Consider the following 57671-nt stretch of genomic DNA (forward strand, 5'->3'; position numbering starts at 1 on the left):
AAAGTAAAATCGTCGGTGGTGCCGTGCCTAAAGAATATATACCAGGTGTTGAAAAAGGTTTAAATAGTATTAGAGAAACCGGTGTTATTGCCGGTTATCCTGTGATTGATTTTAAAGTGACTTTAGTTGACGGTGCGTTTCATGATGTAGATTCTAGTGTACTTGCGTTTGAAATTGCTGCAAAGGCAGCCTTTAGAGAAGGGATGCCGAAAGGTAATCCTAAATTACTTGAGCCGATTATGAAAGTTGAAGTTATCACTCCTGATGAATATATGGGTGATATTATAGGCGATTTAAATAGTCGTAGAGGGCAAATTCAAAGCATGGATCCAAGAGGGAATGCTCAAGTAGTTACTGCGAATGTTCCTTTAGCGGAAATGTTTGGGTATGTTAATACGCTTAGGTCTTTATCTCAAGGTAGAGCTCAGTTTAGTATGATATTTTCTCATTATGATCAAGTGCCGAGTCAGGTAGCTGATATTATTAAAGCTAAAAAATAATTGATGGATCTAATTAGATATAATTAATGTCATGTCTTGCAAAGGTAGATGTTGTTTTACTGTGACAGCTTATAAATTAGAAGTACCGATTATTATAGTAATTTTTTAATAATAACAAATATTTTTAATAAATTTATTGATTTTTTATTAAAAATATGATAGGAGTGTAGCTCAATTGGTAGAGCGCCGGTCTCCAAAACCGGAGGTTGCGGGTTCGATGCCTGTCGCTCCTGCCATTATAGGTTTAGAGCTTTTTTGCTATAAAATATAGAGTTTTTACAAAATTCGCTTATAGGGAGAAATTTGAAAGATATACTTCACCTCGAATCGCAGCATACATACTAGTACGTGAGAATTCCAGTGCTGGGTCATCGTCTCAATTGCCTCTAGAAGTAGAATTTTTTAAGAAGTCTAATAAATTACCTAACAAAAATATGTTTAAAGAATATAAAATTTATAAGTTTTTTGACCAAGTTAAACAAGAAACTTATAAGGTAGTTTGGCCAACTAGAAAAGAGCTTGTTGCTTCAACGTTAGTAGTGGTAGTAGCAGTTTTTATTTTTAGCTTAATTTGTTTGGTACTTGATTATAGTATACATAACATAATGCAGCTTTTGCTTAATATCGGCAAATAGTATAAGGAATAAATTGTGACAGAACAGAGTATAGATAATATATTGCCTTCTTCTGAAAAAAATGTAAAGCAGTGGTATGTGGTACATACGGCATCAGGAGCAGAGAAACGCATTAAAGAAGATATGCTTAGAAAAATCGCTAAACAGAAAATGACAGATTTTTTTGAAGATATATTAATACCTGTTTTTGGAGTTTCTGAAGTTAAATGCGGTAAAAATGTCAAGGTAGAAAAAAAACTAATGCCGAGTTATATCTTGATAAAGATGAATATGACTGATAAATCTTGGCATTTAGTGAAAAATATATCTGGAGTAACCGGCTTTTTAGGAAGCAAAACCACGCCAAAAGCTCTTACAGAAAGTGAAATACAAAATATTTTTAATAATTTGGAAGCAGAAGCTAAAGAAGCAAAGAATTCTAAATTGTATGAAGTTGGTGAAATAGTGACTGTTACAGATGGTCCTTTTGAAACTTTCATGGGTACAGTAGAAGAAATAGATCAAGAAAAAAATAGGTTAAAAGTTTCAGTTTCAATATTTGGTAAAGCAACTCCAATAGAACTAAATTTTAATCAAGTAAAGAAAAATGATTAAAAGTTGGACTAAATACGGTTTATAAATTACTTAAGCTGTATTGTACGAATGTTCAGGATGTCATTGTTGCGGGATAATGAGTCGTCATTGCGAGCAGCCGTGGGCTGCGTGGCAATCTAGAAGAAATAATAAAAAAATTCTGATTTACAGAATTTTTTTCTTCCTTGCTTTGTCAAAACTTACAGCTTTTCCTCGCAATGATGGGAAAAACGATCCATGCAATTGTTACAAAGTAATATTAATTTAAGAGAAAAATAAGGATATTTATAAATGTCTCAGAAAGCAATAAAAGGTTATATTAACTTGATAATTCCGGTTGCCGGAGCCACTCCTGCTCCTCCTATAGGACCGGCCTTAGGACAAAGAAAAGTTAATATTGCAGCATTTTGTAAAGATTTTAATGATGCTACGCAAGGTATGGAAAAAGGAGTGCCTTTGCCGACTGTAATTACTGTTTATGAAGATAGTAGTTTTTCTTTTAAAATAAAAACTCCTCCTGCTTCTTACTTTTTAAAGAAGTATGCTAAAATTACTAAAGGTTCTAGTGCTACTAAGAAAGAAGCCTTAGTAGGTAAAGTTACTATGGATGATTGTCGTGAAATTGCAAAGTTAAAAATGCCTGATTTAAATACAAAAAATATTGAAGCAGCAACAAAAATTATTTGTGGTAGTGCTGCATCTATGGGACTTGAAGTGGTAGGGAATTAATTATTATGTCAAATAAGAAAGATGTTGCCGTAAAAATTAGCGGCGGTAAAAAAATAAGAGAAGCTAGAGAAAAAGTAAAATCAGATACTTTATATAATTTAACAAATGCAGTTGAACGATTAAAATCAGCATCATATGTTAAATTTGACCCAACCTTAGAAATAGTTATGAAGCTTGGAATTGATCCTAGGCATTCCGATCAAATGGTACGCGGTGTAGTTAATTTACCTGCCGGTACAGGCAAAACTGTAAGAGTTGCCGTTATTTGTAAAGAAGAAAGAGAAGAAGAAGCTAAAAGTGCTGGAGCAGATTTAGTAGGTTCAACAAATATCATTGATGAAATTAAATCAGGGAAAATTAATTTCGATGTATGTATAGCTACTCCCGATATGATGGCAGCTATAGGTTCAGTTGCAAGAATTTTAGGACCAAAAGGTTTAATGCCTAACCCTAAACTTGGTACCGTAACTTTAGATATTAAAAATGCTATTAAAAATGCTAAAAGCGGTCAGGTAGAATATAGAGCAGAGAAAGCAGGTATAATTCATGCAGGGCTTGGAAAATTATCTTTCTCAGACCAAGATTTATTAAAAAATTTAAATGCGTTTATTGAGGCAGTAATTAAAGCAAAACCTGCCGGATTAAAAGGAAGTTATTTAAAAGCAATGTATTTATCTTCTACTATGGGAGCATCGGTACAAATAGATTTAACTAGTATAGCATAATTTTTATAGCCGTTTAACGGTAGTATAGTAATAATAAAAAAATTTTGTTATTTTAAGCATTTGTATCAGTTTAAATATATTAAACTGTATTATAAAAGGAGAATTAAAAGGTGTTAAGATCAGAAAAATCGGTAGCAGTAGAGGATATTGTAAATATTTATAAAGAATCGCCCTCTGTAATTATTACTCATTATCACGGGTTAACCGTTAGTCAAGTGAGTTCGCTTAGAGAATCACTTAAATCTAAAGAAGCAGGTTTTAAAGTAGTTAAAAATACTTTAGCAAAAATAGCTGCAAATCAAACAGGGCTTGATAGTATTGCTAATTTATTTGCGGGCCCTACTGCTATTGTTTATTCTAAAGAACCGGTTGAGATGGCAAAATTAGTAGTTAATTTTGCTAAGGCTAATGATAATCTTAAGATTATTGGTGGAATAGTCGATAATCACGTATTAGATGAAAATTCAATAAAAGAACTTTCTAAGCTACCTTCACTTAACGAGCTTAGAGGTAAAATTGTTGGGTTATTACAAGCACCGGCTACTAAGTTTGTAGGTGTTTTACAAGCTCCGTCTTCGAGTATAGCGAGAGTAATACAAGCACATGCTAGTAAAAATTAACTTAAAGGTTACTGCATCAGATATTTTAATTGATAATTAAAGAGCTTTTATAGTGAAAATTAATAAGATTTTTGTCGAAATAATTGTTCTTATTTTAAAAAAATCTTATAATTTGTAGCAAAAAAGAATTTAATTAACCTTAAAATACCTGATGCAGTAATCTCTCAATATAAAAAAAAAGTAAAAAGGAAAAAATTATGGCAGATTTAGCTAAAATTGAAGAACAATTATCATCATTAACATTAATGCAAGCAGCTGAGCTTGTGAAAATGCTAGAAGAAAAATGGGGTGTATCTGCAGCAGCACCTGTAGCTGTAGCAGCCGCTGGCACTGCAGCTCCTGCGGCTGAGGCAGCTGCTGAAAAAACTGAGTTTGAAGTAATTTTAACAGCTGTCGGTGACAAGAAAGTTGAAGTAATTAAAGTTGTGAAAGATATCACGGGTCTTGGTTTAATTGAAGCTAAGAAATTAGTTGATGAAGCTCCAAAGCCGATTAAAAGCAATGTGAAAAAAGCAGAAGCTGAAGAAATCAAAGGTAAGTTAGAAGCTGCTGGAGCAAAAGTTGAATTAAAATAATTATTTCTGCACTAGGTTCTGTAAAGAAAAGTTAAATTATTCGTATTTTTAGATATTTTTAAGTAAAAATTAATAAGATTCTTGCTGGAACAGTTATTTCTATTCAAAAAAAATCTTATTATTTTCAATAAAAAACAACTAAATATAGATTAATTTTTCTTTACAGGACCTAATGTTTTTTGCATTATAGATGAAATATTTTATAGCTTTAAATTAAATTCTTAAAATCTAAAAAGCCTTATTTTAGTAATTAAATTTGAATAAGGCTTTTTTGTTTAAAAATTATTTTAAAGCTAATTTAAGTTATTTTTTTGAAATAGGATAAAGCTAAAATCTTATTAATTAAAATAATTTTGTTAACGTACCATACGTCTAGAAATTTAAATTATTGAAATTTTCTAGGTTCTGTGAACATTTATAATTGATTTTTAGTGAAAATTAATAAGATTTTTGGGAGTATAGTTGTTACTATTTCAAAGAAATCTTATAATTTATAGCTAAAAAGAGCTATAATTATGATTATTCTATTATAAAGTGCATAGGACCTAATCACTTCAATACGGGCAGTAATTTTATCAGTCAGGAGATTATATGGTTTCATTAAGGGATAATATAGAAGCACAACCCTTGTCACATAATAGAAGAATAAGAAAAAATTTCGGTCACATAAATTTAGTAGCAGATATACCGAATTTGATTGAAATTCAAAAAAATTCATATGAAAAAAACTTTCTACAGTTAAATATTAAAGATTCTGAAAGAAAAAACAAAGGTTTACAATCTATATTAAACTCAATTTTTCCTATTTCAGATTCCTCCAATATTGCTAATTTAGAATTTGTAAAATATGAATTCGATACTCCAAAATATGATGTAGAAGAGTGTAGTCAGAGAAGTTTAAGTTATGCTGCTCCTCTTAAAGTTACTTTAAGATTAAGTATTTGGGATATAGATGAGGATACCGGTACTAGAGAAATTAAAGGGATTAAAGAGCAAGAAGTATATATGGGTGATATCCCATTAATGACTAAAAACGGTACTTTTATTATCAACGGTACGGAAAGAGTAGTTGTATCACAAATGCATCGCTCACCTGGCGTGTTCTTTTATCATGATGAAGGAAAAGTTCACTCTTCCGGCAAGCTTTTATATTCTGCTCGTGTTATTCCATATAGAGGGTCTTGGCTTGATTTAGAATTTGACGCTAAGGATGTTATTTATTTCAGGATTGATAGAAAAAGAAAGCTTTATGCTACTACTTTGCTTAGAGCTATAGGTATGAGTACTGAAGAAATTATAAAATTTTATTATAATTCAGTAACTTATAAGTTTGTTAAAAATAAAGGTTGGGCGGTTAAATTTATACCTCAGCATATTACTGCTCATCGTTTAACAAGTGATTTAGTAGATGCAGATACCGGAAATGTTCTACTGAAAGCAGGACAAAAAATTACCCCACGTTTGGCTAAAAAATATTTTGGGGAAGGGCTTAATAATATTTTAGTAGCTCATGAAACTTTAATCGGCAAATATCTATCCGAAGATTTAAGAGATCCTGCAAGCGATGAAGTATTAGCAAAAATCGGTGAAATGATTACTGCTGATATGTTAAATGTTATTAATGATCTTAAAATTAAAAATGTTAACGTATTAGTAATCAATCCTCAATCCGGTCCATATATAAGGAACACCTTATTTGCTGATAAAAATCAGGATCGCGAGGCAGCATTATGTGACATTTTCAGAGTTTTAAGACCGGGCGAACCTGCTAATATCGAAGCGGCTGAAAGCCTGTTTTATAATTTATTCTTTGATGCGGAAAGATATGATCTTTCAGAAGTCGGGCGAATAAAAATGAATTCTAGGTTAGAGCTGAATATTTCTGAAGAAGTTACGGTTTTAACAATTGATGATATTAAAAATATCGTAAAAGTTTTAGTAGAGCTTAAAGACGGTAAAGGTATCATAGACGATATTGATCATTTAGGTAATAGAAGGGTTAGATCGGTAGGTGAATTGATAGAAAATCAATTTAGAATAGGTTTAGTCCGAATGGAAAAATCTGTAATTGAAAGGATGTCGGCAGGTGATGTTGATACTGTAATGCCTCATGATTTAGTAAATTCTAAAATTTTAGTTTCAGTAGTAAAAGAATTTTTTAGTACCTCCCAATTATCCCAATTTATGGATCAAACAAATCCATTATCGGAAATAACTCATAAAAGAAGGCTGTCGGCACTCGGACCTGGAGGTCTTAGTCGAGATCGAGCAGGTTTTGAGGTGCGTGACGTACATCCGACTCATTACGGTCGTATTTGTCCTATTGAAACACCTGAAGGTCAGAATATCGGGTTAATTAACTCTATGGCTACTTATGCTAGAATAAATAAACACGGTTTTATAGAGAGTCCGTATAGAAGAGTTAAAGATGGGCATGTAACCGATGAAGTGGTATATCTTTCTGCTATTGAAGAAGGTAAATACAAAATCGGACAAGCAAATTCTAAAGTTGATAAAGATGGAAAGCTGCAAGGAGAGTTTATTAATTGCCGAGTTGAAGGCGGTAATTTTGTAATGGTAGAGCCGCATGAGGTAGATTTCATTGATGTGACTCCTATGCAGGTAGTATCGGTTGCGACTTCTCTTATACCTTTCTTAGAAAACGATGATGCTAACCGTGCTTTGATGGGTTCAAACATGCAAAGACAAGCCGTTCCTTTAATTAAAACGGATGCACCTTTTGTAGGTACCGGAGTTGAAGAGGTAGTAGCTAAAGATTCCGGAGCGTCAGTGCTTGCATTACATGACGGTATTGTTGAGCAGGTAGATTCAAATAGAATCGTGATTAGAACTCTAGAACAAAAAGTTGACGGTTCTCCTTCGGTTGATATTTATAATTTATTAAAATTCCAAAAATCCAATCATAATACTTGTATAAATCAAAAGCCTTTAGTTAAGGTCGGTCATTACGTTAAGAAAAACGATATTATAGCTGACGGTCCTAGTACGGATAACGGTGAAATTGCTTTAGGTAGAAACGTGCTTGTGGCTTTCTTACCTTGGAATGGTTATAATTTTGAAGATTCAATTTTAATATCCGAACGTATAGTAAAAGAGGATGTATTTACATCTATTCATATTGAAGAGTTTGAAGTAATAGCTAGAGATACACGCCTTGGTCCTGAAGAAATTACCCGTGATATACCGAATGTAAGTGAAGAAGCATTACGTCATCTTGATGAGGTCGGAATAATTTATGTAGGTGCAGAAGTAAAAGCCGGTGATATTTTAGTCGGAAAAGTAACACCGAAAAGTGAATCGCCTATTACTCCTGAAGAGAAGCTACTACGTGCTATTTTCGGGGAAAAAGCTTTTGACGTAAAAGATTCATCGCTGCATGTACCTTCCGGAGTTAGCGGAACTGTAGTAGAAGTAAGGGTATTTTCTCGTAGAGGTGTAGAAAAAGACCAGCGAGCTATTGCTATTGAAAAACAACAAATTGAAAAATTAGCAAAAGACAGAGACGACGAATTAGAAATTATTGAGCATTTTGTGTTTAGTTGGCTTGAAAAGCTTTTAGTAGGGCAGGTGATTATTAACGGTCCTAAGCAAGTAAAAGCAGGACAAACAATTACTAGTGAAATGCTAAAAGGTTTATCTAAAGGGCAATTTTGGCAGCTTACCGTGGAAGATGCAAATGTAATGAGTGAAATAAAGCAGATAAAGACTCATTATGATGAGAAAAAAGATGCCCTCGATAAAAGACTCGCTACTAAAGTAGAGAAATTGCAAAGCGGTGATGATTTACCTCAGGGAGCTTTAAAAGTAGTAAAAGTATTTATTGCAACTAAGCATAAATTACAGCCCGGGGATAAGATGGCAGGAAGACACGGAAATAAAGGTGTTATTTCACGTATCGTACCTGAAGAAGATATGCCGTTTTTAGAAAATGGAACTGTAATAGATATCGTTCTTAACCCTCTAGGTCTTCCGTCACGTATGAATATAGGACAGATTTTAGAAACGCATCTTGGGTGGGCATCAATAAATTTAGCAAAAAAAATATCCGAATTAGTCAAGGAATATAAAAATAAGCATATAGGTATTGAGCAGATTAAGAAATTCTTACTTGAGCTATACGGAGAGAATATTAATTATATACTTGAAAGATCGGAAGAAGAGATTATCTCTTTCTGTAATAAAGTAGGTAAAGGCGTACATTTTGCAACTCCTGTATTTGACGGAGCAAAAGTTCAGGACGTTAAAGATATGCTAAAACTTGCCGGTCAAGATCCTTCAGGACAAGTGAAATTAATTGACGGTAGAACCGGTGAATATTTTGACCGTCTAGTAACCGTCGGACAGAAATATTTGCTGAAATTGCATCATTTAGTCGATAATAAAATTCACTCCCGTTCTATAGGACCTTATAGCTTAGTAACGCAGCAACCGCTTGGAGGTAAGTCTCATTTCGGCGGACAGCGTTTCGGGGAAATGGAATGTTGGGCATTACAAGCTTACGGTGCAGCTTATACGTTACAGGAAATGTTAACGGTTAAGTCGGATGACGTAAACGGTAGGATCAAAACTTATGATTCTATAGTACGTGGTGAAAATAATTTTGAATCAGGCATTCCTGAATCATTTAATGTTATGATAAAAGAATTTAGATCTTTATGTCTTAACGTAAAGCTTGAAGTAACTTAGAGTTAAGTGTATACTCGGTGAATTTCAAAAATTGGCTACGTCGTCTAGCAAGTTCGCAGGTAGCAACGTATTAAGTATACGCTCCGCTCCTCGCCTTGCAGACTCCTTGCTCTTTTTGAAATTGACCTTCGTATACCTACTCTTCATTTGCTCGAGTTATATTGTCTTGCATAGTATTAGCTTTGTTGCATGGATCAAAAAACCTATTCGATGTCATCCCCGCGAAAGCGGGGATCCAGAAAAATAACTTCAAATATTGGTATAGAAGTTATTTATTTAAAAAATAAGCCTGTAAAAACAAGTTTTTTATAGGTTTTACTGAATTCTCGCTTTCGTGGGAATGACATTAAACGATCCATGCAACAACGCTGTGACTAAGAGGAGTATGGCAATGACGAAAAATATGAGCCATGCAATAAGAACTTTAATAAAGAAGTATACGAGTAATTTTTAAGGAAAAGTATTTATGAGCGTAGTAAATTTTTACGGACAATTAAGTAATACTCAACAATTTGATCAGATAAGGATTAATATAGCAAGTCCCGATCAAGTACGTTCGTGGTCTTTCGGTGAAGTAACAAAGCCTGAAACAATTAACTATCGAACTTTTAAACCTGAGAAAGACGGTTTATTTTGTGCAAGAATTTTTGGTCCGGTAAAAGATTACGAATGTCTCTGCGGTAAATATAAGCGGATGAAAAACCGTGGTATTACATGTGAAAAATGCGGCGTTGAAGTTACGGTTTCTAGAGTAAGACGTGAAAGAATGGGACATATAGAGCTTGCGGCTCCCGTTGCTCATATTTGGTTTTTAAAGTCATTGCCTTCAAGAATTAGTACGCTTCTTGATATGACAATGCGAGATGTAGAGAAGATTCTTTATTTTGAAAATTATGTAGTAGTTGACCCAGGGTTATCGATTTTACAAAAAGGCGAACTCTTAACAGAGGAAGAATTACAGAAAGCAAAAGATAAGTACGGTGAAGATGCATTTACTGCCTCTATAGGTGCAGAAGTAATACAACAAATGCTTAAAGAGCTTGATTTTTCAAAGTTAAAGCAAGAATTATACGAGGAATTACAAACCACTTCCTCAGAAGTCAAAAAGAAAAAATTAGTAAAGCGTTTAAAATTAGTAGAGGATTTTTTAGAGTCGGAAAACAAGCCGGAATGGATGATTATGGATGTTTTGCCGGTTATTCCTCCTGAAATTAGACCGCTTGTTATGCTTGACGGCGGAAGATTTGCTACTTCGGACTTAAATGAACTTTATAGAAGAGTAATTAATAGAAATAATCGTTTAAAGAAATTAATAAAGTCAAAAGCTCCTGATATAATAGTCAGAAATGAAAAAAGAATGTTACAAGAAGCGGTGGATGCGTTATTTGATAACGGTCGTCGCGGTAGAGCAGCGAAAAATGCTAATAAGCGTCCATTTAAGTCATTAAGTGATATGCTTAAAGGTAAGCAGGGGCGTTTCCGTCAGAACTTGCTCGGTAAGAGGGTTGACTATTCAGGACGTTCGGTTATCGTGGTAGGACCTGAGCTTAAACTTCACCAGTGCGGTTTACCTAAAAAAATGGCTCTGGAGTTATTTAAGCCGTTTATTTATTCTAAGCTTGAGTTGTACGGCATCGCTACAACTATTAAAGCTGCTAAAAGAATGGTGGAAGCTGAAAAACCTGAAGTTTGGGACGTGCTTGAAGAGGTAATTAGAGAGCATCCGGTTTTACTTAATAGGGCTCCGACGTTACATAGGCTTGGTATTCAAGCATTTGAACCGCTATTAATTGAAGGTAAAGCGATCCAGCTTCATCCGCTTGTTTGTGCTGCGTTCAATGCAGATTTTGACGGTGATCAGATGGCGGTACATATCCCATTATCGATTGAAGCACAGCTTGAAGCTAGGGTATTTATGATGTCTACAAATAATATCTTAAGCCCCGCAAACGGTCGTCCTATTATTGTACCGGATAAAGATATAGTGCTTGGTTTATATTATCTAACCCTTGCATTTGATAATGAAGTAGGTGAAGGGATGATGTTCTCAGATTTAGCTGAGATGGAACATGCTTTATATAATAAATTTATAACTATTCATACAAAGATAAAATATCGCAGAAATCAGTTAAATGCCGAAGGTAAAATGGTCACTGTTATCATTGATACTACTTACGGTAGGTTAATGGTCGGTGAGTTATTGCCTTCTAATCCTAATATAGAATTCAAGTTTATTAATAAACAACTAACTAAAAAAGACATATCATTAGTTATAGATTTAGTTTATCGTCACTGCGGTCAAAAAGCTACGGTAATTTTTGCCGATCAGCTAATGAAACTAGGTTTTAAATATGCTTGTTCTTCAGGTATTTCTTTTGGAATGGACGATATGGTAGTACCGGAATCTAAGAGTACTCATATCAATGAAACTCAGTTTGAAATAAAAGAATTTGAACAACAATATTCAAACGGTTTAATTACTTACGGAGAGAAATATAACAAAGTAGTTGATGCATGGTCAAGATGTACCGATAGAGTAGCAAACGACATGATGAAAGAGATTGCTACGCCGCCGATTAATGATGATCCAAATCATCAGAAAATAAATGCTATATATATGATGGCTATTTCCGGAGCAAGAGGTTCTTTCCAGCAAATTAAGCAGTTAGGCGGTATGCGAGGTTTAATGACCAAATCAAACGGTCAAATTATACAAACTCCTATTATCTCTAACTTTAAGGAAGGATTAACTGAATTTGAGTGTTTTAATTCTGCTAACGGAATGCGTAAAGGGCAAATAGATACGGCTTTAAAAACGGCAAGCTCAGGTTACTTAACAAGAAAATTAGTAGATGTTGCACAAGATTGTATTATTACTGAAAAAGATTGTGGAACTGATAAAGGAATTGAAGTTAAGAGTGTTATTGAAGGCGGGGAAGTTATAGTACCTTTAGCTGAAAAGATTTTAGGTCGTACTGCTGCTATCGATATATTTCATCCGGTAACTAATGATCTAATTCTCAATAAAGGTGAGCTTATTAATGAAGCGAAGTTAGAGCAGATTGAGTCGGCTGGACTCGACAGAATTATGATAAAATCCGTATTAACCTGTGAAAGTACTACCGGTATATGTAGCATATGTTACGGTAGGGACCTTGCTACCGGTACATTAGTATCGGAGGGTGAAGCAATCGGGGTTATTGCTGCTCAATCTATCGGTGAACCGGGTACGCAGCTTACAATGAGAACTTTCCATATCGGAGGAGCGGCAACAAAAGGTGCTGAGGTTTCTTCCGTAGAAGCTTCCTATGACGCAAAAGTGAAAATTATAAGCCGTAACGTTGTTATTAATTCCGAAGAACGCAAAATTGTTATGAGCCGAAATTGTGAATTATTATTGCTTGATAATAACGGTAATGAAAAGGCTCGTCATAAAATTCCATACGGTGCTAGATTACTTGTTGATGACGGTGATATGGTTATTAAAACGCAAAAACTAGCGGAGTGGGATCCTTATACTATACCGATTATCACAGAGAAGTCAGGTAAAGTTTTATTCAAAGATATGGTTGAGGGTATTTCTATTCGTGACGTAACTGACGAAGCTACCGGAATACCGAGTAAAGTTATTATTGAATCAAAGCAATATTCACGCGGTGCAGAATTACGTCCGCGTATACAGCTTTTAGATGCTAAAGGTGAAGTTATAACCTTATCAAACGGTTTAGAAGCTAGATATTACTTGCCGGTTGGAGCAGTTTTAAGCGTAGAAGACGGAGTACAAATATCGGTAGGTGATATCATTGCACGTATACCGAAAGAATCAACCACTACTAAAGATATTACCGGTGGTTTACCGAGAGTTGCCGAGCTTGTAGAAGCAAGACGTCCTAAAGATCACGCAGTTATTGCCGAGGTTGACGGTAGAGTAGAATTCGGTAAAGACTATAAATCTAAGAGACGTATTATTATACATCCGATTGATGAAACAATGTCTATTGAGTATATGGTACCAAAAGGCAAGCATGTTGTAGTTAACGAAGGTGACTTTGTTAAAAAAGGCGATTTATTGATTGACGGTAATCCAGTACTTCAAGATATTTTAAAAGTAATGGGCGTAGAGGTTCTTGCAAATTATATTGTTAAGGAGGTTCAAGCCGTTTATCGTCTACAAGGTGTAAAGATTGATGATAAGCACATAGAAGTTATTATCCGTCAGATGTTACAAAAAGTAGAGGTTACGGATTCAGGCGGAACTACGTTATTAGCAGGTGAAAAAATAGATAGACATGAATTCGATGAGATAAATAAAAAAGCTATTAAAAACGGTTTAAAACCTGCTGAAGCACAATTAATATTACAAGGTATTACTAAAGCTTCTCTGCAAACTAGATCGTTTATCTCTGCGGCATCATTCCAAGAGACTACTAGAGTTTTAACTGAAGCAGCTATTGCCGGTAAAGTAGATAAGTTACGAGGATTAAAAGAAAACGTGATAGTTGGACGATTAGTACCTGCCGGAACCGGTTACTTTATGGATAAAATGCGTAAAGCAGCTATAAAGCTTGACGAAGAGAATGCATAAATATACTTAGATAGAACTTGATCTTTGTAAGGTATTGTTTGTGGATACCGATGTCATTCCTGCGAAAGCAGGAATCCAAAAAAAATAGTCTTAATATTGACAAAAAAAGCCTATAAAAAACTTGGTTTTTATAGGTTTTTTCTTATTACTTCCCGCTTGCAGGAATGATGCTTTAATAACAAGCGATCGGTGCTGTTAAATGCTCGTAGTTTTGACCTAAATAAGATACTGGTTGTTCAAAGATATACGTATCATTGTTATCATAATTATAATTACCGTATAATTGTAATCTTGCTAAAGAATCTTCATATTGGAAGTTTTCAAGCATTTCTTGATTTTTAGATATCTGAATTTCTGCTAAACAATGTTCAACATAAGTTTTTAGTGCTTCTTGATGAATTCCATCATATAAAGCTTTTAACATGAGTAAATTTACTAATGGGTTAATACCATTATTTGCATTAGTAGTAATCGTAGCTTCTTCGTGTTTTTGATCAATAGATAATTTACAAATTACAGGCTCTTCATTACTTACTTCTACTTTCTCTATTTCAAGATTTTCTGATTCAGCATTGATTTTTTCTTCAAAATTTATCTCTGAGAAAAGTGCTTTCACATCCGTTATTTCAAGTTTTCCTCCTTTTTTACCTACTTCATAAGCTTTAGAAACAATTTTTTTATAAATGACGTCAATTAATTCTCGTTTTGTTTGTATTTCATCAGGATAGTTAATTCCTCCTTCATTCCAAAACTTTACTATTTTAGAAAAAGCAGGAATATATTTACCGATCTTTGCTAAAAATTTTTGTATAAATGTAGGTTCAGTAAGAGAGGTTAATGTAGGATTTTTTCATATTTTTTAAATACATACTCGACAATTTTAGGTATATTTTGATCTGTTTCTATTTCGTCAGGTAAGCCGTGTAATATTTTTTGGCTATTGCTTGACCCATCTTCTTATACAAAATATTAACCTCGATCCATGTCCATACTGGATTAGCCGTAAAACAAAGCTTTGTTACATAAAATGCTAGATATAGGTAGAGATAATAACTTTAAATAGTTAAGGCAAGTATATAGTATTGGATGAGGCGTGAGACTATAAATCTCACCCATATCTTGGTTTAACTCACATGATTTTTAATCATTGTATACTTCTGCTTAATTAAATGAGAAGTGATGTACTGGCATATTATTACTTAAATTTAACTAATTCGTCAACAAAATATAAAAAACGTTAACATTTGTCAAATGCTATTTAATGAGATTTTATTTTAAATCAATTATAATACTTGCAAAGTTTTATCAAGATAAATAGAATTATCCAAAGTCAAAAGTAATATAAGGAATAAGTATGCTTAACATAAACTTTGTGAATGAAGAATCATCTACTAATCAAGGTCTAGTAGTTTTTATTGATGAGCGGTTAAAGCTTGATAGTAATTTAATAGGACTTGATCAACAACATCACGGATTAATTTCTAAAACTATTCAGAATAAACTGCAATTTACCGGTAAATATGGACAGATCAAGGTTATTCCGTCTGTCATTAAATCAGGCGAGGTTAGATATTTGATAATAGCAGGTCTTGGGAATGAAGAAAAATTAACTGAAGCAAAAATTGAAGAGTTAGGCGGCAAAATTTTACAGCATGCAACCGGTTGTAAAATTTCTACTATCGGCTTAAAACTTACAAATAGAATTAGCAGGTTTACATCTCAAACATTTGCATCTTTAGTTGCTAGTGGTGCGTTTCTTGCTTCTTACAGATTTAATAAATATAGAACTATCTTAAAAGAAGCAGAAAAGTTCGTAGTAGAGTCAATTGAAATTTTTACCGATAATAGTACTGAAGCGGCAAAATTATTTGAAGTCAAAAAATTAATTGCTGAGGCAGTATTTTTTACAAGAGATATAAGTAATGAACCGTCAAATATTAAAACTCCGCAAGTCTATGCCGAAAGAATAGTTGATATACTTGAACCGCTAGGAGTAGATGTTGATGTTATCGGTGAACGTGAGATGAAAAATCTTGGTATGGGAGCATTGCTTGGTGTGGGGCAAGGTTCACAAAACGAGTCAAAGTTAGTAGTTATGGAATATAAAGGCGGCAGTAAAGATGCTCCGACTATTGCTTTGGTTGGTAAAGGAGTGATTTTTGATACAGGCGGTATTTCATTAAAACCGTCAAGTAATATGCATTTAATGAGATACGATATGGGAGGTTCTGCAGCAGTTGTGGGTGCCATGATTGCGGTTGCCGGTCAAAAATTACCTGTAAATATAGTCGGTGTTGTAGGGCTTGTCGAAAATATGCCGTCCGGTAATGCACAGCGTCCAGGGGATGTAGTAACTACTATGTCAGGGCAAACTGCCGAAGTTTTAAATACCGATGCAGAAGGGCGTTTAGTACTTGCTGATGCTGTTTGGTATGCACAAGAAAAATTTAAGCCTAAATGCGTGATTGACATTGCAACTCTAACAGGAGCAATAACCGTAGCACTTGGTAATACATATGCCGGTTGTTTTTCCAATAATGATGAGTTAGCTGATAAGTTAATAAAAGTAGGGGAAGAAGTTAATGAAAAACTTTGGAGAATGCCGCTTCATGATGAGTACGATGCAATGATTAACTCCGACATAGCCGATATGGCAAATATCGGGAACGTACCGGGAGCTGCTGGAAGCTGCACGGCTGCACATTTCATTAAACGTTTCATTAAAGATGGAGTAGATTGGGCTCATTTAGATATAGCAGGCGTTGCAAATAGTAATAAAGCTTCAGCACTTGGTCCGAAAGGGGCAGTTGGGTATGGTGTTAGATTACTTGAAAAATTTATCAAAGAATATACTCGATGAACTTCAAAAATTGGCTACGTCGTTTGCGGTACTCACGTATTAAGTATATGCTCCGCTCCTCGTCTTGTGAACCGATTACTCTTTTTGAAGTTGATCTTCGTATATTACATATTACTCGTAGTATACCTAATATTTGTTTATTCTGAATATAATTATGAACACAATAAATAAACCTTATATATTTGTTATAGGTAATGAAAAAGGCGGAGCAGGTAAAACTACCTGTTCTATGCATCTAATAATCGCTCTACTTTATCAAAATTATTCGGTAGTAAGTATAGATACCGATTCACGTCAAAGTTCGTTAACGAATTATTTAAAAAATCGAGATTTATATAATAAACAAAATCCTGATAAAACTGTATTAGTACCGAAACATTTTCATATATCGGAAAGCGAAGTAGAGGAGCAAGCAAAGAGTTTTGAGCAGGTACTCAAAAATAATCAGGATACCGATTATATAGTGATTGATACCCCAGGCAGTCATACTCCTTTATCAAGAGTTGCTCATTCTTACGCCGATACAATTATTACACCGATTAATGATAGCTTTCTAGATTTAGACGTAATAGCAAAAGTCGATAGCAAGGATGAAATTATTAGCCCATCAATATATAGTCAAATGATTTGGGAGCAGAAAATGGAGCGTGCTAGTCGTGATAGAATTAGTATAGATTGGGTAATACTTCGTAATCGTTTAAGTAATCTTGATGCATTAAATAAAAGACGCGTAGGAAATGTATTAGCTAAACTTGCTAAAAGAATTAACTTTAAATTCGCAGAAGGATTTAGCGAACGTGTAATATATAGGGAATTATTTTTGCAAGGTCTAACATTACTTGATCTAAAAACTGCAAAATATGATAGAGAATTTAATAGCTCACACGTACTTGCACGTCAAGAATTACGAAATTTTTTAGACTTTCTAGGTATTAAGGCTGCGTTCAAAGGTTAATTTCTATTAAAGTTTTTCTTGTATAAAGTTAAAAAATATATATAATGTGCAAAATTAATATGTTTTAACTTTATAAGAGAAACAAATGCCAAATGTTGCTGAAAATATTTCAAAACTACCGGAAGAACAAGAAAAAGTTAATAAGCTTGTTGATCAATATAAAAATTTAACCCCGGAAGAACAAAAAATTGTTGATAGAAAACTTAAGTCACATTTTACAAAAGAAGAGCTAGAACAAGATGAGCTTAAATCAAGAATGAATAACATACGTAGTAATTTGTTCAATAAAGACCAAGAAAAACTACAAGCAGGTAATAATTCTATAGGTGAAATAGCAAAAGATGTATTATCGTTAGTTAAAGGAATAATAAATCTAGTAGAAAATGTTGCAGAGATAATTAAAAATCCTAAGAAAGCAATATATGAATGGATTAAAGGTGAGTTAAATCAAGTAAAACCTCAACAACAAAATTATCAGCAACTCCCATCAAAGCCAAAAGTTGCTGCAATATCAAGATAAAACTTTGGCAAGATAAATTTTTAGTTTTTATTTGCGAAAATTTGCGATTTTATGTATATAATATAGGGGAAATCGTAAAAAAATAAAAATGCATAAATACAGAACTCATAATTGTAACGAATTACAAATATCCGATGTAGAAAAAGAAGTTAAGTTATCCGGTTGGGTACATAGAAGAAGAGATCACGGGAATCTAGTTTTTATAGATTTACGTGATCATTACGGTATAACTCAAATCGTGTTTACCGATCAAAACCCTCAGCTTATGGAGGATGCAAGTCGTTTGCGTTATGAGTCGGTAATTACGGTAAGGGGTACAGTTGTAGCAAGATCAGAGGACACGATTAATAATACGCTTCCGACAGGTCATGTTGAAGTGCTAGCTGTGGAATTTATTATTGAATCAGCGGCGGACACTCTACCTTTTGTTATTAATACCGAAAAAGACGCTCCCGAAGAGTCGAGGTTTAAACATCGCTTTTTAGATCTTAGACGTGAGAAATTACATAATAATATAATACTCCGCTCACAAATTATTTCTCATATTCGTCATTTGATGACGGCAAGAGGATTTACCGAATTTCAGACACCGATTTTAACTGCTAGCTCTCCTGAAGGTGCTAGGGATTTCTTAGTGCCGAGTAGAATGCATCCGGGTAAGTTCTATGCATTACCGCAAGCACCTCAGCAATTCAAGCAGTTATTAATGGTTTCAGGCTTTGATCGTTATTTCCAAATTGCTCCTTGTTTTCGGGATGAAGATGCAAGAGCCGATAGATCACCCGGCGAGTTTTATCAGCTAGATGTAGAAATGTCGTTTGTTACACAGGAAGACATATTTAGTACTATTGAGCCTGTGATGTATGATTTATTTACTAAATTTACAGATAAGAAAGTATCAGAGACTCCTTTCGTTCGTATTCTATATAATGAATCTATGCTAAAATACGGCTCTGATAAGCCTGATTTGCGTAACCCTATTATAATTGCCGATGTAACTGAGATATTTAGAGATTCCGATTTTACAATCTTTAGAGAGAACATTAAAAAAGGTAGCATAGTTCGTACAATTCCTGCCCCTAAAGCTGCTTCATTACCTCGTAGTTTCTTCGATAAAATGATAGAGTTTGCGATATCAGAAGGAGCAGGTGGACTCGGCTATATTCAGTTTAGTGAAACCGGTGAAGCAAAAGGACCGGTAGCAAAGTTCTTAAGCCCGCAGCAATTAGAGAGTCTAAAAGCTACAGCTAGCATTAGTAATGGTGATGCTGTATTTTTCGCTAGCGATAAGAAAGAGAAAGCTGCTAAACTTGCCGGTAAGGTTAGAATAAGACTTGGTGAAGAGCTTGATTTACTTGAAAAAGATTGTTTTAAATTCTGCTGGATTACCGATTTTCCATTCTATGAGCTAAATGAAGAAACAGGAAAAATTGATTTTAGCCATAATCCGTTTTCTATGCCGCAGGGCGGAATAGATGCTTTAGAGCAAGCTAAGACCACTGAAGAGTTATTAGAACTTACCTCATACCAATATGATATTGTTTGTAACGGTATTGAACTTTCCAGCGGTGCTATTAGAAATCATAGGCCGGAAATTATGTATAAAGCATTTTCCATAGCAGGTTATAGTGAAGAGGAAGTTGATAAGAGATTTGGAGGGATGATTAGAGCGTTTAAGTTTGGAGCTCCACCACATGGTGGAATAGCCCCCGGTATTGACCGAATCGTTATGCTGCTTGCGGAAGCAACAAATATAAGGGAAGTAATTGCGTTTCCTTTAAACCAACAGGCTGAAGATTTACTAATGAACGCCCCAAGCTATATAGAGGATAAAGCTCTAAAAGAGCTAAGCATTATGCTCTCACCGTCAGCTAGAAAAAATGCGGAAGGTGGTAAGGATTTATAGTTGTTGTACGTTATTATGTCATACTATGACTTGATCGCAGGATCTAGTCTTTTTTAAATTTTTTTCTAGATACCGTGGTCGAGCCACGGATGACAGAGGTGAAATTGATCCACGCAACAATGCTTACCTTTGTTGCTGTCTTTCCTTCCTAGCTTGTAATTTAGAGAATGCGATTCCTTTTACCGCTTCTACTCTTTTTGTTTGGAGCCCTTCTTGCTTCTTCTGTTGTAGTACATTACCAATTTTTATACTTTCCGCTATAAGTTTTTCTGTATTATGAATTTTATTTAAATTCTCAGGAGAAATTTGTTTCATAAAATAATTTGAGATACTAGGTAAACCTATCTTTTCACAAAAATTTCCTACCTTGTAATATATAGTATCTTTAGAATTTAACTTGAAAAATTTAGCATTTAATAAGTTGGTCGTGTTTTCGATATTATCCTGATAAATCTTTCTTTATACCCTCAATATCTTGCTCGGTAAGATAATTTTCTTTTTTTAGCTCTTTCATTATATTGTCGTAGAATTTTGCTACTTCTTTATCGGTTACGTTTTTAGTTGTTGCCTGCTTTATAAAATCAACAATTAGTGATTCCAACTTTTCGCCTGTAGATTTGTCTTGTATACGTATTGATTTTGCAGGATCAGAAATTTGTACTTCTACTTTATCTGTCTTAACCTCAACTTCTTTTTCTTTCCATTTTCCTTCCAAATTTTTGCTCCATTGTTGTTCCTTGATTATTTCTTTTTTCAAGCCTATAGAAGTTTTAATTTGGTAATTATTTTCATACGCCCACTCTTTAGCATCTTTACCTTCAATTGTAATGTTATTATCTATTGCATAGAGTACCGGGTCTTTTACAGGTGAATTAGCGAAAGCCTCTAACCAACCACCATTGTTAAATTCAGGTAAAACATTACTGAATTTTGTTACTATCTCAGCTCCTTTGGCAACTTCTTGCATATTAACAAGATTTTCTTTTATACTGCCTTTATAATATTTTCTCAAATCATCAAAATTTTTAATATTAGTGGATAATGCAATATTTTTCGGATCAAACCCAGCTTTTTTTAATTCATCAATTTTTTGATCAACTATTGCTTCCATCTGTTTCTCATCAAATTGACTTATCATTTGATTTAACGATTCGCTATATTTATCGATACTAAATGAGAAATTACCTGCTTTAATAGCAGCACTGTAGCCAACACCAGGATGTGCAAACATTTCAGCTGTTGATTGAATCATACTGCCAAAATCCTTATGAAATGCTAAAAAAGAGCGACCATGATCAATTTTGGTTATTGTTTTACCATCCTGCACCATTAAATTATCAGTATGATAATCTACTTTCCCCAGCATATGACAAGCAGCTATGGTTTTTTCAAATCCTTCCAACTTTTTTAAATTTTGATCATTAGCTCTGACTCTAGTTTGACCTGATAAACCGGAAAATTCTGTTAGCGTTACAGCATTATCAAAAAATTTAGAACGTACATAAAGTGAATCAGGGTGTTTTTCATCCGCTTTTACCAGCCCTTCTTTTGGTGCTCGATCATGTAATAAAAATTGATACATGGTAGGAGCCTATTAATTCTTGTACCCCGTCTCTTCGGTCAGCAATAGCCTGTTTTCATGCCTTATTATCTTGTATTTTTTGGCATGCAGCATGAGTTTTATAAAAATGTTTTAAAATAGAAGTATTACCGGCGTTATCTTTAGCAACATAGTCGGCAGAGACTCCTGCTGCTTTTTTCCTTTCCCCTCAAACTCAGCTTGTTGTGCCACCCTCTTATCACGTAGCATAGCATCAATTGCTTTTTTAGGGTCATTAAGATTTCTTATTCCTTCAAGTTTTCTGTAATCTGCATTATATCGGCTATCATCTAATCCAACCTGTCGTTCAATTGCATCTTCCATAACTAAATGCTGTAAAAGAGGTGCATCGATTATTTCCCTCAATTCCTTGTTTTTATCTCCTGGAAACGAGTTTTTTATTATTGTTGTAACTTTATCTAAATCCTTAGTATTTAAATCGGCTAGGGCCATATAGCTAATATATAGGCTTTCAGCAGTAGGAGATTGGTCATTAGAAAGGTCAATAACAGGATTCGGCAATGCCTTCGCAGGCTCTAGATATTTTGGCATTCAATGCTGTATCGTTAGTTTTCAGGGCTTTAAAAAGTTGCTCTTGTAATAATAATTCCTGTTGAGTTTTCTCTTTAGACATAAAAATAACCTGATTATATTAACTAATGCTTCAAAAATTTATTATATAAATTGATTAATTGCTATTAATTGCAAGGAAGAAAAAATTCTGATTTACAGAATTTTTTCTGGATTACTATCCGGTACTATAGATTTGATCGTGATATGACAATGAAAAAACCAAAGTCATGAAATAAAATCATGACTTTGCAGGAATGATACTAATTAATCTCTTCTATTGCCTAAAAATCTCATTAAATATAGGAAAAGATTTATAAAATCTAAATATAAAGTAAAGGCTGCCATAATAGAAAGCTTTTGTCCTACTTCATTGTTTCCTGCCATGTAATACATAGACTTAATCTTTTGAGTATCCCAAGCAATTAATCCCATAAATACTACTATTCCAATAAGAGAAGTAGCAAAAGAAAGAGCCGAGCTTTTTAGAAACAAGTTGACTAATGAAGCAATGATAAGACCTATAAGACCCATTGCAAAAAATGAACCCATAGATGTTAAATCTCTACTTGTACTATAACCGTATAAACTCATTGCTCCAAAAACGGAAGAGCAAATAAAGAAAGTACGAGCTATTGATGCCCCGGTATAAATAAGAGCTAAATATGCAAGCGACATACCGGTTAAACCGGCATAAACCCAAAATAATATTTGTGCCGTTTGCAGGTTCATTCGTCCGAAGCCCATAAAGAAATATAAAGCAATACCGAGCGGAGCAAACATTATAATAGTGCCGAAACCTGTTTGAAACATTAAATTATAAATAGGCTCAACTGATATAGTCGTTACGGCTGCTACACCGGTTAGTAAAAGTGCTAAAGCCATATAATTATATACTTTAAGCATGTATTTTCTTAAGCCTTCATCAAAAGTTTTATTTTTTGAGGTGGCAGTTAAAGTTTTTGTATAATCGATCATAAGTAACCTTAGGATTATGTTATTTACATAATAAAATATAGTCGTTTAGAAGCTATCTGTAAAGATATTTTAAAGCTAATTAAATTCTTTTTTGCTGCAAATTATAAGATTTTTTAAAATATAAGTAACTATTCCAGCAAAAATCTTATTAATTTTCGCTATAAAAGTTCTTTAATTATCAGTTAAAATATCTCTGCAGATAGCTTCTTAAAGGTATTTTTTCAAGCTATATTATATTTTATAAATATCTTGCATTGAATATAAAGCAGAAGGTTTATCTTGTAGCCAAATAGCGGCTTTAATTGCACCAATAGCAAAAGAATTTTTATTCAGAGCTTCGTGTTTTAAAGTGATTATTTCATCGTCACCTAGGAAAGATATTTCATGTATACCGTGAACATTCCCACCACGAAGCGAGGAAATACCTATTTCTTTTTCGCTTCTTAGTCTACTACCACGATTAAATGTTATATTTAATCCTTTTTCGCTTGCAATTGTTTCAGCAAGCATAATAGCAGTTCCTGAGGGTGAATCTTTTTTTTTACGGTGATGCGTTTCTAGAATTTCAACATCGTAATCATCTAGTATTTTTGTTACTTCTTTAGCTAGATAGCTAAGCAAACTAGCTCCTATACTCATATTTGCAGAATATAAAACAGGTAAAGTTTGAGCTGCTTTTTCTAAAAGCTTAAAATGTTGAGGTTGGAGGCCTGTGGTTCCGATTACTAACTTTGTATTATGTTTTAATGCATAATTAATTAATTTTTCTAATATTTCAGGAGTAGAAAAATCGATGATCACATCAGAATTTTTACAAAAATTATCTAAATCATCTAAATTATTAGTACTATTAAATTTTGTTGAAATTTTGCAATCTTTAAATTTATCTATTCTTTCAGCAATAACCTTTCCCATTTTACCGGTAGAACCGCTAAGACCGATATTTAACATATTGGCAATGTATACTCCTAATAAATGAACAGTAAGTAGACGAAGTTTAATTTGGAAAAGAGCAAAGAGTCTAAAGCCCTCGGATCACAGAGTATACTTAATATAGTTCGAACCGCAGATCTTATTAGACGACGACGCCAATTTTTCAAATTAAATCTTTTTAGAAATGTTCACAGAGCCTACCTAGTATAAGATTTATGAAAATATAATAGAGGCTTTAAATCATTTTTAATAGCGGTATTTATTACTTCACCGATAAATATAACATGATCACCGGCATCGTAAGAAACATATTTATTACATTCTATATGACAAGTTGCACCGTTTATTAAAGGGCAATCAGTTTTATTACCAAGCACATAATCAATTTTTGTAAATTTATTAGGTTGTGATTTAGCAAAATGTTTTGAAATATCAATTTGATTCTCTGCTAAAATACTAATTGCAAACTTATCACTTTTTCGAAAACTGTTTATACTAAAAGAGTTTTTATTAAGGCAAAATAATATTAACGGCGGTTTTAAAGATACGGAAGTAAGAGAGCTAGCAGTAAAACCAAAAAGTTCGTTATTGCAATTTGTTGTTATAATAGTCACTCCCTGAGGGAATCGGCTCATAGCATCTTTAAATTGACTTTCTGTTACTGTCCCAGCCATTTTTTCATAATTTTGTTAATGGTTCCGTCTTTTTTTAATGAATCGATTGCCTCATTAATTTCATTAATTAGTCCTGAGTTTTTAGACATACCTATAGCAAAATCGGATGAAAATTCTTCTAAAGTACTGCTTTCTAAATTTGAATTATTTTCTTTTAATTTTTTGCCTTGAAATTCCTCAGAAATAATAGCATCTATGACTCTGGCTTTTAATTCTTCAACTAACATTAAATGATTTGCTAAAGAATGAACTTTAATATTCATCGTCTGTGATAAATCTTGTGCTTTTTTTTCTAAAACACTACCGAGCTGTACTCCTACTATTTTATTTTCTAGATCTTTGCTATTTTGTATATTATCGCCTGTTCTATATATTATAGCAAATCTTGCAGTAGCGTAATTATCGGAAAAGCTGATATATTCGGAACGCTCCGGTGTTACGGAAAGTTCCGCCACCGCAACATCAATATTTTCACTAACCAAAGCTGCAAGTAAACCGTTAAAGTCGAAGTTTTTTATGATAACTTTTTTATTTAGACGTTCACTTATTGCTTTGATAATATCAATATCAATCCCAACAATCTCTCCGTCTTGGATGAATTCATAAGGAGGATTATCTGCGGCAGTACCGACTATTAAAGTTTTTTCTGTTTCTTTTTTTTCACAAGAAACTAGTAAGAAAGATAGTAAAAATATTTTCAGAAATTTCATAAAAATAATGTTTTAAGTTTGAGTATGTCCTGTGTCATCCTGCAAGGCATTGAGCTTGTTATATGGCTTGAAAAACCCGTTCGGCGTCATACCGTGGCTTGACCACGGTATCCAGAAAACAACTAAAAATACTAATATTATTAGTATTTGGATCCCGCGATCGAGTCGTGGGATGACAGAGAGAGAAGTGAGCCATGCAACAAAACCTATGACTGCTCGCAATGACGGGAGAATCTATCCATGCGGGCAATAGCATCAAGAACTCAATTTCTCCTTTAAAAGCTGATTCACAAGCGTCGGATTAGCCTTACCGCCGGTTTTTTTCATTACCTGCCCTACAAAGAAACCAAATAATTTATCCTTACCACTTCTATAACCCTCTACTGATTCAGGATTTTCAGCTATTACCTTGTCAATTACCGTGTTTAGCACGTTATTATCTGAAACTTGTACAAGTCCTTTTTCCTCTACTATTTTATCAGGTGCTTTACCGGTTTCAAACATAATTTCAAAAACGGTTTTTGCAATTTTACCGGAAATAGTATCATTTTCTATTAATTTTACCAGTTTTGCAAAGTTACTAGGAGTAATTTTGCATTCATTTATTCCTATCGATGCTTTATTTAATTGGCCGAACAACTCACTAGTTAGCCAATTAGTAAGCATTTTAGGGTTACATTCATTTGCTGCTTTCTCAAAATACTCAGCAACCGATTCATCGGCTACTATTACTTCGGCATCATATTTACTTAAGCCAAATTCCTTCGTATATTTTTCAATCTTTTGATCAGGTAGCTCAGGTAAATTTGCTTTTAGCTCGTTTATTAACTCATCAGAAATAACAAGCGGTAATAAATCGGGATCAGGAAAATATCTATAATCAAGTGCTTCTTCTTTTAAACGCATAGTTCTTGTTTCGCCGCTATCGGCATTAAATAAGCGTGTTTCTTGAATTATTGCTTCACCGCTTTCAAGCAAGTCTACTTGTCTTTTAGCTTCAAATTCTATTGCTTTAATGATATTACGAATTGAATTAATATTTTTAATTTCGCATCTTGTGCCTAGTGGTTCGCCGCTACGTCTTACTGAAATATTAGCATCGCAACGCATCGAGCCTTTTTCCATATCACCGTCACAGCTGCCGATATAACGTAACAAATTTCTCAGCTTTTTTACAAATTCAGCCGCTTCTTCCGGTGATGATATATCAGGTTCGGTCACAATTTCCATAAGCCCAATACCAGCACGATTTAAATCGATAAAGCTGTAATGTGGTGATTGATCATGCATAGATTTACCCGCATCTTGCTCTAAATGCAAACGGTTAATACGAATAGTTTTAAGATCGCCGGTACTAGTCGGTATTTCCATAGTGCCGTTTTGTACTATAGGATAGTAAAATTGCGAAATTTGGTAACCTTGCGGCAGATCGGCATAAAAATAATTTTTACGATCAAATACCGAATATTTATTTATTTTAGCTTTAAGCCCAAGCCCTGTTTTAATTGCTTGGTGTACACAATGCTTATTTAATACCGGTAACATCCCGGGCATTGCTGCATCAATATAGGAAACCTGCGAATTTGGACTTGCTGCAAAAATAGTACTACTTCCTGAAAAAAGCTTAGATTTTGAGGAAATTTGAGCATGGATTTCAAGCCCTATTACATATTCCCATTTCCCCGTATTACCTTCAATATATGCCATAATTAAAAACCCTTTGGCTCAAATTTAATATGTTTTACACCTGACTCAATTGTCGATGCTACTTTTAAAACATTATATTCGTCTAATTGTTTACCTATAATCTGCATCCCAAGAGGTAAACCTCGTGCCGATAACCCGGCAGGAACCGATGCACAAGGTAAACCGGCTAAACTTGCAGGAATAGTAAATAAATCGTTTAAATACATAATAGTCGGATCATTTTGTTTTTCACCGATCTTAAAAGCTTCGGTCGGTGCTGCAGGTAACAAAATGGTGTCAACTTTTGCAAAAGCATTATTAAAATCGTTTGCAACTAAACGACGTACTTTTTGAGCTTTTAGATAATATGCATCCATACAACTAGATGAAAGCACATATGTTCCAATCATAATACGGCGTTTTACTTCCTCCCCAAATCCGGCTGATCTAGTCATTTCATACATTTCGTCAAGCGTCATATTTTCACGTTCTATCCGAAGACCGTATCTAACACCGTCATATCTAGATAAATTTGAAGAAGCTTCAGCCGGTGCTATTACGTAATAAACGGCAACACCATATTTAGCATGCGGTAAAGTAATATCAACTATTTCAGCACCGGCGTTTTTAAGTAGCTCTATGGTATCCTGCCACATTTTCATAATATCAGGTTCAATAATACCACCTTCACCAAGGCTAATAGGTACGCCTATCTTCATATTTTTCATAGAACTTCCGATAGCGGGTTGTAGTTCTGGAACTTCTGCTTTAATCGAAGTAGAATCTTTTTCGTCAAACCCCATCATCGCTTCAAGCATGATGCTACTGTCTAAAACGCTTCTAGTAAATATCCCTGCTTGATCAAGTGAGCTAGCAAACGATACCATTCCGTATCTTGAGCAACGACCATATGTCGGTTTAAACCCGACTAAACCCGTAAAGCTTGCAGGTTGACGTACCGAACCGCCCGTATCGCTACCAAGAGCAGCAGATGCCATAAATCCGCTAACTGCCGCAGCTGAACCGCCTGAAGAACCGCCTGGAACTAAATCAGCATTATCATCATTTGCTTTCCAAGGGCTAATTACATTTCCAAAACAACTAGTGATATTTGCTGAACCCATAGCAAACTCATCCATATTGGTTTTGCCGAGCATCACACCGCCCTTATCAAAAATATTTTGTGTAACACTTGATTCATAATTAGGTATAAAATTTTTCAGTATATTAGAACATGCCGTAGTTCTAATTCCTTTCATGCAGAAAAGATCTTTAGCGGCAAACGGGATACCTTCAAGTGTTCTTGCTTTGTTTTGAGCATAATTTTGATCGGCTGCTTCAGCCTGTTTTAAAGCTAAATCAAAAGTTTCGGTAACATAAGCATTTAGGTTTTTATGCTTTTCTATTTGTTTAATATGTGCATTAACTAATTCCTTACTTGTAAAATCTTTATTTTTTAGACCTTTTACACTGTCTGCTACTGTTAATTTGTTTAGTCCCGTCATAATTATTCAACAACCTTTGGAGTGATAAAATATTTTACTTCTTTAGCAAGCTGAGCACTATTTCCGCTTACATTATCAAATAATTTGTTTGATAAATCAGAACTCGTAACTTCATCCTCTCGCATTCTAGCATTTATATTAGAAACCGAAGTTAAAGGCTCTATATCTTTGCAATCTATTTCATTTAAAATATCAATCATATTCATAATAGTACTAAGCTGAGCAGAAAATTTTTCTACAGTATCTTCTTCAAATTTTAATCTAGCTAATTTTGCTATTTTCTGTGCTTCTTCTTTTGTTATCATAGTTTTATTATTTTGAGTGGTAATAGCATGATGTCATTCCTGTGAAAGCTTGCTTGCGTGGATCGATTTTTCCGTCATTGCGAGAAGAAACTGTAAGTTTCAACTAAGCAATCCAGTAAAAAAATTCTGTAAATCAGAATTTTTTTAATTATTTTTCTGGATTGCCACGTCGCTTCGCTCCTCGCAATGACGATTCAGTATCCACGCAACAAATCTAAAGCAGGAATGACATAGAAAGTCAAACAGTTATTATTTCTTGTTCTTTTTGTTTTATTACCGAGTCAACTTTACTACTATAATCATCGGTTAACTTTTGTACTTGTTCAGATAAGCTATGATGCTCATCTTTTGCGATAACGTTATCCTTTTCTAGCTTTTTAAGTTCTTCATTGCCATCTCTTCTAATATTACGTAATGAAATTTTAGTATCTTCACCGTATTTATGAGCAAGCTTTACCAATTCTTTACGTCTTTCTTCGGTTAAAGCCGGTATAGGTAGTCTGATTAATTGACCTTCTGTTGCTGGAGTTAAGCCAAGATTTGCTATCGTAATTCCTTTTTCTACCGATGATACCATAGATTTATCCCAAACCTGCACGTTAATTGTTCGTGCATCAGGGGTGGATAGAGAAGCAACTTGTGAAAGCGGCATTTTACTCCCGTAAGCTTCTACGGTTACACTATCAAGCAAATTAACCGAAGCTCTACCCGTACGTAGCCCTTTAAGCTCATGATCTAAAACTTTGAGAGCTTTCTCCATCTTTTTTTGTAAGTTTTTCTTTAAATTCTCTTTACTCATCTTTATTTTATCCATACTAATAATTATATTTTTATTTGGTATAAGCATTACTGGTGTAGTTACCTATGTCATGCTAGTTCCTTGATCACGGCATCCAGTTTTTTTACTTTTTTATGGATACCGTGGTCAAGCCACGGTATGACACTATACTACATTTCCTCAATTGTTGTATATTCCCCTTTATCTTGTATTACTCTAGTAAAATTTCCCTGTTCTTTTATCGAAAATACCCTTATAGGTAATTTATTTTCTCTTGCAACTGCAATAGCTGCCGTATCCATGACTTGCAGGTTGTTAGTTATAACATCTTTATAGCTGATAGTGAAATATTTTTTAGCATCCGGATTTTTTTTAGGGTCGGAATCATATACACCGTCAACCTGAGTTGCTTTTAATAAAATATCGCAATTCATTTCGATTGCACGAAGTACTGCAGCACTATCGGTTGTACAAAATGGGTTACCCGTGCCGCCGGCAAAAATTACTACACGCTTTTTTTCCATATGTCTTTTAGCTTTGCGGCGAATATAAGGCTCGCACACGCTCATCATAGGAATAGCCGATAGAACCCTTGTATAGATATTGAGGCTTTCCATAACGTTTTGCAGTGTTAAAGCATTAATTACCGTTGCGAGCATACCTATATAATCTGCTGAAGCTCGGTCCATACCGACGAGTGCTGCATTAATCCCGCGGTAAATATTTCCACCGCCGACTACAATAGCGACTTCTACTCCTAAATCGATAACTTCTTTAATATCGCCGGCAATCTTTTTTATTACGTCATATTCATGCCCAAATTGCTTGTCTCCCATTAAAGCCTCCCCTGAAACTTTAAGTAAAACTTTTTTATACTTTAGAGCGTTTATATCTGATATCATTTCCTACTTCAAGTTGTTTTTAATATCTGCTTAATTTTTTTAATCATTATACCTCTTTGTAGGTCGGTAATCGATGATTTATTGAGTGCATGCACTAATAACATATTATTATTTATATCAAGTGTTACTGTACCTGGAGTTAGAGTAATCGAATTACCATACATTATTTCGCCTATTTCTTCTAGCCCTTTTGCGTCAACCCATTCAAAAATCGGTTCTATCCCTATCTTTCTTTGCCAAATTATTTTAATAACCGAGAAAGCTGATTTCCATATTTCTAATAATAACCAAGGAAAATATAATATAAATTTAATTTTAGTGAGCGTTAACATTTCCGGTTAATTTGATATTTGAAGTAAAAGGTATTAGTAGCATTATAAATACAAATAACAGCCCTATCATATTAAATATATTATTTATTGCAATTACAAAAGCATCATTATTTAATTTGTTTGCTAATAACAAATATGATGCTTTTTCGGGATTCAAAACTTTTCCGCTTAATAATTCAGTGTAAGAATCTAGTTGTTCTAATGCCATTATAGAAGTAGACGAGATATTTTCCGATAAATATTGCATAAAGGTTTTAGTATCATTAGTAATTATAGTACTGATTATTGCAAGCCCTACCGCTCCTCCTAAATTACGAGTAAGATTATAAAGCCCGCTAGCGTTGCCTACTCTTTCTTTTGGCATATTGCCAAGAGCTATATTATTAGTCGGTATAAAACAAAACATTAATGAAAGCCCTCTAACAAATTGAGGAAGCACAAATGCAGCAAATTTAGAATCAGGCGTTAGAAAACTATTCAAATGACATCCAAGAGCAAACCCTCCAAGCCCTATAATAAGCATCAGGCGTAAATCTACTCCTAGCCCTAACATTCTACCGACGAGTGGTGTAGATAAAAATTGTGCTCCGCCCGTCACCATCATAGTAGCCCCGATTTGTAATGTATCATATCCGGCAATAGTAAAGAGAAATAGCGGTAATATATATACTGCCCCGTATAATCCGATACCCATAACGAACGAATAAAGGCAACCAAAAGTAAAGTCTTTATAAAGAAATGTTTTTAAGTCTAAAATTGGATTAATAAAGGTTAGTTCTCTAATGATTAATAAAATAAAACCTAAAGCTACTGCAATACTTAAGAATAATATTAAATTATCCTCAAGCCAACCTTTTTTGTTTCCTTCTTCTAAAACATACTGTAATAAGCCGAGCGTTAAAGCAATTAATAATATACCGAGAAAATCAAAATTTTTCAGTAATTTATAATTTGGTTTATCAAAATCCCCATATAAAAAAACTACCGTGCATACGAAAATACCGGGTATGACGTTTAATAAAAACATAAAATGCCATGATAAAATCTCCGTAATATATCCACCGAGTGTAGGTCCTAAAGTAGGGGCAACAGTTACGACAAGTCCAGTTAAGATAGTAACGGTAGGACGTTGCGATGCAGGAAAAATTATAAAAACGGTACTAAAGACCGTCGGTATCATAGCACCGCCAAAAAATCCTTGTAATGCTCTAAAGATAATCATGGATTCAATATTAGTTGCAAGCGAACATAATACGCTCATAACCGTAAACCCTAAAGCTGCAATAAAATAAGAAATTCTAGTAGAAAGCAACCTTGCTAAAAAGCCGGTAATAGGAATAATGATAACTTCAGCTATTAAGTACGATGTTTGAACCCAAGAAAGCTCATCGCTTGATGCAGCAAGACCGGCAGCTATTACGGATAATGAGCTAGCGACAATCTGAATATCAAGTACCGACATAAACATCCCGACAACCATACCAAAAAAAGCAAATAATTGCTTTTTAGAAAGAGCAGGCGGTCGTAAATTATCATTTGACATAATTAAATTATACAGTTTAAATTAAATAAAGTTAATAAGTGACATAAAAATATATATTTAAAATAAAAAATTGTTGTACAATTTTTAATTAAACTATTTATTAGGATATAAGTAGACAAGACATAATATATGGTAATCATTTTATTTATATTTAGCAAATAATAAATATGTGATTGATTTATTAAAAAATATTTACTATAATGTTTATTAACTATAATTGATTTATCAATATGCAAAACCCAGCACAAAAAGTTATATCTTTTTCAGAGCATAAATCTGATATAGAACGCATAAAGAAATCAATAGAAGAGGGGTGGGCGATAGTAAAGCTAGTACCTAATAAAGACCGTTTTATAGGACTTTTAGAAAAGATTTCGCATGCTGAAGATGAAACAATCTATATTCCTCCAAGAAAAAAGATAATAGTTAATTAACACGAATAGCGAATTATTACATAATCTGCTATTCGGCTTAAGAAGTTGAGAATATAAAAGGTAAAAATTGGCTTTCACTTTTTATATAAGTATATATTATTTTTTAGCAAAAACTTATAATTCTTTACAAAGTATAATGGAATTGCCTAAAAAAGTAGTTTTGTTTTACACCACTCTTAAAAAGACCTTATTGTCATTCCCGTGTAGCATTGGTGTTGTTGCATGGATCAATTCCACCCTGTCATCCTAGCTCATTTGTATTGGGATCCAGTTTAAAATACTAAAGGTGACCTTACAATTAATAAAGTTCATCAAAGTAGTTGCTGCAATCTTGCCGATATTATGGCTTAAAGAATCACGAGTTGCTGCATGTTGGCTGGTTATTGTTTTGCCGTTCAGCCTAACATTAGCTCGTTCAGCTAGCTTGGTGATAGTATTAATTGCCTGCTCTTTAATATCACTAATGATTGGGTCTATCTTCGAGATCGCATCAATAGTTGTAACTGCTCGCTGCACACTGTAAAGTGCTGTACCAATAGGGTAATGACTACATACTGCACAAAATACCCCGCTAGATAGTTCGTTAAGTACCCTAGTATGCTTCGAGGTTTTGGTGATATTAAAGTATGTTTGCTGCATCGCTTTTAATAACAATTCCTGCTCTAAACGGCTGTAACTGCTTAAGAGTATACAGTTATAAGAATTTAGAACAGGGATATATTTTCACTAACTTGAATTACTTATCTTAGTTTATAACCATTTTTAGTATTTTCTGCTATAGCAAAATCGTCATAATCCTCATATCCATCTATAAAATTGATTGAATTGAGCTAAACATTCACTGAAATCATTAGCTTTATTTTGCTTCATTATCTCTACTAGTTCTGTTGCGTCATCGATAATCTTTTGCCACTGTGGGTGACCGTAATATTCTATATCTGGCTTTTCGCCTTCTATTTCTTCTGTTAAATCATAAAAGAAATGACTGAATTTATTTACTTTTTCTACTTCTTCTTGATATACATAATAAGACCAATTTTAATTTGTGATGTTTTGTCTAAAGCATTTGCATCATTAAAAAGCGTATCAATACAAAAGCATAATTCATCCCAAAAAGAATGCTTATATTTAGAATCTACCCATTTTGTTAACTGTAATTCTTTATTGGCTAACGCTTTAAAAGTAGCAAATATCTCCCATCTAAGTGCAGGAGATAAAAGCCACATCATTCTATGTTTCATAATATTTTTTAGATTTAAAAAATTCTTCCCATTTTGTCCATTCCTCTAAATCAATGTGAGCATCTGGGTGATGACCAGTCTTATGACCATATTCTTTAGTAATATCAAACCTTTAACCGATACCATGCAATAAAGCCATGTTCAATGATTTAAGGCTTGTATCTCCTTTAAGTAAGGTGGGTATTACTTTTTCTCTTAGTTCAGGTATCATAATTGCTATATTAACTAAAAAAGAGTCTGTATAAATATGAACACAACTTTTATCTAGATTTATAAATTTTTTAATAAACGGTAATATAATATCAAAATCTATTTTTTTAAATCTGATTACTATATAACTGGGTCCTTGAAAAGCAGTTTTATATATTTGTTCATTTTCTTTTTTTTCAAGAAAATACAGGCAGACCTCTAATGCTTCTTTGTAATTTAAAGAATTTTGACAGAAACTTAAAATAAACTCTACTTTTTCTTCTTCATTATTTAAGGAGAACATTAGTGTTTTATCTGTATATCTTTTTAAAGTTTTTCCAGTAAAAAAATCAATTCCATTTTTAAAATATTCCAAATAAATCTTTCTTCTTAATCTTATTACATGGTAAGTAATTTGCTCTAAGGTATCTTTAGTTTCATATAATATTCTCTCACTTTTACTATTTAATTGTTAAACAAAATAGGTAATATTAATTTTTCTTTAATATTGCTAAACCTATAAGCTAAGATTCCTAAAGCTTGAAGTGCCGCAGCTTGTATTAATTCTTCAGGATTATTTAAATTTTTGATAATACAATTCATCGCATCATCATAATTTTCATAATGAGCTACATTTATAATATAATAAAAAGACTTTTCCCATTCAGGAAGATTAATTACATCGGGTTGTTTTTTAAACTCTTCTTCATTAACTAACATATACTTTTAATGTACCTATTTTATAATTTTACCATTTGTTTTTATTAGGTTATTTTTTAAAACAGCGTTTCTCTCTATTTCTTTATATGTCCTTATATGACCATGATATACATTACCACTTGTATTATCAAATATTACAAACTGGTCATTTTTTATATCAACAGCAATAAGTCTTTCAGTATCATTACTTATTTTATAAGCATTTTTTAAAGCCGCTTTAGGGTCTTTAGATGCTGGATTTTTGACCACTTGGATTGATGGTGATGATAAATTATTAGTATTTTAAGTTATTTTTCTGGATACCATGGTCAAGCCACGGTATGACACGAATGTGTTTTTCTATCCACGCAACAATGTCTTACAGGAATGACATAGAATGCGTTTTTCTAAACATTATTAGTATATCAGGTTCTACCACGCCTATCACAAAATAGGGCTATAGTTTTATTTAGAAAATGGTGCCGATGTGGGGATTTGAACCCCAGACCTACGCATTACGAATGCGTTGCTCTACCAGCTGAGCTACATTGGCTGAAATATGATTATATTATGCTGAGATATGGATTCCTACGAGACATGTTTCGTCATTGCGAGCGACTGGCAGGGAGCGTGGCAATCTAATAAAAAAATTTTAAAATGCTAAAGACTAGCATCCTTAATTGGATCCCGTGGTCAAGCCACGGGGTGACAATGAAACATCTTTATAAATGCGTAGAAAATCTTAAATGGAAATGTTGCGTATCATCATATTGCTTCTTCTTAACCGGGAAACCCCAATCCATTCTGATCGGTGCAAAACGTGTTACCCAAATAAAGCCGAAACCAACGGAAGCTCTAAGCGATTTATCGTTAAAAAAACCGTTTGGAGTTTGATATTGTTTCTTATTTAGACCTACTCCCCAAACGCTTCCTAAATCCATAAAGACTGCACCGGTTAAATTAAATTCCTCAGGTACAGGTGTTGGAAAATTAAGCTCTGTTGAGAATATGTAATATCGCTCACCGCCAAGTCCTTCGTTAGTGACCTTTTCATGAGGTCCTACACCACCGCTTGCAAAGCCTCTTAAACTATAATCACCTAAACTAAAGCGATCGGAAATTCTAATAATTTTTCCTCCAAGCCCTGCAATATCGCCTCCGGAAGCAGATAATTTTAAAGTAAGCTTGTTATGTATGAAAGATTTATAATATTTACCGTCAACTTCATGCTTTATATATTTGTTGTCACCTCCAACGCCGGCAAATTCTTGTGTGCCGCTTACTAAATAACCGTTCTTTGGAACAATTTTGTTATCGGTTTGATCATAAGTAATAGTATGTCCTATAGCAGAAGTAATGAATCTTCCCATTTGCTCCTTTAAGAATATTGAGCTTGATGGAATTGGAGCACTTAAAATATCACGTTTGATTAAATAATCTATTTTGTGACCTAAATCCTCTTTAATTTCATAATCAAGAGAAGTTTTGACTCCTATAGAGTGTAACTTATAGCTTTGATCAGTTGTATTTAATACACTAGCACCGCGTCCGGTATAGTTTCTAAATGCGTTTACGCCAAGTGATAAATCACGATCTAAAAAGTGCGGTTCGGTAATACCACCGTAATAGCTTGTAGTGTTTTTACTTACTTGTACACCGGCATTAAGCAGTTTCCCGGTACCGACTAAATTACGCTCTAAGAAAGAGAAACGTCCGAATAAACCGCCGGCAGTATTATATCCTAAATCAAAACCTATAGAGGAAGTAGATTTTTCATCAACTTCAACGTTAACATCATATTTATCTTTAGCTTTAGTCGGAGCTAAGCTAATTGCTACTTTCTCAAAATAATCTAAATTTCTAAGATTACACTCACCTTTTTCAATATATGAACGATTGATTATATCACCTTCTTCTGTTTTAAATTCTCTTCTTATAACATGGTCTTCGGTTTTAAGGTTATCAATAATATTAAGTTTATTAATATAAACTTTGTCGGCTTTCTCAATAATAAATTTAATATCTGCAGTATGATTAGCATTTTTCATTATATCCGGATAAACATTTACTGCAGGGTAACCGTTCGCTGTAAAATATTCTCCGATTTTTTCAGCTATATCATCAACCTTTTTCATATTGAAAACCTTGCCTTGCTTAATATTAACAATTTTATTAAGCGGTGTTATATCTATATTAGTTAATTTATTGTCTATTGTAATATTACCGAATCTATATTTTTCTCCCTCTTCAATGGAATAGGTAAGGGTGAAATATTCTTTAGTATTATTGAGTTCTGCCGATGCCGAAATTACTCTAAAATCTGCAAAACCTACAGATTGATAAAACTCTCTCAGTAATTCTTTATCATACTCCACTCTATCAGGATCGTAAGTATCGTTACTTTCTAAAAAACGAAACCAACGAGATTCTTTAGTTAAAACAATAGATTTAAGTTCTGAATCACTATAATTTTCATTACCACTAAAATAAATATATTTAATACCGGTTTTTGGTCCTTCTGCTATATCAAAAATAACCTTAACTCTGTTGTTTTCTAAATTTTCGATTTTAGGTGTTACCGTGGTAGCAAAACGTCCGCTACGTTTATAAATTTCTAATATTTTCTTTACATCTAATTCAATTTTAGCTTGGCTAAGAGATTCGCCCGACATTGTATAAATTTCTTTAGCGAGCATATTAGTTTTGATTTTAGAATTACCGCTAAATACTACGCTACTTATAAAAGGCGTTTCAGTAACGTTTACTATTAAATTACCCTCATTTGTTATATGCATATTTATATTTCTAAAAAGTGAGGTGGCATATAAACGTTTTATTGCCTCATCTTCTTTAGAATTATTATAGGTTTCTCCTACCTTAAGCTTTAAATAGCTCTCAATAGTAGAACGCTCAACCCTATGGTTACCTTCGATAGTTATTTTACGAATTACAGAGTCAGCTAATGAAATATGATAATAAAAAATCGTTAATAATAAAATTGTTAACTTACTAATTGATCTGATTTTCACCTAAAACCTTCTTTAAGATTTAAATATTCTATGGTTTAGTGCATTAGTTACAAATTCATCGTCATTGCGAGAAAATTGCATAGCAATTGACGAAGCAATCCAGTAAAAAATTCTGGTTTACAGAATTTTTTTATTATTTTTTCTGGATTGCCACACAGTCTATAGCTGCGGCGTTGTTGCATGGATCGAAAAACCTACTCGATGTCATCCCCGCGTAGGCGGGGATCCAGAAAAATAACTTCAAATGTTGATATAGAAGTTACATATTTGATAAAATAAACATATAAAAAACTTGTTTTTTATATGTTTTACTGGATTCCCGCTTACGCGGGAATGACATAAAACGATCCATGCAACAAGGTCTACGGCTGCTCGCAATGACGATAAAGCTCTCCTATACTAATGCATTTAAACGTAATTAATGTAGTCCACTATAGTAGATAATGTAAACGAGAGCAAGCAAATCTATAATTTAGGAAAACAAATTTTGTATATCGTTGGAAACAGAAATTATAATAAGAAAAATTATGATTATTGCTCCTAATTGTAACAAAATATTTTTAGTCTTAGGATTCGGTAATTTATCTATAATTGCTTCATATAATATAAATACTAAATGTCCGCCGTCAAGCACCGGTATAGGTAGTAAGTTAAGTAACCCTAAATTAACGGAAAGCATTGCTATAAATAATAGATACATTTGACCTCCCCCCGCTATAGATTTTCCTGACTCTTTAGCAATAGTTACCGGTCCTCCTATCTCATCGAATGAACGTTTTCCTACAATCATTTGCGATATTGCTTTTAGAGTTAAAGCAGACATATCTATAGTAGTATTAATAGCTTCCCAAAATCCTCCTAAAATTCCTATTTTAGTATGAATAGGTTCATTTTTAGCTATAATACCGATGCGAAGAGTTTTCTTAACTTTCTTTTCTTCGGGAGGCGATATAATTATTTCTTGAGGCATTATATTAACGATAAATTCCTCATTTTTTCTTTCTATAGTTAAAGTAGAAGAACTAAAGCCGTTAATTAATATTTCTTTCTGTACGTCCCCGAAATCTTTAACAGATTTATCATTAACCTTAACAATTTTATCTCCTTCTCTTAAGTTTGCTCTCTCTGCCGGTGATGAAGCTACTACGTCACCTATTATAGGAGGAATCTCTGTTTTTCCAAAGTAACAATAAAAACCTGCAAATATTATTACGGCAAGTAAATAATTAATTAACGGACCTGCTGCAACTATTAAAAAACGTTCTAAACAAGATTTAGCATAAAAAGCTACTTTTTCGTTAATTTCTTCAGTCTTATCCATAAGGCTGCGATCATAGCCGTAAATCTTGACATAGCCGCCAAGCGGTATAAGACAAATCTTCCACCTAACTCCTTTTTTGTCGGTAATACCTATTAGTTCTTTACCGAAGCCTATCGAGAATTCCTCAACTTTTACATTAAAATATCTAGCAATGCAATAATGCCCAAACTCATGGATAAATACCAAGATACTAATTGTTATAATAAATCCGATTATAGAGAGCATAAAAATTTTATAAGTTTACTAATAAATTATTTTAAGGTATAAATTGCAAGGTTACAGATATCATTTCGTCATTGTGAGTGATATTGTTGCAGGGTTTGAGTTTCTTAATGTCATCCCGCGACTTGATCGCGGGATCCAGTCTTTTTTTATTTTTTTTCTGGATACCGTGGTCAAGCCACGGTATGACACTGAACGTAATACTCACTCGCAATGACGAAAATTAAATTTTAAATTTCTTTTCTCTATGAGTTCAAATAAAATTAATAAAAAGTCGATTGCACGTATTGCAGCAGTGCAAGCTATTTATCAAAACATATTGCAAAATAACGACGATATGGATGATATCATGCAAAATATACTTTCTTTTTATCAAAATAATAATTCTATAACAGATTTACCGGAGAATTTAAAAATATCATTAAGTATAAGTCATTTTAAAATGCTGGTAAAGTCAGTATTTGAAAATATTAATAAACTAGACGAAATTATAGACAATCATTTAACAAATGATAAAGATCCTGCACATATGCCGATCTTACTCCGAGCTTTATTGCGTGCCGGTATATGTGAGCTATTATTTTGCCCTACTACGCCTGCTAAAGTAGTAATCAACGAATATACGGATATAGCAAATTACATGTTAAATGAACATGAGATCGGTTTTGTGAATTCTGTATTAGATAAAATAGCAAAAGAGTATACTCGTTTAATTTGAAAAATTGGCTACGTCATCCTACAAGTACTCCGGTACTCACGTATTAAGTATACGCTCCGTTCCTCGTCTTGTGGATTCCTTGCTCTTTTCCAAATTAAACTTCGTCTACTTATTATTCATTAAAGATTTTATGACAAATAATTTAAGCGGTTATAGAAATAAATTCGTTAGAGTCAAGACTTCTAAAAAACGTACCGTTTCCTCTAATAACTGGTTAAAACGCCAATTAAACGATCCGTATGTTGCAAAAGCACGCATTGAAGGCTTTAGGTCGAGAGCTGCATATAAACTACTTGAAATTCATGAAAAATTTAAACTTTTTACTCCTAACATGAAAATTGTTGATTTAGGGGCAGCTCCTGGGGGATGGAGTCAAGTAGCTTCCAAGCTTATTAAAGCTTCGGATAATAGCCTAAATAATAAAATAATCTCTATAGATTTATTAGAAATCGAACCTATTGCCGGAGTTGAATTTTTTCAAAAGGACTTTTTTGAAGAAGATACGGAAGAATTAATTATTCAGGCTTTAGACGGTAGAGCTGATATAGTAATGAGTGATATGGCATCAAATACCATAGGTCATAAAGCTACAGACCATATAAGAACCTTACTTTTATGTGAGCAAGCTTTTGAATTTGCTTTAAAAGTACTAAAGCCCTCCGGTCATTTTATTGCTAAAATTTTTCGTGGTGGTGCAGAAAACGAATTATTAAATAAAGTGAAGCGTGAATTTAGAACGGTGAAACATTTTAAACCTTCATCCAGCCGCAGCGAATCTACGGAAATCTATTTAGTTGCTCTAAATAAGAAATAATCAATATGAAAGGCGAAAGACGGTTTCCGCCTTTTATATAAATTGTTATTTTTTTATTTAACATACTAGAGGATATAGATGATAATTACTTATATCTCCTGTTGTTTTGACTTCTTGAGCGTATTCTTGACTGCAGCTTTGAAAATCATTATACATCTCAACTAAATTAGCTCCAGTTTCAGTTTTAACTATTCTATTATATAAATTATTTTTTAAATTTAGAGTATTTTTAGCATATTTTTGTATTCCTGCTTCCCAATCATCTACGGTTAAAGTAATATTCTGTTTAAAATCAGAGAAATTAACAAGTCCATGTTTACTGATTCCGGCTATTATTTCCTCAAAGCCTTCAACTATTCCATTAATTCCTAGGTATTTTGTAACTTTTTGTTTGGCAAAATTATATAAATATGATGCCCATTCTTCTGATGGTGATAGTTCTGTTTTTTTACCAGGAAGTACCATTGTTGTTTTTCCCAAATGCTTATTAGTAATATTAATAAGATTATGTTTTGCATTATATATCTTGGAATGGGTGGCTAGCTCTTCTATTGGAGTTATTACTTTTCCGGTAAAGAAATTTTTTTTGATGGCTCTTTCAATTATCGGTTTTGAGCCAGGGCTGTCAAAAGTTGTAGATTTATTAAAATGTAAGTTGCGAGAATGTATTTCTACTGAGGTTAAATCTGCAATTATTGCTCCAAGTGAATGACCGCTAGTATTAAAACTATATTCTATGGCTTTATTTAAGCCGCCTAATTTGTTAATTACTTCATTAACAAATTCCTGAAGCGGAGTTAGTTTAGTAGGTAAATAGTGAAGAGTGATAAGCCCGTCATCTAATAAATCATATATATTGAATTTTGTGCCGGCACTAGCAATATGAACTTCTTTAGTTTCTTTATTTATAAATGCGACGGCTTTATAACCATATTTAGCAGTGCTGACATGATCACATGAAGCAGTCAGTATTTCCCAGCCGCTATCTGTTAATTGTTCATTGACCTTTGATGCTTCTAGATTATAAACATTTAAATCATCTGTTTTATATGCGAGGTCTAACCCTATATAAGCAAGTTTTTTAGTGCTAATATGTTTAGAATTTTTGTGCTTAGACATATCTACCTCTTTTTTTTGGTATTACCATAAAATATGGTTTTTTCTAAAAAATGTCAAGACTAATATTAATTAACTTATTATTAAATAAAGATTGACATCTGGTTATCCTTGTTATATAGTACATTTGCGTTATGTTTAAAAAACCATGAAGTATGGTAACTTAAAAAAGGAGATAAACTATGTTTACATTATTAGTACGAAATTTATTCGGAAGTAATAAACCTATTACTTACTTATCTTTAATAGAAAAAGCAAAAACAGATTATAGTTTTTATACAAAATTAGCATCAGGAAGTTTTCTTGCAGGAATAAGTAGTTTTTTTTCATCTAGTAGTTGGCTAAGCAAAATACCTTTAATAACAGGGGCTGTTTTTGGTACTAGTTATGGGGCAAAAGGCATTATGGATAGTAATGAACAAATAAAGCTTTTTACTAAAGCTCATGAAACAACTAAGGTTGAAGAGTATTTGGCTATTTCGGGGTTAGGAAGTTTTGTATACGGTACTGCTATAGATAAAAATGGTATAGATAAATTTACCGGTAAATATATTGAAGGAATAAACGGTAAGATAATATCTAATGAAATAACTCGTGTGCCAACCTTAAGTTTAACGGAAGACGGCGTTGGTTACAAACATAATGGTGGTTATGAAATAGTAGAATCAACAGATCGTGCGTTATATCAGGAAATACCTGGCGTGGAAGGACAGTATACAAATAAATTAGTTCTAGATACTAGTATTATTTCTTTACATGGTTGTATTATTCAGCAGCTAATACAAAATGGCTATTCAAGTGAAGATATTGAAAAAGCTTTAAGTTTAGAAACTGTTGAAAGGAGAGAAAGTTACAAAAATAAGCAATTAGCAGAATACAAGCCAAATTTGACAAGTAAGTTATGGCATGGTACAGAGAAAGCCATGCAAAATAAAGAAGTAGAACTTTCAAAAGAAATACAGAAATATGCTGAAATAAATGAAGCTTATGAATCATTGTTTAATTATCATACTTCTAGTACTAGCGAAGAACAAGAAGAGCAGTTTTATAGCCTTGATTATAGTAATCTTAATGATGATCAAACTCAAATCTTAGGAGATGAAGGATATATATCTGATATTGCCTAGTAACTAAATACAAAATTTTCTAGAGAGTAAGGTTATAGATCTATAACCTTACTCTTTTTTGTTTAATAACCTCTTTGGCTCTCTTTTCAAAAGCCACAATCATTTTTTCGGTTGCTTTGGTAAAATAAGTGCCGATTAATTTATCCAGTATTACGGACTTCATTTTAAAATCAATAAAGAATTTTAATTCAGTTTCTGCTGTGCATGGAACAAATTGCCAAGTACTTTTTAAATATTCAAAAGGTCCTGAAATAGCTACCGTATTAATCAAATATATTCCATCATCTGTTATTTCGCTTGTAACCCGTGAGTTATATTTTTCTGAAAAGCCTTTTAACTGAATTACTAATTCGGCAATAACCTCTTGATTATTTTCTGAAATGATTCTAGCGGCGGCACACCAAGGCAAGAATTTAGGATAAGACTCTACATCCCACACCAAATCAAACAATTTCTGCGGCTGGTAAGGTAAAACCTTAATTTGCTCAAATGATGGCATAATATTAGAAATCCGTGACTTTACCTTTATGTTGCCAATCGCTGTATCTTGTCGGTTCTAGACCTTTAACACCGCCAATTTCTTTTTCTTTTGGCAAATTTTCTTCTTCTGATATATTATTATCTTTTTTATCGTCCATAGTACTAAATATATGAAATATAATCGTATTTATATTAATAGTCGTTTAGCTGAAAATAGCAAGATAGAATTAGCAGGTGATCATGTTCATTATGTTAAAACGGTGCTACGTCTTAAAGTAAATGATGGCTTGCGTATCTTTAACGGTACGGATGGAGAATTTTTAGCACAAATTACCGATATAGGTAAGTATAACTTATCGGTTAGGCTTAAAGAACAGTTAAAAAAGCCTTATACAGAATCTACTTTAATTCTTGCTATATCTATAATAAAGCAAGATAAATTAATGCTTGCAATAAATATGGCTACGCAACTCGGTATAACTAAAATTATTCCGTTAATTACTAGGCGATGTCAATTTAGATCGGTAAATATCGAACGTTTAACAAAATGTGTAATTGAGGCAACAGAGCAATCAGAACGTCTTACTCCCCCGATAATTGAAAAAGCTATCACAATACAAGATTATCTTAAAAAGAATAATAATTTGATGTTATATGCTAATGAACATGAAAAAGAAGAAAATTCTATATTACGAATTTTATCATCACTTAGTAATATATACTCTTGCGAAATGAAGAGGGGTTATACGAAGAACAACTTGGAAAAGGGCAAGGAGTCTGTAAGCCGAGGAGCGAAGCGTATACTAATACGTGAGCATCTGAGGACTTACAAAGACGACGTAGCCAATTTTTCAAGTTCATCGAGTATAACTATTATTGTAGGACCGGAGGGAGGCTTTACTAATGATGAGCTGGAACTTCTTGCCTCATATAAGAATACAAAATCTATAAGTTTAGGAAGTAATATATTACGTGCTGAAACAGCAGCAATAACTGCTATAGCACAGGTGAGGTTGTGGTGTGGATCAGTCTCAGTGTCACCCCGTGGGTTTTTTGAGTCATACAACAACACCTTTAGTTGGTTAGCTCAATGACGAAAAGGCGTTTACTTTGCCTTTTCTATTCCGGGTTTACAAAATAGCTTACCTAAACAAAGGAAAGAATATACACCACAAAAGCCTATAATTATATAAAGTATGGTAACAATAATTGGAAATGAGCCAAATAAAAGTGTGACTAAATTAAATAATTCTATAATTTATTAATCCTTCTTAAAAGTTTGATATATTACAGGTATAACAAAAATTGTAAATATAGTACCGATGCTTAATCCTCCAACTATTACAAAACCTATAGAATTACGAGCAGCAGCACCGGCCCCGTCTGCAAAAACTAGAGGTAAAGCTCCGACTACAGCAGCAAGGGTAATCATAAGAATTGGACGCAAGCGAAGTTTTGAGGATTCTATTATAGCTTCTTGAACCTTTACTCCTTTTTCTCTTAGCTGATTAGCAAATTCTACTATCATAATAGAATTCTTAGTAATTAATCCAATTAAAGTAATAAGTCCGATATTACTATTTAAGGCTATTACCGGCAAGCCAGAGAGCAAGTACACCGCCGGTTATTGAGAAAGGTACGGCGAGTAATATTAATAAAGGGTCAGTAAAGCTTTCAAATTGAGCTGCAAGCACTAAATAGATAAATATAAGAGCAAACACACAAATGTTATAAGCATATTACTGTCTGCCTCTCTCATTTGTTTAATTTCTCCGATATATTCAATTATAGTATTACTAGGATCAAGTAACTTGGCAGCTATTTTATTGATTTCATTAATTGCATCATCAATTTTTCCGTCAGGAGCAAGATCGGAAGAAATAGTAACGGATTTTAAATTATTATAATGACTATATGATTTTACTGATATTTTTTCCGTAATATTAGCTATCGATTCAAGCGGTAACATATTATTATTTTTTGCTCTGATTAAAATTTTACTAAAATCGCTAATATCTTTTCGATCTTTTTGATTAAATTGTAATATAACGTCATATAAATCATTACCCATTCTAAAATCCCCGATTTGTTGACCTGCAAGTAAATATTGTACCGTTCTGCCTATATTTGCCAAATCCATTCCGTATAAATAAGCCTTATCACAGTTGACTTCTATACTTATAGTCGGCATTGCCGATTGTAAATTTCTATTGACGTTTAAGAAAATAGGATTTGTTTTCATTATATCAATATCAATAAATTGTTGTGATATTTTATCTAGATCATCATATTCAAGGTTCGTTTGAATAGTAAACTCGATAGGGTTACTTGCATTCCCGCTAACCATTGAACGTGGATCCATAGCGAAAATCGACATGCCCGGTATTTCGGAAAACTGCTTATTTAACATATTCTTAATAGTTTCTTAGGAACGAGAACGCTCACCCCAATCTTTTAACGGAATGAATCCAAAAACATTATCGCCACCGCCTGCACCTATTACCATCAGATAACCTAATATATCTTTATAATTAGCAAGGATTTTTTCGGCTTCTTTCACTACTTTAGTAGAAGATTCTAAACTAGAACCTTCAGGTCCTTTAAGAGAAATTTGTAAAAATCCGTCATCTTCTTGAGGTACGAAAATTTTTTGAGTAAATTTAAAACTAATAATTAGCACTATAAATGATGATGCAATAATGATGACAAATTTCTTTTTATTGTCAAAAGTTAGCTTTAGATAGTAAATATATTTATTTTGAATAAATTGTAGAATGTCGTTAAACTTTACTAAGAATTTCGGTAAGTCCGTATTATGTTTTGTAACCATACGACTTGACATCATAGGAGTTAAAGTTAAAGCGACAAATCCTGAGAACAAAACACAAAATGCTAAAGTCCAAGCAAATTCAATAAATAATTTCCCGATAAAACCCTCTATAAAACCGACGGGTAAAAATACGGCAGCAAGCGTAATAGTCATAGCAATGATTGCAAAGCCGATTTTTTTAGAAGCAAGCATAGCCGCTTCCATGGGTTTATGCCCCATTTCATTATATCTAAAAATGTTTTCGAGTATAACTATTGCATCGTCAACTACTAAACCTATAGCAAGTATCATAGCAAGGAGCGTAAATATATTAATAGAAAATCCAAAAGCATACATTACGCTAAAAGTACCGATCAACGATACCGGAATCGTCACAAACGGAATTAAGGTAATTTTAGCAGAAGCAAGAAATAAATAAGTGACTAAAACTACTAATATTAAAGCTTCAAAAATTGTTTGAAATACTGCATAAATTGATGCTTTTACAGGCGTTGCTCCATCATATGCGATACCCATACGCATGGATTCTTTAATTCTTTCTAGTTCTTTAGTTACTTCATTTGATAAATCTATGACGTTAGCTTTTGATTCTTTTATAAGACCAAGAGCAATGGAGCTTTTGCCGTTATATCTAAAAATTATGTCCTCATCGGGAGAAATTAAAGATATTTTCGCTATATCTCGTAATTTTATGATACCTCTGTTTTGTACTTTTAGAATAATATTGCCGAATTCTTCCGGTGTTGTAGATAAAGAACCTTCAAGAGTTAATTCTAAATCGCTATATTGATCACTTTCAACACTTATGAAGAGGCTTGGGAAACTATCGGCATCAAGTTTTGCAACTGACGGGGCTTTCATATCTTGCGGGAACATATAAGTAATATCCGATATTTTAGAACGAACATCGTTTAATGCTATTTCAATATCGGTAGATAGTAAAAATGATAAAGTAATACTACTTTTGCCGGTGGAACTTTGAGAAGTTATATAATCTAAATTTTTAACCGTCTTTAAAGCTTTTTCTATATGCGTCGTTATTTCTTTTCCCATATATAAAATCGGTACCTGCATAATGAGCTTCGACATTTATATTTATAATGGGAACTGAAATATCCGGAGTTCCTCTAATTTGTAGTTTGGTAAAAAAAATTGCTCCAAGAGCTACGATAACCAAACTCAAAACCGTAACAAAGACAGGACGCTTAATACAAATTTCAGACAATAACATTGGATTTAATATATGTTTCTTTAAAAATTTTATTCTAAATTAATATGAATAGCGAATTATTACATAATCTGCTATTCGGTTAGAAATATTCTATATAAAAGGTGAAAGACGGTTTCACTTTTTATATAAATTAAGTATATATTGTTTTTTATTAAAAAACTTATAATTTTTTACAGGGTAGAAAATTAGTTTTTGTAATTTACTATTGACAATAAATTAGGGTTTTAATGATAAATTTTCACTTTAATTACTTGGTTAAGATAGTTTTAACAGTATAACTGATGTAAAATGGCTACATTTTTCTATAAATTAATATAATAACTATATATTTTAAACTTTGTAAATAACTGGCATTTGCAGTATGTAGGTAGTTTGTTATAATTAACTCACATAAAAAATATATTGATGTATATTATTGCCAGTTGTATATATTGTTTATAAAAAAACATTAATACATAATATTAACCCATTAAAAGAGAGTTGATTTTATCATGAGTACACATAACAAAAAAGAACCAAAAAAAATGAATAAAACCGAATTTATAGCATTTATGACCGACCATGGTCATAATCATAAACATGCTTCACATAAAACATTAACAAAAGCTGATGCCGAGAAAGCACTTAATTTAGTTCTTGATAGTGTGATTAGTGCTATAAAGAGCCACCATAATATTAATATAACAGGTTTCGGTTCATTTGAAATACATCATAGAAAAGCACGTGAGGGTCGTAACCCAAAAACCGGAGCAAAAATGAAAATAGATGCTTACAATCAACCTACTTTTAGAGCCGGAAGAAAAATGAAAGAAGCTTGTAATTAAAAGAAGTAACTTATAGTACTGATAATTTCCGAACCCCGTTACAAGCTTGCGGGGTGACACTAGAAAAACCGGCTCATGCAACAATGCTCTGCAAAAGCCGGAATGATATAGAACACTTCTTAAGTACAATTCATAACGATATTACAACCATTGATAATCGAACGCCTAGAGTTTAACTTAAAACATAATAAGCTATACAATAGTTGGCTTATCGAAGCCGAAAATATAGAGCAGGTTTTAAAAGATTTAGAAGATTTTATATATATTAAGCTTTTTAAGAATAGCATTCCTCTTGAAAACAATCCTGATTATCATTTCATCGCTAGGGAAACTTCAGCTATATCTAATGCTAAAAATATTTCTATTGAACAAATAAGAAAATTACAAGACTTCTTAAGTAAAACTTCTGCAATCTCAGGTTATAAAGTTGCAGTAATTTATTCGGCGGATCTTATGAATTTGAATGCGGCAAATTCATGCTTAAAAATTCTTGAAGATGCACCAAAGAATAGTTACATTTTTTTAATTACCTCAAGAGCTGCAAGTATTATATCTACAATTAGATCAAGATGTTTTAAAGTTAATGTTAGATCTCCTCTACCTAATGCTCGAAATGATTTATATCTTCAGTTTATTCAGCCGATAGCAGATAACGAAACGTTAGATTTTATTAATCGTTTTACTACTAAAGACCGAGAATTATGGCTAGATTTTATTGATAATTTATTATTATTAATGAATAGAATTCTTAAAAAATCTGCTAACATTAATATTGAACTTCTAGATTTAGAAAACAAGATTTTTAATAAACTGCCAAATAAGCATCCTTCCTATTTACTACAAAAATTTACCGACATAAAAAAGCTAATATATAATACCATTGATTATGATTTGGACTTAAAAACAAGTTATATATTAGTGGTGAATGAGTTTTCTAGTAATTAACACGATATCCCTCCGTTCCTTTCTACGTTATCCATAAAACAACAAAATATATTGGAGAAATACACTCCTTTTTTTAAAAAAATAGTTAATAAATATTCAAGATGGAAAGCGGCTTCCCTCTCGAATATAAATTTAATTTATGTTTTATTTTGACTATTGTTCATTTACTCGTAGTATATATTAGGTTCTAGGAACTTTATATTTATAAATTAAATTACTTACATGTTTAAAACTTTAACACAAAATTTAACGAAGATTTTTGATAAGCTAGTTAGCTCAGGAATTTTGACGGAAGCCCAAATAGATGCTGCTATGCGGGATATAAGAGTGGCTCTTTTAGAGTCGGATGTTGCATTACCGGTGATAAAAGATTTTATAGCGGAAGTTAAACAAAAAGCTTTAGGGCAGGAGGTTATTAAGTCTGTTTCACCTGGGCAGATGATAATTAAAATTATCCATGAAGAGATGATAAATCTCTTAGCTTCAAGTGAAAGTGAGACAAAGCTAAATTTAAATTCAAAGCCGCCTGTAAATTTCCTAATGGTAGGGTTGCAAGGGAGCGGTAAAACTACGGCAAGTAGTAAGCTTGCTTTACGACTTAAAAATCAAAATAAAAAAGTTTTACTTGTTTCTCTGGATACTTACAGACCGGCAGCACAAGAGCAACTCGCTATACTTGCAAACTCAGTACAGATTAATTCATTACCTATTGTGCAAGGTGAGAAACCCCTCGATATTGTCAAAAGAGCTATTGCTGAGGCTAAAATTTCTGCTTATGATGTCGTAATTTATGATACGGCAGGTCGTACACAAATTGATAAAGAGATGATGGAGGAGGCTCTTGCAATAAAAAAGATAGTAGAGCCTACGGAAACTTTGTTAGTAATCGATAGTATGACAGGGCAGGATGCAGTAGTCACGGCAAGTAGCTTTAATGAAAAGTTAGAGATTTCAGGATTAATTTTATCTAGAATTGACGGCGATTCTAAAGGCGGTGCAGCACTTAGCGTAAAATATATTACTAAAAAGCCGATTAAATTTTTAAGTAGCGGTGAAAAACTAACCGATTTAGAAGAATTCGATGCTGAACATTTAGCTTCTCGAATACTTGATATGGGTGATATTATCTCTTTTGTTAAAAAAGCAGCTAGTATTGTTAATAGAGAAGAAGCCGAAAAAACGGCAGCTAAATTAAAAAAAGGTAAGTTTGATTTAAATGATTATCTTCAGCAAATGAGAAGTATAAAAAAAATGGGAGGTTTTGGAAGTATACTTAGCATGTTACCGGGTAGCGGTAAAATTATGGATCAAATAGATCAATCAAAATTAAATAGTAAAATAATTGAACATCAAGAAGCAATTATTTTATCCATGACGCTGAAAGAACGTAAGAATCCCGATATAATCAATGCTTCTCGTAGAAAACGTATAGCTGCTGGAGCAGGGACTACGGTACAAAAGGTAAATATTTTGCTAAAGCAATATAAGCAAATAAGCGAGATGATGAAAAAAGCCAGTAAAATGAATCCTAAGAATCTATTACGTAGCGGAATTGGAAAATTGTTTTCGTAAAACGGCATTATTGCATGAATGGTTTTATCGTCATTGCAAGCGGGCATTGTTGCGTGGATCAATTTCACCTCTGTCATCCCGTGGTCAAGCCACGGGATGACATTTTCCTTAAGTTGACACCCATGTGCCTTCGTAGGGATGACTTCGAGGGTTTTTTAAAAACCATCCGGTACTATAAGTAAGCAACACCTATTGGCGTAGTATTAAATTTAATTAATTTTTAATTTCAAAGCATTTGCAAAAAATGTATAAATATTGATAAAATAATTAGCACTGTCTTTTAAGTCACTACCGCTACCGTGTCCGCTATCACTACTTTCTAGGAAATAAGTTGTAGTGTTTGGATTTTGCTCAAGTACATACTCAAAAATGCGTGCATGCCATGGATGTACACGTTGATCAAGTACTGAACCGGTAATTAAAATAATAGGATATTTTTGAGTTAAAGATAAATTTTCTAAAGGTGCATATTTTTTAATATGTACTAAATCATTTGGATTTTCCGGATCGCCATATTCAGTTACCCATGAATGTCCTGCTCCGAATTCTTTATAGCGTATCATATCAAGTATCGGTACTTCGCATGCTATAGCTCCAAATAAATCGGGACGCTGTGTCATTGCAACACTTACTAGCAATCCGCCGTTACTTCCTCCTTTGATTCCTAAATACTCAGGGCTAGTAATGTTTTGCTTTATTAAATCCTCTGCTACTGCAATAAAATCATTAAAGCCGGTTTGACGCTTTATCCCTTGAGCTGCTTTATGCCACTCAGGACCAAACTCTCCGCCGCCTCTGATATTAGCAAGAACACTAACCCCGCCATGTTTAACCCATACTTCATTTTCCATGCGAGAGAAATATGGGGAGTTGATTACTTGAAAACCACCATATGCTTTAAGTAATGTTGGATTCTTACCATCAAATTTTGTCCCTTTTTTATAGACAATAAAATATGGTATTTTAAATCCATCCGAGCTTGTTGCTTCCTTTTGATCTACAACATAATTTTTGCTATCAAACGGATATAAAGGCTTTCTAATAACTTTTAATTCATGAGTTTTATCCCATAAATAGATAGTTGGAGGAACTATAGAATTTTCTATAGTAATTAATGCATCTTCCTCATCATCATCAGAAGACATACCAAAAATTGCATTTTCATAAGGCAGCTTTAAGTTTATCGGTTTTGTCCATTCATTATTTTCTAATGTAAATGTTACTACTTTTGAAATAACATTCTCATAGCTAGTTAAAAATACTGTATCTTTAGTCATTCCTACAAAATAAAATACTTCCCTCTCTGTTGGGGTAAATAATATTTTTAAGCTAGCTTTATCGCTATCTTCTTTTAGAAGATCAGTGTAGTGTATGGCAACAAGTGAACCTGCTTTTATATTACCACCTTTAAATTGCCAATCGGAACGCAGCAGCCAAAATACATATTCTTTAAAAGAACCTTGAGGTGTTGCGTCTGATGGCATATTTATTTTTTGTAATTTTAAGCTCTCATCTTTAGTATTTAAAATATAATTATCGTAATTATAAAAATCCTTATCTGCAGATATAAATATTAAAGATGAAGAAATATTATCGGATAAAAGCTTACCGGCTGATACACGTATATAATTCTTTGGTATTTCAAATAGTTTTTTGGCTTTCTCTATAGGTTCTCCTCGCTTCCATATGTAGAGCGAGCTAGGATATAAAGAGTCAGTAACTTCCTCTTTATGCAAAACTGGATTAAATATAATAGTATCTTGGTCGACCCAAGTAGGATAAGTAAATTTACCTTCTAGTAATTTTCCGCTACTTGTTTTTGGCTCAAAACCATTTTTTACAAAATCTTTTTTCTCTAAATCCCATTCTGCAAAAAAGGTTTCATCTTTACCGCCAAATGACATGGTAATTAAGAAACGATTAGGGTTTTGAAAACAATCACTCCCACCTCGATACATTACTTTTTTACCGAATTTTTTGGATAATTTATCAAAATCGATTAGAACTTCCCAATTTGGTTTATCTTTAGAGTAGTTTTTAACTAACGTCCTACGCCATAATCCTTGCGGATTTTTATCATCCATCCAAAAATTATATACATACCCTTTACGGATAATACCATATAGAGTTTTTCTTTGATCATAAAATATAGATTCTATTTCTTTCTTAACTACCTTATAAGCAGGCATAGATTGGAAAGCATTTTCTGTTTTATCAGTACGCTCTTTTGCCCATTTTAGAGCTTCAGCTCCTTCAGCTTCTTCTAGAAATTTAGCGTCTTTTGGGTTATATATTTGTTCATTATTATTTCCCATAGCTTGAACACAAAAAGTTAATAAAACAATTATAAAATAGTGGGTAATTTTTTTCATTATTTTAATAATATCTCTTAAATTAAAAGTTTTATTTAAAGTTTTCTTTGAATTAGAATAGTGTTTTATCATACACCTTGAATAAAATCAAAGAAAATGCTAGGTTTTGTGGACATTTCTAATTGATTTGCTATTTTGAGGTATTTTTTAGCGAAAATTAATAAGATTTTTGTAGGAATAGTATTCATATTTTAAAAAAATCTTATAATTTGCAGCAAAAAATAACCAAAATTAAATCTTTTTAAAAATGTCCACAAAACCTAAGCTAGCACTAGCAAAAATACAAAATATGAGAGTTATGGCTAATGATTTAAGTATTTATATTCATTGGCCGTTTTGTTTGTCAAAATGTCCATATTGTGATTTTAATTCTCATGTGGCAGGCAATATAGATCATAATCAGTGGCTTAAATCCTATGAAACAGAAATTGAGTATTTTAAGGCTATTATTCAAAATAAATATATAAAATCTATTTTTTTTGGTGGTGGTACTCCCTCTTTAATGAATCCTGTAATAGTTGAAGGGATAATAAATAAAATCAGTAATCTAGCAATTATTGATAATCAAACCGAGATAACTCTAGAAACTAATCCCACATCCTTTGAAACTGAAAAATTTAAAGCATTCAAATCCGCTGGAATTAATCGTGTTTCAATTGGAGTGCAATCCTTAAAAGAAGACGATTTAAAAAAATTAGGTAGAACTCATGATGCTTTGCAAGCAATCAAAACAATTGAGGCGGCAAATACGATTTTTCCACGAGTATCATTTGATTTAATATATGCACGTAGCGGTCAGAAATTAAAAGACTGGCAAGAAGAATTAAAGCAAGCTATGCAGCTCGCAAACGGCCATATTTCTCTTTATCAATTGACTATCGAAAAAGGTACGCCTTTTTATAAATTATTTAAGGAGGGTAATCTGATTTTGCCGCATTCGGATGAAGCGGCTGAGATGTATGAGTGGACAAACCATTATCTAGAATCTAAAAAATATTTTAGATATGAGATATCTAATTATGCTCAAGTAGAGCATGAATGTTTGCATAACTTAGCTTACTGGAATTATAATAATTATTTAGGTATAGGTCCCGGAGCTCATAGTAGAATAATTGATGCTTCAAGTTCAGTATCGGCAATTATGATGTGGCATAAACCTGAAAAATGGTTAGATTCGGTTAACACAAAAAATGTCGGTATTCAAACTAATACTAAGTTAACACATCAAGAGATTATTGAAGAAATGCTAATGATGGGGTTACGTCTTAGCAAGGGTATAAATATTTCTACATTAGAGCAGAAATTGAACACGAAATTAGAGAATATTTTGGAAATGAATAATCTTAAGCATTATCAAAGTCAAGACTTAATTAAGTTAGATAAAAATATCTATCTTACCGATAAAGGTTTGATGCTGCATAGTTACATAGTACCTAGATTGATTATATGAAAATTATTCAAGTAATTTTAAAGTTTATAATTATTTTTATTATTCCTTCTATTCATGCGATGGAATGTAAACTTGAGTTTAAGACCGAAAAAGTATATGTGAATGGTGTTGAATATGATCAAAAAGTCGGAAATCCAATTACACCTATAGCGGATGCTATTAAGACAGATAATATTGATGAAGTAAAAAAATATTAGACGAGGGATATGGAGTAAATCAACCATGTTTGGGCTGGACTCCTCTAGATTATGCTATATCGAATAATAATATAAAAATTGCCGAATTTTTAATTAATCAGGGAATGAGTCCTAATTTAAGGTATGAAGTCGGTATTACCGGAATGATGCTAGCCGCAGAAAGAAATAATCCTGATTTAATAAAACTTTTGCTTAAGTTAGGTGTTAATCCTAATGTTCAAAATTCTAAAACCGGAATGACTTTATGTATGCAGCATCATATCTTAATGTTGAACCTGTCCGTATTTTATTAGAATATGAAGCAGATCAAAAAATTAAAGATTTTAAAGGAAAAAGAGCTTTAGATTGGATAGCAGTGGATGCTAATAGAAAATTACATGCTTCTGACGCAGAATATTATACTGCTTTATTTTTCGCTCCGTTTAAAACTAAACAGAAAATTATAAAAGAAAGAAATAGCATTAAGACAAGAAATAAAGAAGAGGAAAAAGAAATAAAAAAGCTTCTCAATTCTCACCGTTAAATTTTTGGTAGTGTTTCTATTTATATTTTGCAAGTTAGGATAAAAACCTATCTTAATGTTCTGCCTCTGTCATTGCAAAAAAAATTGTATAGCAATTGACGAAGCAAGGAAGAGAAAAAATTCTGTAAATCAGAATTTTTTTATTATTTTTTGGGGAAGTGCCACGCAATCTACGACTGCAGCGTTGTTGCATGTATCAGAAAAAGCATTCGATATCATACCGTGGCTTGATCACCATATCCATAAAAACAACTTTTTATACTAATAATTTTAGTATTTTAAGCTGGATACTGCGATCAAGTCACGGTATGACAGCTGAAAAAATCGAACCATGCAACAAGACCCTAGCTACTAGACAATTACCACCATTCTACGAATGCTCGCAATGATGTTTTTATGTGATTTACATAAAACCGTCTTATTGCTTAATACAACGATATCACCGGAAGTAATATATATAGTTTTGAATAGATTCTTGATCTACGATTTCTCTAATTTTATTTAAAAAACCCTGCTGCTCTTTGTGTTTCAGGAATAGCATCCATTTTTATTCTGCTGTAATAACCGGTAGCATGTTCTACTAATAAAGGGAGATTCTTGCTCACTATTTTACATGAAAAAGAATCTGCACTTGTTATTGTAAATTCATTACTACACCCTATTAAGATATCTTGGTAGCTCAATTGATTTAATATATCTTTAAGGCTAATATATACACTATAGGTAGATTCTCATGTCCTTTATGTACAATCCCAAAAATTAAATAGTCAACTATAGGAGATAAGTTATCACTCTTTTCTTTCATTGGACGGTATGCAGCATCTACATGCCAATCTAAATCATTATACGGTGATTGAGAGCTACGTTCATTATGAGAATTACGTTTTGGTGCTACTGCTCTAATAATATTCTTATCTTTATATAATACAGGAAAATTACCAATTATCCCTATTCTCCATACATATGACAAATTAATTCTTCTATTCCCGTAATCCATACCTCACCGTCATAAGGGGTCATTATATTATAGTTTTTTTTATATTTTTTATATGTATAATTTCTGCATTATTATTTACTGCATCTTTAATTTCTTTTGTATAATTTACATATTTTGTTTCTAAAAAATTTTTAAAAAATACAGTAGATTTATATGGATTTTTAGTAAAATTATTTAAAACCTCATCGCTATTAATATTAAAATTTTTTAGATAAATTTCCTTTCTCATAATTTATCTTTAAATCTTTTTTATAACTGAGTTCCAATTTTTAGAAGCATTAATAATACCAAAAGGATCTACATATTTTGTATCTACTAAATATAAATTTTTTTTCTTTCAACCAGCTAGTTAATCTAACGATTTTATTGTTTAAATTTTCTAATTTTGCTATACAAGTTTTTTCATCTAAAGTTTTCCTCCAAACATCATAGCACGCATTATTATAATCAATATTAGTATCTTCAATGATGAAATAATCTCCTTCTTCAAATATATTATTATGAAAATATTCTAAAATACCTATCATATTAATATGAGCATCTTCTATTAAAAGTATAGAATGTACTATTTCAGATATTTTCTCTTTTGGAAATATTGCCTCTACTTTATTAGAATCACCTTGTAAAAACTCTATTCTATTATCTCCTTTTACGGCTTGATCAATATTTTCAAAATCGATATCTATACTAATAACTTTACCGTCTTTTAACGATAAACTTTGTATATCCGCCAACCAAAGGGCAGAAGCTCCTTTAAAACTTCCAAATTCAATTATGGTTTTAGGTTTTAATTCTTGAATTGAACCTTGAGTAGTAACAGTCTGAAAAGGACTTTTTTGTAATGGTATATTTTTCCAATTAATATCACAGCTATTTTCAGCAATAGAATGCCAAAACGATTCAGGTATATCACTTATTGAAGTTCTATTATTTA

Annotated in this window: 53 protein-coding genes, 2 tRNA genes and 6 pseudogenes (2 of these 61 cut by a window edge); 30 read left to right on the forward strand and 31 right to left on the reverse strand. The window is 32.8% G+C overall.

All coding sequences use genetic code 11. From position 1 onward, the window contains the following. The 11 genes from fusA to rpoC form a co-directional block, all read left to right on the forward strand. On the forward strand, positions 1 to 500 hold the end of the coding sequence (fusA, locus tag MB29_RS05185) for an elongation factor G (RefSeq protein ID WP_032139334.1). 1600 nt of this gene lie to the left of the window's left edge; 500 of the gene's 2100 nt are visible here — the last part of the coding sequence; its start codon lies off the left edge, out of view; its stop codon occupies positions 498 to 500. A gap of 160 nt (positions 501 to 660) precedes the next feature. Further along, a tRNA-Trp gene (locus tag MB29_RS05190) sits at positions 661 to 736 on the forward strand. Between the two features lie 198 nt (positions 737 to 934). After that, on the forward strand, positions 935 to 1135 hold the full coding sequence (secE, locus tag MB29_RS10390) for a preprotein translocase subunit SecE (RefSeq protein WP_032139391.1): 201 nt from the start codon (positions 935 to 937) through the stop codon (positions 1133 to 1135). A 15-nt stretch (positions 1136 to 1150) separates the two neighbouring features. Next, on the forward strand, positions 1151 to 1729 hold the full coding sequence (gene nusG, locus MB29_RS05200) for a transcription termination/antitermination protein NusG (protein ID WP_032139335.1): 579 nt from the start codon (positions 1151 to 1153) through the stop codon (positions 1727 to 1729). 270 nt (positions 1730 to 1999) lie between these two features. Then, positions 2000 to 2437 carry a 50S ribosomal protein L11 gene (rplK, locus tag MB29_RS05205; RefSeq protein ID WP_032139336.1) on the forward strand — a complete coding sequence of 146 codons (438 nt, stop codon included), beginning with the start codon at positions 2000 to 2002 and terminating at the stop codon, positions 2435 to 2437. A gap of 5 nt (positions 2438 to 2442) precedes the next feature. After that, positions 2443 to 3162: a 50S ribosomal protein L1 gene (rplA, locus tag MB29_RS05210; protein WP_032139337.1), complete on the forward strand. Its 720-nt coding sequence runs from the start codon at positions 2443 to 2445 to the stop codon at positions 3160 to 3162. A 110-nt stretch (positions 3163 to 3272) separates the two neighbouring features. Further along, on the forward strand, positions 3273 to 3782 hold the full coding sequence (gene rplJ, locus MB29_RS05215) for a 50S ribosomal protein L10 (protein ID WP_032139338.1): 510 nt from the start codon (positions 3273 to 3275) through the stop codon (positions 3780 to 3782). A gap of 197 nt (positions 3783 to 3979) precedes the next feature. Next, a complete protein-coding gene (rplL, locus tag MB29_RS05220; protein WP_032139339.1) occupies positions 3980 to 4357 on the forward strand; it encodes a 50S ribosomal protein L7/L12 in 378 nt (125 codons plus the stop codon). A 591-nt stretch (positions 4358 to 4948) separates the two neighbouring features. After that, entirely contained in the window at positions 4949 to 9064 is a 4116-nt protein-coding gene (rpoB, locus tag MB29_RS05225; protein WP_032139340.1) for a DNA-directed RNA polymerase subunit beta, read from the forward strand. A gap of 189 nt (positions 9065 to 9253) precedes the next feature. Further along, complete coding sequence (locus tag MB29_RS13490; RefSeq protein ID WP_267881748.1) at positions 9254 to 9376, forward strand: hypothetical protein; 123 nt, start codon at positions 9254 to 9256, stop codon at positions 9374 to 9376. A gap of 154 nt (positions 9377 to 9530) precedes the next feature. Then, complete coding sequence (rpoC, locus tag MB29_RS05230) at positions 9531 to 13649, forward strand: DNA-directed RNA polymerase subunit beta' (protein WP_032139341.1); 4119 nt, start codon at positions 9531 to 9533, stop codon at positions 13647 to 13649. A gap of 172 nt (positions 13650 to 13821) precedes the next feature. Here rpoC and MB29_RS08610 read toward each other — a convergent pair. Then, positions 13822 to 14797 (reverse strand): annotated as a pseudogene (locus MB29_RS08610) (DNA-binding protein). A 206-nt stretch (positions 14798 to 15003) separates the two neighbouring features. Here MB29_RS08610 and MB29_RS05240 point away from each other — a divergent pair. From MB29_RS05240 to aspS, 4 genes are all read left to right on the forward strand, one after another. Further along, positions 15004 to 16509 (forward strand): leucyl aminopeptidase, encoded by a 1506-nt coding sequence (locus MB29_RS05240; protein ID WP_032139342.1) that lies wholly within the window; start codon positions 15004 to 15006, stop codon positions 16507 to 16509. Between the two features lie 154 nt (positions 16510 to 16663). Next, positions 16664 to 17464 (forward strand): division plane positioning ATPase MipZ, encoded by an 801-nt coding sequence (locus tag MB29_RS05245; protein ID WP_032139343.1) that lies wholly within the window; start codon positions 16664 to 16666, stop codon positions 17462 to 17464. Positions 17465 to 17549: 85 nt separating this feature from the next. Beyond that, on the forward strand, positions 17550 to 17984 hold the full coding sequence (locus tag MB29_RS05250; protein WP_032139344.1) for a hypothetical protein: 435 nt from the start codon (positions 17550 to 17552) through the stop codon (positions 17982 to 17984). An 88-nt stretch (positions 17985 to 18072) separates the two neighbouring features. Then, entirely contained in the window at positions 18073 to 19890 is a 1818-nt protein-coding gene (gene aspS / locus MB29_RS05255) for an aspartate--tRNA ligase (RefSeq protein ID WP_032139345.1), read from the forward strand. 123 nt (positions 19891 to 20013) lie between these two features. Here aspS and risK1 read toward each other — a convergent pair. The 5 genes and pseudogenes from risK1 to MB29_RS05285 all read right to left on the reverse strand — a co-directional run bounded on the left by risK1 (position 20014) and on the right by MB29_RS05285 (position 25355). Then, a pseudogene (gene risK1 / locus MB29_RS08615) lies at positions 20014 to 22124 on the reverse strand (T4SS effector phosphatidylinositol 3-Kinase RisK1). 203 nt (positions 22125 to 22327) lie between these two features. Beyond that, entirely contained in the window at positions 22328 to 23038 is a 711-nt protein-coding gene (locus MB29_RS05270; protein WP_032139347.1) for a Bax inhibitor-1/YccA family protein, read from the reverse strand. Positions 23039 to 23269: 231 nt separating this feature from the next. Continuing rightward, complete coding sequence (gene dapB, locus MB29_RS05275) at positions 23270 to 23989, reverse strand: 4-hydroxy-tetrahydrodipicolinate reductase (RefSeq protein ID WP_032139348.1); 720 nt, start codon at positions 23987 to 23989, stop codon at positions 23270 to 23272. A 179-nt stretch (positions 23990 to 24168) separates the two neighbouring features. Beyond that, a complete protein-coding gene (locus tag MB29_RS05280) occupies positions 24169 to 24645 on the reverse strand; it encodes a flavin reductase family protein (RefSeq protein ID WP_032139349.1) in 477 nt (158 codons plus the stop codon). Next, positions 24630 to 25355 (reverse strand): ABC transporter substrate-binding protein, encoded by a 726-nt coding sequence (locus tag MB29_RS05285; RefSeq protein WP_011271441.1) that lies wholly within the window; start codon positions 25353 to 25355, stop codon positions 24630 to 24632. The genes MB29_RS05280 and MB29_RS05285 overlap by 16 nt, the downstream gene beginning before the upstream one ends. A gap of 55 nt (positions 25356 to 25410) precedes the next feature. Here MB29_RS05285 and MB29_RS14490 point away from each other — a divergent pair. Next, positions 25411 to 25593, forward strand: a pseudogene (locus tag MB29_RS14490) (MFS transporter); the annotation flags it as partial. 17 nt (positions 25594 to 25610) lie between these two features. On the opposite strand, the gene gatB reads toward MB29_RS14490, so the two are convergent. The 7 genes from gatB to MB29_RS05325 form a co-directional block, all read right to left on the reverse strand. After that, the gene (gene gatB / locus MB29_RS05295; RefSeq protein WP_032139351.1) at positions 25611 to 27062 is read right to left on the reverse strand and encodes an Asp-tRNA(Asn)/Glu-tRNA(Gln) amidotransferase subunit GatB; all 1452 of its coding nucleotides are present in this window, start codon (positions 27060 to 27062) and stop codon (positions 25611 to 25613) included. A gap of 2 nt (positions 27063 to 27064) precedes the next feature. Next, entirely contained in the window at positions 27065 to 28546 is a 1482-nt protein-coding gene (gene gatA / locus MB29_RS05300; RefSeq protein WP_032139352.1) for an Asp-tRNA(Asn)/Glu-tRNA(Gln) amidotransferase subunit GatA, read from the reverse strand. A 2-nt stretch (positions 28547 to 28548) separates the two neighbouring features. After that, entirely contained in the window at positions 28549 to 28851 is a 303-nt protein-coding gene (gene gatC / locus MB29_RS05305) for an Asp-tRNA(Asn)/Glu-tRNA(Gln) amidotransferase subunit GatC (RefSeq protein ID WP_032139353.1), read from the reverse strand. Between the two features lie 238 nt (positions 28852 to 29089). Further along, positions 29090 to 29650 carry a ribosome recycling factor gene (frr, locus tag MB29_RS05310; protein WP_032139392.1) on the reverse strand — a complete coding sequence of 187 codons (561 nt, stop codon included), beginning with the start codon at positions 29648 to 29650 and terminating at the stop codon, positions 29090 to 29092. 149 nt (positions 29651 to 29799) lie between these two features. Then, a complete protein-coding gene (gene pyrH, locus MB29_RS05315; protein ID WP_032139354.1) occupies positions 29800 to 30531 on the reverse strand; it encodes a UMP kinase in 732 nt (243 codons plus the stop codon). An 8-nt stretch (positions 30532 to 30539) separates the two neighbouring features. Then, a complete protein-coding gene (locus MB29_RS05320) occupies positions 30540 to 30863 on the reverse strand; it encodes a monovalent cation/H+ antiporter subunit E (protein ID WP_032139355.1) in 324 nt (107 codons plus the stop codon). Then, positions 30847 to 32406 carry a DHA2 family efflux MFS transporter permease subunit gene (locus MB29_RS05325; protein WP_032139356.1) on the reverse strand — a complete coding sequence of 520 codons (1560 nt, stop codon included), beginning with the start codon at positions 32404 to 32406 and terminating at the stop codon, positions 30847 to 30849. Before MB29_RS05325 ends, MB29_RS05320 begins: the two co-directional genes overlap by 17 nt. 230 nt (positions 32407 to 32636) lie before the next feature. Between MB29_RS05325 and MB29_RS05330 the strand changes: the two genes are divergently transcribed. Continuing rightward, positions 32637 to 32840, forward strand: a complete 204-nt coding sequence (locus MB29_RS05330) for a DUF2674 domain-containing protein (protein ID WP_011271433.1) — start codon at positions 32637 to 32639, stop codon at positions 32838 to 32840. Between the two features lie 246 nt (positions 32841 to 33086). On the opposite strand, the gene MB29_RS05335 is transcribed toward MB29_RS05330, so the two are convergent. The 8 genes from MB29_RS05335 to rseP form a co-directional block, all read right to left on the reverse strand. Further along, positions 33087 to 33479, reverse strand: a complete 393-nt coding sequence (locus MB29_RS05335) for a hypothetical protein (protein ID WP_032139357.1) — start codon at positions 33477 to 33479, stop codon at positions 33087 to 33089. Positions 33480 to 33844: 365 nt separating this feature from the next. After that, on the reverse strand, positions 33845 to 34081 hold the full coding sequence (locus MB29_RS05340; RefSeq protein ID WP_032139358.1) for a hypothetical protein: 237 nt from the start codon (positions 34079 to 34081) through the stop codon (positions 33845 to 33847). 112 nt (positions 34082 to 34193) lie between these two features. Continuing rightward, positions 34194 to 34646, reverse strand: a complete 453-nt coding sequence (locus tag MB29_RS05345; protein WP_032139359.1) for a hypothetical protein — start codon at positions 34644 to 34646, stop codon at positions 34194 to 34196. A gap of 89 nt (positions 34647 to 34735) precedes the next feature. Next, a complete protein-coding gene (locus MB29_RS05350) occupies positions 34736 to 34990 on the reverse strand; it encodes a hypothetical protein (protein WP_032139360.1) in 255 nt (84 codons plus the stop codon). A 15-nt stretch (positions 34991 to 35005) separates the two neighbouring features. Further along, positions 35006 to 35239, reverse strand: coding sequence for a hypothetical protein (locus MB29_RS05355; protein ID WP_051965318.1), 234 nt, complete (start codon positions 35237 to 35239; stop codon positions 35006 to 35008). Between the two features lie 207 nt (positions 35240 to 35446). Next, positions 35447 to 35522, reverse strand: a tRNA-Thr gene (locus tag MB29_RS05360). Between the two features lie 169 nt (positions 35523 to 35691). Further along, positions 35692 to 37998: an outer membrane protein assembly factor BamA gene (gene bamA, locus MB29_RS05365; RefSeq protein ID WP_032139361.1), complete on the reverse strand. Its 2307-nt coding sequence runs from the start codon at positions 37996 to 37998 to the stop codon at positions 35692 to 35694. A gap of 472 nt (positions 37999 to 38470) precedes the next feature. After that, the gene (rseP, locus tag MB29_RS05370) at positions 38471 to 39544 is read right to left on the reverse strand and encodes an RIP metalloprotease RseP (RefSeq protein WP_032139362.1); all 1074 of its coding nucleotides are present in this window, start codon (positions 39542 to 39544) and stop codon (positions 38471 to 38473) included. A 43-nt stretch (positions 39545 to 39587) separates the two neighbouring features. Between rseP and MB29_RS10405 the strand changes: the two genes are divergently transcribed. The 3 genes from MB29_RS10405 to MB29_RS05380 all read left to right on the forward strand — a co-directional run bounded on the left by MB29_RS10405 (position 39588) and on the right by MB29_RS05380 (position 41073). Beyond that, positions 39588 to 39758: a palindromic element RPE4 domain-containing protein gene (locus tag MB29_RS10405; RefSeq protein ID WP_215426244.1), complete on the forward strand. Its 171-nt coding sequence runs from the start codon at positions 39588 to 39590 to the stop codon at positions 39756 to 39758. Positions 39759 to 39788: 30 nt separating this feature from the next. Further along, entirely contained in the window at positions 39789 to 40259 is a 471-nt protein-coding gene (nusB, locus tag MB29_RS05375; protein WP_032139363.1) for a transcription antitermination factor NusB, read from the forward strand. 130 nt (positions 40260 to 40389) lie between these two features. Further along, the gene (locus MB29_RS05380; RefSeq protein ID WP_032139364.1) at positions 40390 to 41073 is read left to right on the forward strand and encodes an RlmE family RNA methyltransferase; all 684 of its coding nucleotides are present in this window, start codon (positions 40390 to 40392) and stop codon (positions 41071 to 41073) included. Positions 41074 to 41130: 57 nt separating this feature from the next. Here the strand turns inward: MB29_RS05380 and MB29_RS05385 are convergent, their stop codons facing one another. Continuing rightward, complete coding sequence (locus tag MB29_RS05385; RefSeq protein ID WP_032139365.1) at positions 41131 to 42192, reverse strand: hypothetical protein; 1062 nt, start codon at positions 42190 to 42192, stop codon at positions 41131 to 41133. Positions 42193 to 42371: 179 nt separating this feature from the next. Between MB29_RS05385 and MB29_RS05390 the strand changes: the two genes are divergently transcribed. Next, positions 42372 to 43316 carry a hypothetical protein gene (locus MB29_RS05390; RefSeq protein ID WP_032139366.1) on the forward strand — a complete coding sequence of 315 codons (945 nt, stop codon included), beginning with the start codon at positions 42372 to 42374 and terminating at the stop codon, positions 43314 to 43316. Positions 43317 to 43356: 40 nt separating this feature from the next. Here MB29_RS05390 and MB29_RS05395 read toward each other — a convergent pair whose 3' ends face one another. Next, positions 43357 to 43815 carry a type II toxin-antitoxin system RatA family toxin gene (locus tag MB29_RS05395; protein WP_032139367.1) on the reverse strand — a complete coding sequence of 153 codons (459 nt, stop codon included), beginning with the start codon at positions 43813 to 43815 and terminating at the stop codon, positions 43357 to 43359. Positions 43816 to 43819: 4 nt separating this feature from the next. Further along, positions 43820 to 43945 (reverse strand): annotated as a pseudogene (locus MB29_RS10410) (DUF1674 domain-containing protein); the annotation flags it as partial. A 21-nt stretch (positions 43946 to 43966) separates the two neighbouring features. Here MB29_RS10410 and MB29_RS08620 point away from each other — a divergent pair. Next, positions 43967 to 44890: a 16S rRNA (uracil(1498)-N(3))-methyltransferase gene (locus MB29_RS08620; protein WP_037203164.1), complete on the forward strand. Its 924-nt coding sequence runs from the start codon at positions 43967 to 43969 to the stop codon at positions 44888 to 44890. An 11-nt stretch (positions 44891 to 44901) separates the two neighbouring features. Here MB29_RS08620 and MB29_RS10415 read toward each other — a convergent pair. Both MB29_RS10415 and MB29_RS08625 read right to left on the reverse strand, forming a co-directional pair. After that, positions 44902 to 45042: pseudogene (locus tag MB29_RS10415) on the reverse strand (DUF378 domain-containing protein); the annotation flags it as partial. A 15-nt stretch (positions 45043 to 45057) separates the two neighbouring features. Then, positions 45058 to 47857: pseudogene (locus MB29_RS08625) on the reverse strand (efflux RND transporter permease subunit). 491 nt (positions 47858 to 48348) lie between these two features. Between MB29_RS08625 and MB29_RS05410 the strand changes: the two are divergent. From MB29_RS05410 to ffh, 3 genes are all read left to right on the forward strand, one after another. Then, entirely contained in the window at positions 48349 to 48681 is a 333-nt protein-coding gene (locus MB29_RS05410) for an HU family DNA-binding protein (RefSeq protein WP_008579420.1), read from the forward strand. Between the two features lie 150 nt (positions 48682 to 48831). Beyond that, positions 48832 to 49626, forward strand: coding sequence for a DNA polymerase III subunit delta' (locus MB29_RS05415; RefSeq protein WP_032139368.1), 795 nt, complete (start codon positions 48832 to 48834; stop codon positions 49624 to 49626). Between the two features lie 222 nt (positions 49627 to 49848). After that, the gene (ffh, locus tag MB29_RS05420; protein ID WP_032139369.1) at positions 49849 to 51198 is read left to right on the forward strand and encodes a signal recognition particle protein; all 1350 of its coding nucleotides are present in this window, start codon (positions 49849 to 49851) and stop codon (positions 51196 to 51198) included. Positions 51199 to 51407: 209 nt separating this feature from the next. Here the strand turns inward: ffh and MB29_RS05425 are convergent, their stop codons facing one another. Further along, positions 51408 to 53570, reverse strand: coding sequence for a prolyl oligopeptidase family serine peptidase (locus MB29_RS05425; protein ID WP_032139395.1), 2163 nt, complete (start codon positions 53568 to 53570; stop codon positions 51408 to 51410). A gap of 247 nt (positions 53571 to 53817) precedes the next feature. Between MB29_RS05425 and hemW the strand changes: the two genes are divergently transcribed. The 5 genes from hemW to MB29_RS11700 are packed head-to-tail and all read left to right on the forward strand — an operon-like array spanning position 53818 to position 56005. Further along, complete coding sequence (hemW, locus tag MB29_RS05430; RefSeq protein WP_051965319.1) at positions 53818 to 55020, forward strand: radical SAM family heme chaperone HemW; 1203 nt, start codon at positions 53818 to 53820, stop codon at positions 55018 to 55020. Continuing rightward, positions 55017 to 55217 (forward strand): hypothetical protein, encoded by a 201-nt coding sequence (locus MB29_RS05435; protein ID WP_032139370.1) that lies wholly within the window; start codon positions 55017 to 55019, stop codon positions 55215 to 55217. Before hemW ends, MB29_RS05435 begins: the two co-directional genes overlap by 4 nt. Before the next feature lie 29 nt (positions 55218 to 55246). Beyond that, positions 55247 to 55510 carry an ankyrin repeat domain-containing protein gene (locus MB29_RS05440; RefSeq protein WP_032139371.1) on the forward strand — a complete coding sequence of 88 codons (264 nt, stop codon included), beginning with the start codon at positions 55247 to 55249 and terminating at the stop codon, positions 55508 to 55510. Beyond that, positions 55462 to 55740: a hypothetical protein gene (locus tag MB29_RS10420; RefSeq protein ID WP_084686903.1), complete on the forward strand. Its 279-nt coding sequence runs from the start codon at positions 55462 to 55464 to the stop codon at positions 55738 to 55740. The genes MB29_RS05440 and MB29_RS10420 overlap by 49 nt, the downstream gene beginning before the upstream one ends. Positions 55741 to 55795: 55 nt before the next feature. Continuing rightward, a complete protein-coding gene (locus tag MB29_RS11700) occupies positions 55796 to 56005 on the forward strand; it encodes a hypothetical protein (RefSeq protein WP_215426245.1) in 210 nt (69 codons plus the stop codon). A 232-nt stretch (positions 56006 to 56237) separates the two neighbouring features. Here the strand turns inward: MB29_RS11700 and MB29_RS08630 are convergent, their stop codons facing one another. The 4 genes in view from MB29_RS08630 to MB29_RS08650 are tightly spaced (at most 49 nt apart) and all read right to left on the reverse strand, a layout consistent with a single transcriptional unit that may run on beyond the window. Beyond that, positions 56238 to 56423: a hypothetical protein gene (locus tag MB29_RS08630; RefSeq protein WP_233418959.1), complete on the reverse strand. Its 186-nt coding sequence runs from the start codon at positions 56421 to 56423 to the stop codon at positions 56238 to 56240. Between the two features lie 5 nt (positions 56424 to 56428). Then, positions 56429 to 56737 (reverse strand): hypothetical protein, encoded by a 309-nt coding sequence (locus MB29_RS12935; RefSeq protein ID WP_233418960.1) that lies wholly within the window; start codon positions 56735 to 56737, stop codon positions 56429 to 56431. Between the two features lie 22 nt (positions 56738 to 56759). Further along, positions 56760 to 56966, reverse strand: coding sequence for a hypothetical protein (locus MB29_RS08645; protein WP_233418961.1), 207 nt, complete (start codon positions 56964 to 56966; stop codon positions 56760 to 56762). A 49-nt stretch (positions 56967 to 57015) separates the two neighbouring features. Then, on the reverse strand, positions 57016 to 57671 hold the 3' portion of the coding sequence (locus MB29_RS08650; RefSeq protein WP_324607281.1) for a CmcI family methyltransferase. 1 nt of this gene lie beyond the right edge of the window; the window shows 656 of its 657 coding nt (coding positions 2-657); only part of the start codon is in view: it crosses the right edge, with 2 bases visible at positions 57670 to 57671; the stop codon is at positions 57016 to 57018.

Origin of the sequence: Rickettsia tamurae (assembly GCF_000751075.1) — a bacterium.
Lineage (GTDB): Bacteria > Pseudomonadota > Alphaproteobacteria > Rickettsiales > Rickettsiaceae > Rickettsia > Rickettsia tamurae.

Coding starts and splice junctions, on each gene's coding strand:
- rplL (WP_032139339.1), top strand. CDS start 3,980: ATGGCAGATTTAGCTAAAATTGAAGAACAATTATCATCATTAACATTA.
- MB29_RS05330 (WP_011271433.1), top strand. CDS start 32,637: ATGCAAAACCCAGCACAAAAAGTTATATCTTTTTCAGAGCATAAATCT.
- pyrH (WP_032139354.1), bottom strand. CDS start 30,531: ATGATATCAGATATAAACGCTCTAAAGTATAAAAAAGTTTTACTTAAA.
- MB29_RS05410 (WP_008579420.1), top strand. CDS start 48,349: ATGAGTACACATAACAAAAAAGAACCAAAAAAAATGAATAAAACCGAA.
- MB29_RS05395 (WP_032139367.1), bottom strand. CDS start 43,815: ATGCCATCATTTGAGCAAATTAAGGTTTTACCTTACCAGCCGCAGAAA.
- rseP (WP_032139362.1), bottom strand. CDS start 39,544: ATGCTCTCTATAATCGGATTTATTATAACAATTAGTATCTTGGTATTT.
- secE (WP_032139391.1), top strand. CDS start 935: ATGTTTAAAGAATATAAAATTTATAAGTTTTTTGACCAAGTTAAACAA.
- MB29_RS05340 (WP_032139358.1), bottom strand. CDS start 34,081: ATGAAACATAGAATGATGTGGCTTTTATCTCCTGCACTTAGATGGGAG.
- MB29_RS05350 (WP_032139360.1), bottom strand. CDS start 34,990: ATGTTAGTTAATGAAGAAGAGTTTAAAAAACAACCCGATGTAATTAAT.
- MB29_RS05280 (WP_032139349.1), bottom strand. CDS start 24,645: ATGGCTGGGACAGTAACAGAAAGTCAATTTAAAGATGCTATGAGCCGA.
- MB29_RS11700 (WP_215426245.1), top strand. CDS start 55,796: ATGTTCTGCCTCTGTCATTGCAAAAAAAATTGTATAGCAATTGACGAA.
- MB29_RS05240 (WP_032139342.1), top strand. CDS start 15,004: ATGCTTAACATAAACTTTGTGAATGAAGAATCATCTACTAATCAAGGT.
- MB29_RS10420 (WP_084686903.1), top strand. CDS start 55,462: ATGTATGCAGCATCATATCTTAATGTTGAACCTGTCCGTATTTTATTA.
- MB29_RS08620 (WP_037203164.1), top strand. CDS start 43,967: ATGAAATATAATCGTATTTATATTAATAGTCGTTTAGCTGAAAATAGC.
- rplA (WP_032139337.1), top strand. CDS start 2,443: ATGTCAAATAAGAAAGATGTTGCCGTAAAAATTAGCGGCGGTAAAAAA.
- ffh (WP_032139369.1), top strand. CDS start 49,849: ATGTTTAAAACTTTAACACAAAATTTAACGAAGATTTTTGATAAGCTA.
- gatB (WP_032139351.1), bottom strand. CDS start 27,062: ATGGCATATATTGAAGGTAATACGGGGAAATGGGAATATGTAATAGGG.
- MB29_RS12935 (WP_233418960.1), bottom strand. CDS start 56,737: ATGGATTACGGGAATAGAAGAATTAATTTGTCATATGTATGGAGAATA.
- MB29_RS05390 (WP_032139366.1), top strand. CDS start 42,372: ATGTTTACATTATTAGTACGAAATTTATTCGGAAGTAATAAACCTATT.
- dapB (WP_032139348.1), bottom strand. CDS start 23,989: ATGTTAAATATCGGTCTTAGCGGTTCTACCGGTAAAATGGGAAAGGTT.
- rpoC (WP_032139341.1), top strand. CDS start 9,531: ATGAGCGTAGTAAATTTTTACGGACAATTAAGTAATACTCAACAATTT.
- rpoB (WP_032139340.1), top strand. CDS start 4,949: ATGGTTTCATTAAGGGATAATATAGAAGCACAACCCTTGTCACATAAT.
- MB29_RS05320 (WP_032139355.1), bottom strand. CDS start 30,863: ATGTTAACGCTCACTAAAATTAAATTTATATTATATTTTCCTTGGTTA.
- MB29_RS08645 (WP_233418961.1), bottom strand. CDS start 56,966: ATGAGAAAGGAAATTTATCTAAAAAATTTTAATATTAATAGCGATGAG.
- nusB (WP_032139363.1), top strand. CDS start 39,789: ATGAGTTCAAATAAAATTAATAAAAAGTCGATTGCACGTATTGCAGCA.
- frr (WP_032139392.1), bottom strand. CDS start 29,650: ATGAGTAAAGAGAATTTAAAGAAAAACTTACAAAAAAAGATGGAGAAA.
- MB29_RS05270 (WP_032139347.1), bottom strand. CDS start 23,038: ATGATCGATTATACAAAAACTTTAACTGCCACCTCAAAAAATAAAACT.
- gatA (WP_032139352.1), bottom strand. CDS start 28,546: ATGACGGGACTAAACAAATTAACAGTAGCAGACAGTGTAAAAGGTCTA.
- MB29_RS05435 (WP_032139370.1), top strand. CDS start 55,017: ATGAAAATTATTCAAGTAATTTTAAAGTTTATAATTATTTTTATTATT.
- MB29_RS13490 (WP_267881748.1), top strand. CDS start 9,254: ATGGATCAAAAAACCTATTCGATGTCATCCCCGCGAAAGCGGGGATCC.
- gatC (WP_032139353.1), bottom strand. CDS start 28,851: ATGATAACAAAAGAAGAAGCACAGAAAATAGCAAAATTAGCTAGATTA.
- MB29_RS05385 (WP_032139365.1), bottom strand. CDS start 42,192: ATGTCTAAGCACAAAAATTCTAAACATATTAGCACTAAAAAACTTGCT.
- MB29_RS05335 (WP_032139357.1), bottom strand. CDS start 33,479: ATGCAGCAAACATACTTTAATATCACCAAAACCTCGAAGCATACTAGG.
- MB29_RS05380 (WP_032139364.1), top strand. CDS start 40,390: ATGACAAATAATTTAAGCGGTTATAGAAATAAATTCGTTAGAGTCAAG.
- hemW (WP_051965319.1), top strand. CDS start 53,818: ATGTCCACAAAACCTAAGCTAGCACTAGCAAAAATACAAAATATGAGA.
- rplK (WP_032139336.1), top strand. CDS start 2,000: ATGTCTCAGAAAGCAATAAAAGGTTATATTAACTTGATAATTCCGGTT.
- MB29_RS05425 (WP_032139395.1), bottom strand. CDS start 53,570: ATGAAAAAAATTACCCACTATTTTATAATTGTTTTATTAACTTTTTGT.
- MB29_RS05245 (WP_032139343.1), top strand. CDS start 16,664: ATGAACACAATAAATAAACCTTATATATTTGTTATAGGTAATGAAAAA.
- MB29_RS05250 (WP_032139344.1), top strand. CDS start 17,550: ATGCCAAATGTTGCTGAAAATATTTCAAAACTACCGGAAGAACAAGAA.
- MB29_RS05325 (WP_032139356.1), bottom strand. CDS start 32,406: ATGTCAAATGATAATTTACGACCGCCTGCTCTTTCTAAAAAGCAATTA.
- MB29_RS05285 (WP_011271441.1), bottom strand. CDS start 25,355: ATGAAATTTCTGAAAATATTTTTACTATCTTTCTTACTAGTTTCTTGT.
- aspS (WP_032139345.1), top strand. CDS start 18,073: ATGCATAAATACAGAACTCATAATTGTAACGAATTACAAATATCCGAT.